Origin of the sequence: Amycolatopsis sp. NPDC021455 (assembly GCF_040640995.1) — a bacterium.
Taxonomy (GTDB): Bacteria; Actinomycetota; Actinomycetes; order Mycobacteriales; family Pseudonocardiaceae; genus Amycolatopsis.
Window position 1 is genome coordinate 1 of the sequence record NZ_JBFACT010000061.1, and the last position, 54,758, is coordinate 54,758.

At 70.4% G+C, this 54,758-nt stretch carries 55 protein-coding genes; 23 read left to right on the forward strand and 32 right to left on the reverse strand.

All coding sequences use genetic code 11. From position 1 onward, the window contains the following. Positions 1–131: 131 nt before the first annotated feature. Complete coding sequence (locus AB0G28_RS39010) at positions 132–1,292, reverse strand: nucleotide disphospho-sugar-binding domain-containing protein (RefSeq protein WP_361101563.1); 1,161 nt, start codon at positions 1,290–1,292, stop codon at positions 132–134. Between the two features lie 30 nt (positions 1,293–1,322). On the opposite strand from AB0G28_RS39010, the gene AB0G28_RS39015 reads away from it, so the two are divergent. The 9 genes from AB0G28_RS39015 (at position 1,323) to AB0G28_RS39055 (ending at position 10,173) form a co-directional block, all read left to right on the forward strand. Continuing rightward, positions 1,323–2,957, forward strand: a complete 1,635-nt coding sequence (locus AB0G28_RS39015; RefSeq protein WP_361101566.1) for a phospho-sugar mutase — start codon at positions 1,323–1,325, stop codon at positions 2,955–2,957. Further along, positions 2,957–3,409 (forward strand): NAD(P)H-dependent oxidoreductase, encoded by a 453-nt coding sequence (locus AB0G28_RS39020; RefSeq protein WP_361101569.1) that lies wholly within the window; start codon positions 2,957–2,959, stop codon positions 3,407–3,409. Before AB0G28_RS39015 ends, AB0G28_RS39020 begins: the two co-directional genes overlap by 1 nt. Positions 3,410–3,703: 294 nt before the next feature. Then, the gene (locus tag AB0G28_RS39025; protein WP_361101572.1) at positions 3,704–4,180 is read left to right on the forward strand and encodes a helix-turn-helix domain-containing protein; all 477 of its coding nucleotides are present in this window, start codon (positions 3,704–3,706) and stop codon (positions 4,178–4,180) included. After that, positions 4,177–4,698 (forward strand): hypothetical protein, encoded by a 522-nt coding sequence (locus tag AB0G28_RS39030; RefSeq protein ID WP_093948824.1) that lies wholly within the window; start codon positions 4,177–4,179, stop codon positions 4,696–4,698. The genes AB0G28_RS39025 and AB0G28_RS39030 overlap by 4 nt, the downstream gene beginning before the upstream one ends. Beyond that, positions 4,695–5,804, forward strand: coding sequence for an MAB_1171c family putative transporter (locus AB0G28_RS39035; protein ID WP_361101575.1), 1,110 nt, complete (start codon positions 4,695–4,697; stop codon positions 5,802–5,804). Before AB0G28_RS39030 ends, AB0G28_RS39035 begins: the two co-directional genes overlap by 4 nt. 1 nt (position 5,805) lies before the next feature. Continuing rightward, entirely contained in the window at positions 5,806–6,972 is a 1,167-nt protein-coding gene (locus tag AB0G28_RS39040) for an amidohydrolase family protein (RefSeq protein WP_361101578.1), read from the forward strand. Positions 6,973–7,102: 130 nt separating this feature from the next. After that, a complete protein-coding gene (locus AB0G28_RS39045; protein ID WP_361101581.1) occupies positions 7,103–7,498 on the forward strand; it encodes a hypothetical protein in 396 nt (131 codons plus the stop codon). Between the two features lie 23 nt (positions 7,499–7,521). Further along, positions 7,522–8,811 carry a histidine--tRNA ligase gene (gene hisS / locus AB0G28_RS39050; protein ID WP_361101584.1) on the forward strand — a complete coding sequence of 430 codons (1,290 nt, stop codon included), beginning with the start codon at positions 7,522–7,524 and terminating at the stop codon, positions 8,809–8,811. Between the two features lie 57 nt (positions 8,812–8,868). After that, positions 8,869–10,173 carry a hypothetical protein gene (locus AB0G28_RS39055; RefSeq protein ID WP_361101587.1) on the forward strand — a complete coding sequence of 435 codons (1,305 nt, stop codon included), beginning with the start codon at positions 8,869–8,871 and terminating at the stop codon, positions 10,171–10,173. Between the two features lie 141 nt (positions 10,174–10,314). Here the strand turns inward: AB0G28_RS39055 and AB0G28_RS39060 are convergent, their stop codons facing one another. The 8 genes from AB0G28_RS39060 to AB0G28_RS39095 all read right to left on the reverse strand — a co-directional run bounded on the left by AB0G28_RS39060 (position 10,315) and on the right by AB0G28_RS39095 (position 18,836). Next, positions 10,315–11,502 carry a HAMP domain-containing sensor histidine kinase gene (locus AB0G28_RS39060; protein WP_361101590.1) on the reverse strand — a complete coding sequence of 396 codons (1,188 nt, stop codon included), beginning with the start codon at positions 11,500–11,502 and terminating at the stop codon, positions 10,315–10,317. Then, complete coding sequence (locus AB0G28_RS39065; protein ID WP_361101706.1) at positions 11,499–12,146, reverse strand: response regulator transcription factor; 648 nt, start codon at positions 12,144–12,146, stop codon at positions 11,499–11,501. Before AB0G28_RS39065 ends, AB0G28_RS39060 begins: the two co-directional genes overlap by 4 nt. A 63-nt stretch (positions 12,147–12,209) precedes the next feature. Then, positions 12,210–13,490 (reverse strand): cation:proton antiporter, encoded by a 1,281-nt coding sequence (locus AB0G28_RS39070; protein ID WP_361101593.1) that lies wholly within the window; start codon positions 13,488–13,490, stop codon positions 12,210–12,212. Further along, on the reverse strand, positions 13,487–14,716 hold the full coding sequence (locus AB0G28_RS39075) for a cytochrome P450 (RefSeq protein ID WP_361101596.1): 1,230 nt from the start codon (positions 14,714–14,716) through the stop codon (positions 13,487–13,489). Before AB0G28_RS39075 ends, AB0G28_RS39070 begins: the two co-directional genes overlap by 4 nt. Next, complete coding sequence (locus AB0G28_RS39080; RefSeq protein WP_361101599.1) at positions 14,713–15,783, reverse strand: alpha-hydroxy acid oxidase; 1,071 nt, start codon at positions 15,781–15,783, stop codon at positions 14,713–14,715. Before AB0G28_RS39080 ends, AB0G28_RS39075 begins: the two co-directional genes overlap by 4 nt. Then, positions 15,783–17,318: an NAD(P)-binding domain-containing protein gene (locus AB0G28_RS39085; RefSeq protein ID WP_361101602.1), complete on the reverse strand. Its 1,536-nt coding sequence runs from the start codon at positions 17,316–17,318 to the stop codon at positions 15,783–15,785. The genes AB0G28_RS39080 and AB0G28_RS39085 overlap by 1 nt, the downstream gene beginning before the upstream one ends. Before the next feature lie 142 nt (positions 17,319–17,460). Beyond that, positions 17,461–18,384, reverse strand: coding sequence for an aldo/keto reductase (locus AB0G28_RS39090; protein ID WP_361101709.1), 924 nt, complete (start codon positions 18,382–18,384; stop codon positions 17,461–17,463). Positions 18,385–18,434: 50 nt separating this feature from the next. Then, positions 18,435–18,836 carry a MerR family transcriptional regulator gene (locus AB0G28_RS39095; protein WP_361101605.1) on the reverse strand — a complete coding sequence of 134 codons (402 nt, stop codon included), beginning with the start codon at positions 18,834–18,836 and terminating at the stop codon, positions 18,435–18,437. An 84-nt stretch (positions 18,837–18,920) separates the two neighbouring features. Here AB0G28_RS39095 and AB0G28_RS39100 point away from each other — a divergent pair, with 84 nt between their 5' ends. Next, positions 18,921–19,538: a TetR/AcrR family transcriptional regulator gene (locus tag AB0G28_RS39100; RefSeq protein ID WP_361101608.1), complete on the forward strand. Its 618-nt coding sequence runs from the start codon at positions 18,921–18,923 to the stop codon at positions 19,536–19,538. Here the strand turns inward: AB0G28_RS39100 and AB0G28_RS39105 are convergent. The 5 genes from AB0G28_RS39105 to AB0G28_RS39125 are packed head-to-tail and all read right to left on the reverse strand — an operon-like array spanning position 19,511 to position 23,325. After that, positions 19,511–20,779 (reverse strand): hypothetical protein, encoded by a 1,269-nt coding sequence (locus AB0G28_RS39105; RefSeq protein WP_361101611.1) that lies wholly within the window; start codon positions 20,777–20,779, stop codon positions 19,511–19,513. The genes AB0G28_RS39100 and AB0G28_RS39105 overlap by 28 nt on opposite strands. Then, positions 20,776–21,318: an RNA polymerase sigma factor gene (locus AB0G28_RS39110; protein WP_361101614.1), complete on the reverse strand. Its 543-nt coding sequence runs from the start codon at positions 21,316–21,318 to the stop codon at positions 20,776–20,778. The genes AB0G28_RS39105 and AB0G28_RS39110 overlap by 4 nt, the downstream gene beginning before the upstream one ends. A 32-nt stretch (positions 21,319–21,350) precedes the next feature. Next, complete coding sequence (locus AB0G28_RS39115) at positions 21,351–22,241, reverse strand: pentapeptide repeat-containing protein (RefSeq protein ID WP_361101617.1); 891 nt, start codon at positions 22,239–22,241, stop codon at positions 21,351–21,353. Positions 22,242–22,273: 32 nt separating this feature from the next. Then, positions 22,274–22,897 (reverse strand): uracil phosphoribosyltransferase, encoded by a 624-nt coding sequence (upp, locus tag AB0G28_RS39120; protein WP_361101620.1) that lies wholly within the window; start codon positions 22,895–22,897, stop codon positions 22,274–22,276. A gap of 5 nt (positions 22,898–22,902) precedes the next feature. Then, positions 22,903–23,325 (reverse strand): protein-tyrosine phosphatase family protein, encoded by a 423-nt coding sequence (locus AB0G28_RS39125; protein ID WP_361101623.1) that lies wholly within the window; start codon positions 23,323–23,325, stop codon positions 22,903–22,905. An 85-nt stretch (positions 23,326–23,410) separates the two neighbouring features. Here AB0G28_RS39125 and AB0G28_RS39130 point away from each other — a divergent pair, with 85 nt between their 5' ends. Next, positions 23,411–24,025 carry a DUF1707 domain-containing protein gene (locus AB0G28_RS39130; RefSeq protein WP_361101712.1) on the forward strand — a complete coding sequence of 205 codons (615 nt, stop codon included), beginning with the start codon at positions 23,411–23,413 and terminating at the stop codon, positions 24,023–24,025. On the opposite strand, the gene AB0G28_RS39135 is transcribed toward AB0G28_RS39130, so the two are convergent. Beyond that, the gene (locus AB0G28_RS39135) at positions 24,022–24,594 is read right to left on the reverse strand and encodes a Uma2 family endonuclease (RefSeq protein ID WP_361101626.1); all 573 of its coding nucleotides are present in this window, start codon (positions 24,592–24,594) and stop codon (positions 24,022–24,024) included. The genes AB0G28_RS39130 and AB0G28_RS39135 overlap by 4 nt on opposite strands. Positions 24,595–24,708: 114 nt before the next feature. On the opposite strand from AB0G28_RS39135, the gene deoC reads away from it, so the two are divergent. Genes deoC through AB0G28_RS39150 form a run of 3 tightly spaced genes read left to right on the forward strand, consistent with a single transcriptional unit; the run spans position 24,709 to position 27,975 of the window. Beyond that, positions 24,709–25,683: a deoxyribose-phosphate aldolase gene (gene deoC, locus AB0G28_RS39140; RefSeq protein WP_361101629.1), complete on the forward strand. Its 975-nt coding sequence runs from the start codon at positions 24,709–24,711 to the stop codon at positions 25,681–25,683. Further along, on the forward strand, positions 25,683–27,116 hold the full coding sequence (locus AB0G28_RS39145) for an aldehyde dehydrogenase family protein (RefSeq protein WP_361101633.1): 1,434 nt from the start codon (positions 25,683–25,685) through the stop codon (positions 27,114–27,116). Before deoC ends, AB0G28_RS39145 begins: the two co-directional genes overlap by 1 nt. Next, positions 27,109–27,975, forward strand: a complete 867-nt coding sequence (locus AB0G28_RS39150; RefSeq protein ID WP_361101636.1) for an aldehyde dehydrogenase family protein — start codon at positions 27,109–27,111, stop codon at positions 27,973–27,975. Before AB0G28_RS39145 ends, AB0G28_RS39150 begins: the two co-directional genes overlap by 8 nt. A 34-nt stretch (positions 27,976–28,009) precedes the next feature. Here AB0G28_RS39150 and AB0G28_RS39155 read toward each other — a convergent pair whose 3' ends face one another. Then, positions 28,010–28,663, reverse strand: coding sequence for a hypothetical protein (locus tag AB0G28_RS39155; RefSeq protein WP_361101639.1), 654 nt, complete (start codon positions 28,661–28,663; stop codon positions 28,010–28,012). A 4-nt stretch (positions 28,664–28,667) separates the two neighbouring features. On the opposite strand from AB0G28_RS39155, the gene AB0G28_RS39160 reads away from it, so the two are divergent. Continuing rightward, positions 28,668–28,940 (forward strand): hypothetical protein, encoded by a 273-nt coding sequence (locus AB0G28_RS39160; RefSeq protein WP_361101642.1) that lies wholly within the window; start codon positions 28,668–28,670, stop codon positions 28,938–28,940. 17 nt (positions 28,941–28,957) lie between these two features. On the opposite strand, the gene AB0G28_RS39165 is transcribed toward AB0G28_RS39160, so the two are convergent. Then, on the reverse strand, positions 28,958–29,596 hold the full coding sequence (locus tag AB0G28_RS39165) for a helix-turn-helix domain-containing protein (protein WP_361101645.1): 639 nt from the start codon (positions 29,594–29,596) through the stop codon (positions 28,958–28,960). Positions 29,597–29,772: 176 nt separating this feature from the next. On the opposite strand from AB0G28_RS39165, the gene AB0G28_RS39170 reads away from it, so the two are divergent. The 3 genes from AB0G28_RS39170 to AB0G28_RS39180 are packed head-to-tail and all read left to right on the forward strand — an operon-like array spanning position 29,773 to position 32,426. Continuing rightward, positions 29,773–30,993 (forward strand): cytochrome P450, encoded by a 1,221-nt coding sequence (locus AB0G28_RS39170; RefSeq protein ID WP_361101648.1) that lies wholly within the window; start codon positions 29,773–29,775, stop codon positions 30,991–30,993. A 10-nt stretch (positions 30,994–31,003) separates the two neighbouring features. Beyond that, complete coding sequence (locus AB0G28_RS39175) at positions 31,004–32,194, forward strand: cytochrome P450 (RefSeq protein ID WP_361101651.1); 1,191 nt, start codon at positions 31,004–31,006, stop codon at positions 32,192–32,194. A gap of 37 nt (positions 32,195–32,231) precedes the next feature. After that, positions 32,232–32,426, forward strand: a complete 195-nt coding sequence (locus tag AB0G28_RS39180; protein WP_020643387.1) for a ferredoxin — start codon at positions 32,232–32,234, stop codon at positions 32,424–32,426. Positions 32,427–32,487: 61 nt separating this feature from the next. Here AB0G28_RS39180 and AB0G28_RS39185 read toward each other — a convergent pair whose 3' ends face one another. Genes AB0G28_RS39185 through AB0G28_RS39200 form a run of 4 tightly spaced genes read right to left on the reverse strand, consistent with a single transcriptional unit; the run spans position 32,488 to position 36,581 of the window. Continuing rightward, positions 32,488–33,321, reverse strand: a complete 834-nt coding sequence (locus AB0G28_RS39185) for a carbohydrate ABC transporter permease (protein ID WP_361101654.1) — start codon at positions 33,319–33,321, stop codon at positions 32,488–32,490. Further along, entirely contained in the window at positions 33,318–34,250 is a 933-nt protein-coding gene (locus AB0G28_RS39190; RefSeq protein WP_361101657.1) for a sugar ABC transporter permease, read from the reverse strand. Before AB0G28_RS39190 ends, AB0G28_RS39185 begins: the two co-directional genes overlap by 4 nt. Continuing rightward, positions 34,250–35,590: a sugar ABC transporter substrate-binding protein gene (locus tag AB0G28_RS39195; RefSeq protein WP_361101660.1), complete on the reverse strand. Its 1,341-nt coding sequence runs from the start codon at positions 35,588–35,590 to the stop codon at positions 34,250–34,252. The genes AB0G28_RS39190 and AB0G28_RS39195 overlap by 1 nt, the downstream gene beginning before the upstream one ends. After that, complete coding sequence (locus tag AB0G28_RS39200) at positions 35,577–36,581, reverse strand: zinc-dependent alcohol dehydrogenase family protein (protein WP_361101663.1); 1,005 nt, start codon at positions 36,579–36,581, stop codon at positions 35,577–35,579. Before AB0G28_RS39200 ends, AB0G28_RS39195 begins: the two co-directional genes overlap by 14 nt. Positions 36,582–36,709: 128 nt before the next feature. On the opposite strand from AB0G28_RS39200, the gene AB0G28_RS39205 reads away from it, so the two are divergent. Then, the gene (locus AB0G28_RS39205) at positions 36,710–37,690 is read left to right on the forward strand and encodes a sugar-binding domain-containing protein (RefSeq protein ID WP_361101666.1); all 981 of its coding nucleotides are present in this window, start codon (positions 36,710–36,712) and stop codon (positions 37,688–37,690) included. Between the two features lie 129 nt (positions 37,691–37,819). Continuing rightward, a complete protein-coding gene (locus tag AB0G28_RS39210) occupies positions 37,820–38,479 on the forward strand; it encodes a hypothetical protein (RefSeq protein WP_361101669.1) in 660 nt (219 codons plus the stop codon). Here AB0G28_RS39210 and AB0G28_RS39215 read toward each other — a convergent pair. Continuing rightward, positions 38,367–38,693, reverse strand: a complete 327-nt coding sequence (locus tag AB0G28_RS39215; RefSeq protein WP_361101672.1) for a helix-turn-helix domain-containing protein — start codon at positions 38,691–38,693, stop codon at positions 38,367–38,369. The two genes, AB0G28_RS39210 and AB0G28_RS39215, sit on opposite strands and share 113 nt — an antisense overlap. 67 nt (positions 38,694–38,760) lie before the next feature. Between AB0G28_RS39215 and AB0G28_RS39220 the strand changes: the two genes are divergently transcribed. Beyond that, positions 38,761–39,342 (forward strand): NAD(P)-binding domain-containing protein, encoded by a 582-nt coding sequence (locus AB0G28_RS39220; protein ID WP_361101676.1) that lies wholly within the window; start codon positions 38,761–38,763, stop codon positions 39,340–39,342. A 3-nt stretch (positions 39,343–39,345) separates the two neighbouring features. On the opposite strand, the gene AB0G28_RS39225 is transcribed toward AB0G28_RS39220, so the two are convergent. Both AB0G28_RS39225 and AB0G28_RS39230 read right to left on the reverse strand, forming a co-directional pair. Beyond that, positions 39,346–39,492, reverse strand: coding sequence for a hypothetical protein (locus tag AB0G28_RS39225; RefSeq protein ID WP_361101679.1), 147 nt, complete (start codon positions 39,490–39,492; stop codon positions 39,346–39,348). Between the two features lie 79 nt (positions 39,493–39,571). Further along, positions 39,572–42,076 (reverse strand): DUF3516 domain-containing protein, encoded by a 2,505-nt coding sequence (locus tag AB0G28_RS39230; protein ID WP_361101682.1) that lies wholly within the window; start codon positions 42,074–42,076, stop codon positions 39,572–39,574. A gap of 151 nt (positions 42,077–42,227) precedes the next feature. Between AB0G28_RS39230 and AB0G28_RS39235 the strand changes: the two genes are divergently transcribed. Next, positions 42,228–43,484, forward strand: coding sequence for a primosomal protein (locus AB0G28_RS39235; RefSeq protein WP_361101685.1), 1,257 nt, complete (start codon positions 42,228–42,230; stop codon positions 43,482–43,484). 183 nt (positions 43,485–43,667) lie between these two features. Here the strand turns inward: AB0G28_RS39235 and AB0G28_RS39240 are convergent, their stop codons facing one another. Further along, a complete protein-coding gene (locus tag AB0G28_RS39240; protein WP_361101715.1) occupies positions 43,668–44,867 on the reverse strand; it encodes an MFS transporter in 1,200 nt (399 codons plus the stop codon). Positions 44,868–44,968: 101 nt separating this feature from the next. Further along, a complete protein-coding gene (locus AB0G28_RS39245; protein WP_361101688.1) occupies positions 44,969–46,063 on the reverse strand; it encodes an adenosine deaminase in 1,095 nt (364 codons plus the stop codon). A 213-nt stretch (positions 46,064–46,276) separates the two neighbouring features. Between AB0G28_RS39245 and AB0G28_RS39250 the strand changes: the two genes are divergently transcribed. Beyond that, the gene (locus tag AB0G28_RS39250) at positions 46,277–47,401 is read left to right on the forward strand and encodes a PA containing protein (RefSeq protein WP_361101691.1); all 1,125 of its coding nucleotides are present in this window, start codon (positions 46,277–46,279) and stop codon (positions 47,399–47,401) included. 204 nt (positions 47,402–47,605) lie between these two features. Here AB0G28_RS39250 and AB0G28_RS39255 read toward each other — a convergent pair whose 3' ends face one another. The 6 genes from AB0G28_RS39255 to AB0G28_RS39280 all read right to left on the reverse strand — a co-directional run bounded on the left by AB0G28_RS39255 (position 47,606) and on the right by AB0G28_RS39280 (position 54,426). Further along, the gene (locus tag AB0G28_RS39255; RefSeq protein WP_361101694.1) at positions 47,606–48,883 is read right to left on the reverse strand and encodes a thymidine phosphorylase; all 1,278 of its coding nucleotides are present in this window, start codon (positions 48,881–48,883) and stop codon (positions 47,606–47,608) included. Next, a complete protein-coding gene (locus AB0G28_RS39260) occupies positions 48,880–49,269 on the reverse strand; it encodes a cytidine deaminase (protein ID WP_361101719.1) in 390 nt (129 codons plus the stop codon). Before AB0G28_RS39260 ends, AB0G28_RS39255 begins: the two co-directional genes overlap by 4 nt. 8 nt (positions 49,270–49,277) lie before the next feature. Then, positions 49,278–50,507, reverse strand: a complete 1,230-nt coding sequence (locus tag AB0G28_RS39265) for an ABC transporter permease (RefSeq protein WP_361101722.1) — start codon at positions 50,505–50,507, stop codon at positions 49,278–49,280. Between the two features lie 32 nt (positions 50,508–50,539). After that, positions 50,540–51,637, reverse strand: coding sequence for an ABC transporter permease (locus tag AB0G28_RS39270; RefSeq protein ID WP_361101697.1), 1,098 nt, complete (start codon positions 51,635–51,637; stop codon positions 50,540–50,542). After that, on the reverse strand, positions 51,634–53,205 hold the full coding sequence (locus AB0G28_RS39275) for an ABC transporter ATP-binding protein (protein WP_361101700.1): 1,572 nt from the start codon (positions 53,203–53,205) through the stop codon (positions 51,634–51,636). Before AB0G28_RS39275 ends, AB0G28_RS39270 begins: the two co-directional genes overlap by 4 nt. Before the next feature lie 78 nt (positions 53,206–53,283). After that, positions 53,284–54,426, reverse strand: a complete 1,143-nt coding sequence (locus AB0G28_RS39280; protein WP_361101703.1) for a BMP family ABC transporter substrate-binding protein — start codon at positions 54,424–54,426, stop codon at positions 53,284–53,286. Between the last annotated feature and the right edge of the window lie 332 nt (positions 54,427–54,758).

Here is a 54,758-nt window from a genome sequence, read left to right on the forward strand (position 1 = left end):
AACCCGCCGCCTGAACACCACCCACCCTCGAAACCGGCTCCGCTCCGCTCCGCCGGATGCTGACGCACGCCCCCAAAGTCCCATTTTCGGATCAGAGGGTCGACACGCGTGAATGGAGGGACGACACGGCGTCAGGCGAGGGTGGGGAGTTCCGCGGCGACTTCGGCTGGGGACGGCATGGCCGCGACTTCGGCCGCCAGGGCCTGGGTCGCGTCGCGGACCGAGGAGTCCGTGAGGAGCGTGCGGGCCTTCGTGGCGACGGTGTCGGCGGTGACGTCGGCGCCGAGCAGGCGGTCGCCCACGCCGGCCGCCAGCACTGCCTCCGCGTTGCTGAACTGGTCCGCGCCCTGGGGCAGGAGGAGCTGCGGCAGGCCCGCGCCGAACGCGCCCAGCGTCGTGCCGCTGCCGCCGTGGTGGACCACCAGGTCCACGTGCGGGAGCAGCGCCGCCTGCGGGACCCACTTCTCGATCCGGACGTTCGGCGGCACCTCGCCCAGCACGCCGTCGGCCAGGGACGGGCCGGTGGCGACCAGGACGTCGACGTCCAAACCGGACAGACCGGCGATCGCCTCGGTGAGCACGCCCGCGTGGCCCATCGCCGTGCCGAGCGTCAGGTAGACGAGCGGCCGCGACCGGTCCAGCACCCCCGCCGGCAGTTCGCCCGGCTCACTCCAGCCGACCGGGCGCAGCGGCACCCGGCGCGTCCGCGCCACGAACCCCGGTTCCTGCACCGACTCCGGGCAGATGTCGATGAACGGACCGCCGAACGACAGGTCCTCCCCGACCTCGACGCCCAGCTCGGCGCCGTGCGCGCGGATCGCTTCGCGGATCTTCAAGGCCATCGGGTCGTCGCTCGACACCCGGCCGAAACCGTGCGCCACCACCGGAATCCCGGCCTTCATCGCGGCGAAGGCACCGCCCGAGTTGGCGGCCTCGCTCACGACCAGGTCGGGCCGGACGTGCTCGAACAGCGGCAGCAGGTCGGCGACGAACCGGCGGGGCATGAGCTCGCCGAAGACCTTCCCGACGATCGGGAACAGCACCTCCGGCGGGATGTCGCCGGGCGGGCGCCGCGGGCCGGGCGGCCCGGACTCGGCGAACGCCTGGCCGAAGGCGGCGGAGATGGCGAGCCCGGCCGCCGCCGTCTCCAGCCCCGCTTTCGTCAGCTGGGGCAGGAAATCTTCCGAGGTGGCGAAGACGACGTCGTGGCCCGCGTCACGCGCGGCGACCGCCAGCGGGACGAGCGGGAAGGTGTGACCGAAGGACCCCAGAGAGGTGAAGAGCAAGCGCACTCACCCGACCCTAGCCCGTAGGCTGGCGCGGTGACAGTGAATTCCACCCTCCGCGACGCCGCGTTCCGCTGGATCGCCGACGACCCCGACGACGGCTCCCGCGCCGAACTGCAGGACGTCCTGGCGAAGGCGATGGGCGGCGACGCCGCGGCCGCCGGCGAGCTGGCCGACCGGATGGCGGGCCCCCTGGAGTTCGGCACCGCCGGCCTGCGCGGCCCGGTGCGCGCCGGGCCGAACGGGATGAACGTCGCCGTCGTCACCCGCACGACGGCCGGGGTGGCGGAATGGCTGAAGGCGCACGGGCACGCCGGCGCGCTGGTCGTCGTCGGCCGCGACGCGCGCCACGGCTCGGAAGCCTTCGCGACCGCGGCCGCCGAGGTGCTCACCGCGGCGGGTTTCGACGTCAAGGTCTTCCCGCGGCCGCTGCCCACGCCGATGCTCGCGTTCGCCGTCGGCAGGCTCGGGGCGGTGGCCGGGATCCAGATCACCGCGTCGCACAATCCCCCGGCCGACAACGGGTACAAGCTCTACGACGCCACCGGCGGACAGATCGTGCCGCCGTCGGACGGCGAGATCGAACGCGCCATCGAGGCGGCGCCCGCCGCGGTGGGCGTGCCGCGGGCACCCGGCGCCGAGGTCGTCGACCTGCTGGACCGCTACCTCGACGAGGTCGCGACGCTGCCGCTGGGCCACGAGCGGGCGGTCCGGGTGGCCGCGACGGCGCTGCACGGCGTCGGCGCCGACACGCTGCGCGCGGCGTTCGCCCGGGCCGGGTTCACCGACCTGCACCTGGTCGACGCCCAGGCCGCGCCGGACCCGGACTTCCCGACGGTGTCGTTCCCGAACCCGGAAGAACCGGGCGCGACGGACCTGCTGCTGGCCCTGGCGTCCGATGTGGACGCCGACCTGGCGATCGCCCTCGACCCGGACGCCGACCGGTGCGCGCTCGGCGTGCGGGAGCGCGACGGCTCCTGGCGCATGCTGCGCGGCGACGAGACCGGCGTGCTGCTCGGCTCATACGTGTTGTCCACAGTGGATCGCACGGTGCTGCCGGACCCGCTGGTGGCCACGACGATCGTGTCGTCGTCGATGCTGGGCGAAATCGCGAAGGCCGAAGGGGCCCGCTACGCCGAGACGCTGACCGGTTTCAAGTGGCTGGTGCGGGCAGGTGAAGGGCTGGTGTTCGCCTACGAAGAGGCGCTCGGCCTGTGCGTCAACCCGGGCTTCGTGCGCGACAAGGACGGCATCGCCGCCGCGACGCTGGCCGCGGGACTGGCCGCGCAGCTGAAGGCGCGGGGCCGCACGCCGCTGGACGTCCTCGACGAGCTGGCGCAGCGGCACGGCGTCCACCTGACCGACCAGGTTTCGCTGCGCGTCACGGATCTGGCCGTCCGCGGGCAGCTGATGGCGAAGGTGCGGAAGACGCCGCCGTCGCGGCTGGGCGGGGTCGAGGTGGTCCTCGAGGACCTGCTGCCGGACGCCGACGTCGTGCGCCTGACCGGTGACGGCGTCCGCGTGGTCGTGCGGCCGTCGGGGACCGAGCCGAAGCTCAAGGCGTACCTGCAGGTGGTCGCCCCGGTGACGGACTCGCTGGCGGAAGCGCGGGCGGCAGCTTCGACAAGGCTGACGGCGTTGCGGGCGGACGTCGAGGAGCTGCTCGCCTGATGCCGAGGCTGCTGATCGTGCACCACACGCCGTCGCCGTCGACGCAGGCGTTGTTCGAGGCGGTGGTGGCGGGCGCGACGCACCCGGACATCGAAGGGGTGGAAGTGGTCCGCCGGGCGGCGCTGGCGGCCACGATCCCCGACGTCCTCGAGGCGGACGGCTACCTGCTGGGCACGCCGGCGAACCTGGGCAGCATGAGCGGTGCGCTGAAGCACTTCTTCGACACGATCTACTACCCGTGCCTGGACGCGACGCGTGGTCGCCCGTTCGGGTACTGGATCCACGGGAACAGCGACACTTCGGGCACGGAACGGCAGCTTTTGGCCATTACGACGGGCCTTTCGTGGTCGAAGGTGGCCGAGCCCGTCATAACGACCGGCGAACCGGACAAAAAGACACTGGAAGCGTGCACGGAATTGGGCGGCACGGTGGCCGCCACTCTCCTGGGGTGAAATAAAGGGGCCTGTCACCGGAAGCCCTGGGGGTCGACCTCCGGCAACAGGCCGAGACCAAGGGTTCGCCTCGAGGGCGATCGACCTTGGCTCATGAAGCGTACTACAGACGACCGATCATGACGAGCCGGAGGCAGGACAAGCCTCTCGCCGGGCCGTTCCGTACACCCCCAGGGCACGGACCGCCAGGCGAGAGGCGAGCCAACTGTAAACCACTGCATACGATAGCTGTCAACATGTGCGTACAGTCAATTCCCGGCTAGAATTTTCCGGGTCGGAACCCAGGGGGCGGACATGACACGGGAACGCACCTTCGCGGAGCGTCTGAGCGCCCTGATCGAGGCCGCTCGGGTGGACGGCCGTGCGCCGCACAGCTACCGGGAGATCTCGGCCGCCGTCGAGCGGGCGGGCGGCCCGGCGATGTCGCCCGCGTACCTGCAGCAGCTCGCGACGGGCAAGCGGGTCAACCCGAAGATCCACTACGTCGAGGCGCTGGCGAAGCTGTTCGGCGTGCCGGTGACGTACTTCTTCGACGAAGAGGCCGCCACGGCCCCGGCGGGCGAGGCGCAGCTGATGGCGATGCGGGCGCAGGAGCTCTCGCCGCAGGGCCGGCGGCAGGTGATGGACCTGCTGGAGCTCGTCGAACGCTACGAACGGGCCGAACGCGAGGGCCGGAACCCGGCGGACAGCGAGGGCCGGGGCCCGGGACACACAGCGGGCCGGGGCCCGGGAAACACAGCGGGCCGGGGCCCGGGAAGCCCGGTGCGATGAAGGAGCGGGAGCTGCGCCGCCGCTGCCGGAAGCTGCTCAAGGAGCTGGACATCGGACCGCCGCTGGACGTCGAGGTGCTGTGCGCGCGGCTGGGCGAGCGGCGCGGGAAGCCGATCCGGCTGATGGCGTACCCGCTGGAGGTGCCGGGTCCGTTCGGCTGCTGGATCGCGACGTCGTCCGCGGACTACATCTTCTACCAGGCCGAAACGACGAAATCGCACCAGGACCACATCATCCTGCACGAGCTCGGGCACATGCTCGCCGACCACCACCCGCACGGCGACGCCGAGCCCGCCGACTTCCTGCGCGGCCCGGCTCCGGATCTTGACCCGGATGCAGTACACCGCGCACTGCGCCGCTCGTCCTACGATGACGCGCACGAGTGGGAAGCCGAAACGGTCGCGACGATCATCCTCGAATGGGCGTCCGTCCTGAACTACACGATCCCCCGGCGCGCCGCTGACCGGGATCTCCGCCGGATCCAGGGGGCGCTCGGCGATCACCAAGGGTGGTTGTGAGTACACTTTTCAGCCCCGTGAACCTGTTCGCGATGGTGCTGTTCGCCGCCGCGCTGGCGTGGCGGATCTACCAGGTGACGCGCGCGCCGACGGTGCCGAACTGGGCCGTCACGGCGTGCGTGGCCGGCTTCGCGGCGGCGTTCCTGCTGCAGCAGCCGGTGATCTCCGACGAAGTGGACGCGGTCCTCGGCCGCGGCGCGGCGCGGGTGGCGAACAACGCACTGCTGGCGTGCGGCCTCTGCGCGCTGGTGATCTTCTTCCTCCGCTCGGCGCTGGGCCCGCGCCGCACCCGCCGGGTGGTCGCGGAACTGGTGCCGCTGGCGGCGGCGATCACGCTGATGGTCGTGGCGATGAGCCTGACACCGCCGCGGCTTCGCGGGCTCCCGCTGGGGCCGGCGACGATCCACGACAGCGGCGTCGCGGTGTTCTACCTCGGCGCCGGGCTGTACCTGATCTACGGTCTCGTCGCCTGCACCGCCTGGATCGTGCGATATCTGCGGGTGGCCGACCGGAACCTGCGGATCGGCCTGCGGCTGGGCGCCATCGGCCTGGCCTGCGCGGCGGCGGGCAGCATCTTCCGCGCGCTGTACATCGTGGTGGCGTGGGTGTTCGGCCCGCTGGTGAAGATCCTGCTGCTGCTCGGCGTGCCGTTCGTGATCGTCGGCACGGTGCTGTTCCTCGCCGGGGTCACCTACCCCGGGGTGCGGGCGCGGCTCGCGGCGCTGCGGCGGCGACGACGGCACCGGCGTGAGCACCTCGCCCTCGCTCCCCTGTGGACGGCCCTGGTCCAGGCGTTCCCCAGCATCGTGCTGCGGACCCCGCCGCGACGGCGCGGTGGCGTCCACCGCGTCCACTACCGCCGGGTGATCGAGATCCGGGACGGCCTGGTGCAGCTGTCGCCGTACCTGGACGCGGACTTCGGCGAAGTCGTCGCCACCGATCCCCGCGCCGCGGCGGCCGCGTTGAAGACGGCGCTGGAGCGGCACGCGGCGGGCGAAGAGAGCGACGGCCGCGCCAAGCAGGTCCTGCCCGCCGGGGCGGACGACATGGAATCCGACGTGCGGCCGCTGCTCGCGCTGTCGGCCGCGCTGACGAAGGAGGCCTGAGGTGGACATCCTGATCACCGCCGGCCGGGTGCTGCCGCGGCCGGCGGCACCGGTCGAGGACGGCGCGGTCCTGGTGCGCGACGGCGTGATCGTCGCCGCGGGCCCGCGCGCGGACGTCGTCGCGCAGGCCGCGCCGGACGCTTCCCGGTACGACTTCCCCACCGGCACCGCGCTGGCCGGGCTGTTCAACGTCCACGTCCACCTGGCGTTCGACGCGTCCCGGGAGATGCTGGCCCACTTCTCCGAAAGCGAAGACCTGCTGGACGGCGCGCGCTCGCGGCTGTCGTTGATGCTGCGCAGCGGCGTCACGACCGTGCGGGACCTCGGGGACCGCGGGCACCTCGGCGCGGCGGTCCGCCGCTCGTTCGAAGGTGAGGCGGCGCCGCGGCTGCTCGTGTCGGGCCCGCCGATCACCGTGCCGGACGGCCATTGCCACTTTTTCGGTGGCGCAACGGCTTCCGACGACGAAATCCGCGCCCTGATCGACGCGAACGCGGCCGCGGGCGCGGACGTGATCAAGGTGATGGCCAGCGGCGGCCAGATCACCGAGGGCGGCGCCGACATGTGGGAGTCGCAGTTCGACGCGCGGCAGCTCTCGCTGATCGTTTCGCACGCGGCGTCCCACGGGCTGCCGGTCGCCGCGCACGCCCACGGCGCCGACGCGATCGAGGCCGCCGTCGACGCCGGGGTGTCGACGATCGAGCATTGCAGCTTCATGACCGGGCCGAAGTCGTTCGACCGCCGCTCGCACGTAGCGAAGCGGATGGCCGCCGAAGGCATCTCGGCGTGCTCGACGAGCAGCCGCAACTGGCGGATGATCGTCGAGCGGCTCGGCGAGGAGCTCGGGCAGGCGATGTACGGGCGGCTGCCGTGGCTCGAGGAGCAGGGCGTCCGGCTGCTCGCCGGGACGGACGCGGGGCTGGCCGGCTCGGTGTTCGACGACCCCGCGGGTGCGCTGGAGCTGTACGAATGGCTCGGCTTCTCCCGCCGCCGGATCCTGGAGGTCGCGACCGAGGACAGCGCGGCCGGCCTGGGCCTCTCGTCGGTGACCGGCCGCTTGGAGGCCGGGCTCGCGGCGGACGTCCTGGTCGTCGAAGGCGACCCCCTGACGTCGCTCGCCGCCTTGCGGAACCCCCTTCTGGTGCTGGCCCAGGGCCGGATCGCCTAAGTCCGTGAAGGCCTCCTTCCCGGCCATAAGAGCCGGGAAGGAGGCCTTCACGGACGGGGAATGCCTGCTTGGGTGACAGTGTTTTAAAACAGTGTTACGGTAGTCGCACCGACCCCGAAGGAGTCCCCCGATGCACGGACCCACCCAGCTGTTCACGGTGATCGCCCTGGTCTCCCTGCCGACCGTGATGTACGGCGGCTACGCGCTGATGGGCGTCATGCGCGACCGCAAGCTGAGCGAGCACCAGCGCGCGATGTTCCGCGCCGGCCACGCCCATGCCGGCGTCCTGCTGATCCTCGCCCTGGTCGCGCTGCAGATCCTCAGCCGCACGACGCTGTCCGGCACGACGTTGTGGATCGCCTGCTTCCTGCTGCTGTTCGGCATCCTCGCCCAGTCCGGCGGCTTCTTCCTCCACCTGCTCCCCGAGGGCAAGGGCGGCAAGCTCGGCGGGCGCGTGACGTCCGTCGGCGCGGTGTTCCTGGCCGCGGCGACGCTGCTCACCGCGTACGGGGTCGCTTTCGCCTGAGCAACGGTCGTTAAGCTGGTGACGTGCCTGAATACCTGCCGACCGCGCCCTACAAGGGGACCCGGGACTTCCTGCCCGCCGAAATGTCCGTGCGTACCCAGGTGTTCGGTCATCTCTACGACGTCCTCGAGCGCCGCGGCTTCCTCCGCTACGACGGCCCGATCCTCGAGTCGGCCGAGATCTACGAGCGGAAGTCCGGCCAGGAGATCGCGGACAAGCAGCTGTACACGCTGACCGACAAGGGCGGGCGGCGGCTGGCGCTGCGGCCGGAGATGACGCCGTCGGTGGCGCGGATGATCGCCGGGAGCGCGAAGTCGCTGTCGTTCCCGGTCCGCTGGTACAGCCACCCGAACTGCCACCGGTACGAGGCGCCGCAGCGCGGCCGCGTGCGTGAGCACTGGCAGATCAACGCGGACATCTTCGGCTCGGACAGCGCCAACTGCGAGATCGAGATCTTCGAGCTGGTGCACGACCTGATGGCCGCGCTCGGCGCGACGCCGGACATGTTCGTGCTGCGCGTCAACGACCGGAACCTGCTGACGTCGGCGCTCACCGACGTCGCCGGCGTCTCCGAGGACCACCTGGCGCAGGTGTTCGCGCTGGTCGACCGCTGGGAGAAGTACCCGCGCGAAAAGCTGGCCGAGAGCGCCGGGGAGATCGGGCTCTCGGACAAGCAGTTCGAGAAGCTGGCGGAGACGCTCGACGCGGGCGAGGCGCTGCTCGACGAGCTGCCGGCCGAGGTGCGGGAGCAGTCGAACCTGGTCCGCGTCTTGAACAGCAGCGCGGGTTCGCTGGTGAAGTACGAGCCGATGATCGTGCGCGGGCTGGCGTACTACACGTCGACCGTGTTCGAGGTCTTCGACACCTCGCCGGAGAACCGCCGTGCCCTGTTCGGCGGCGGCCGGTACAGCGACCTGGCGTCGATGTTCACGCCGCAGCAGATCCCGGGCATCGGGTTCGGCATGGGTGATGTGACGTTGATGGACTTCCTCGACACGCACGGCCTGACGCCGTCCCCGCGCAGCGAGGTCGACGTCATGGTGATCCCGGTGACCGAGGACCTCTCGGACGCGGCGCGGACGGTCGCGCGTTCGCTGCGCGCGGCGGGCCTGCGGACGTCGACGCCGATCGAGCACCGCAAGCTGGGCAAGGAACTGACCCGCGCCGACAAGGCGGGCGCGGCCGCGGTGGTCATCGTCGGCCAGGAGGACTGGGCCGCCGGGAACGTCACGGTCCGGAGTTTGGCGACGCGCGAGCAGAACCCGGTCGCGATCGCCGACACCGCGACGGCGGTCCAGGCGCTGCTGGCGTAATCGGTTCGACTCCCCCTCGGCGCCCGGGCATCCTTGGGCGCCGAGGAGGGAGGCCCGATGTTCGATTTCGAAAAAGGAATGCCCGATCTCGACGCGTTCGCCGCGAGCGACGTCCGGCGGTGGGTGGAGTTCGATGTCGCGGTCCGCAAGGCGCCGTGGACCAACCAGCTGTGGTACCGCTTCCGCGGCCGCGAGTCGCGCGACCTCGGCCGGCGCCCGTCGCGGGAAGTGCTGGCCGAAGCCGCGTGCCACGGCAACGGGCACATGCGGGAGGCGGCCGTCGTGCGGCTCGCCGACAGCACCGATCCCGAGGCGCTGCCGCTGCTGCTGATCCGGTGCGTCGACTGGGCCGGGCCGGTCCGGGACCTCGCGCGGACCGCCGTCCTGTCCAAACTGGACGAACCGGCGTTCCGCGCGATGCTGCCGCTGATCGGCGTGCTGCGGCGGCGTTCGGTCGACGACTGGATGACCACGCTGTTCCGGCGAGCGCTGACCCCGCGGCTGCTCGACGACGCACTGGCGCTGGAGGACCGGGAAACCCGCCGCTGGGTCCACCGGGAGGCGGTCGGGCTGCTTTCGCGCGAGCGGCTGCTGGACATCGCGCTGCGAGACCCCGACTTCGTGGTGCGCGCGATCTGCGGTGACGCGCTGCTCGACCGCGGCGAGTGCGTCGAGGAGCTGCTGGCGGCCGGGCCGCCGAAGGTGCGGATGCGGGCTTTGACGTTCCTCGATCTCGACGCAGTCGTGGCGTATCTCGCGGACCGCGCGTCGGCGGTCCGGTCGATGGCGCAGGCCCTGGTGCTCAAGGCGGGCGGCGACCCGGCGGCGCACTACCGCGCGCTGCCCGTCTCGTTCGGCATGCTCGCCGGGCTCGGCGAAACCGGCACGGCCGCCGACGCGCCGATCCTGGAGCGTCACCTCGCCGACGAGCGTCCCCGCATCCGGCGGGTGGCCGTCCGCGGCCTGCGCCGGGTGGCACCGGAGTCGGCGGCGGTGCGGCCGCTGCTGACGGACCCGTCGCCCGCGGTGGTCCGTGAGGCGGTGGAGTTCCTGCGCGGCAAGCCCTTCGACGTCGCCTCGCTGCGTGAGCTGCTGGCACCGGGACGTCCGATCCAGACGCGCCGGGCGGCGGCGACGTTGCTGCGCGACCAGGGCACCTGGCTGCGCCTGCACACGGACCTCATCCTGCTGTCCGACCCGGACCTGTCCGCCGACGCCCACCACGACCTCCGAGCCTGCCAACAGCACATGGCCGAGGTCTACACGAAACCGCCGGCCCGGCTGCGCGCGGAAATCGAGGCCGCGTGCGATCACCTCGAGCCGGACCTGGCCCGCCTGATCCGCTTCACACTGGCCTGCTGACGTGCGTGAAGGGTCGACACGCGTGATTGAGAAGTCGACACGCGTGATTGGAGGGTCGACACGGCGAAACCGGCCCGCCTCGCTGTGTCGTCTCTTCAATCACGCGAGTTGACCCTTCAATCACGCGTGTCGGCCTTCTGATCACGTGGGGTCGGCGCGGAGGAGACGGAGGGTGAAGGTGGCTCCGGCTCCGGGGTGGCCGGCCGCGGCGATCGTGCCGCCGTGGCCCGTGACCACTTCGCGGACCAGGGCCAGGCCGAGGCCGAACCGGCGGCCGTCGCCGTCCGGGCCGCGGGCGAAGCGCTCGAAGATCCGTTCCGCGTCGGACGGTGGGAAGCCGACGCCCGTGTCGCGGACCCGCAGCTCCACGTGCCGTTCGTCCGGGACGCCCAGCCACACCTCGATCGAGCCGCCGGGCGGGGTGTGGCCGAGGGCGTTGTCCAGCAACGCCGACAGCACGCGACGCAACGCCGTCGGGACACCCTGGACGACGTACGGCCGCCGCTCGCGCGTCACCGCCAGCCGGACCCGGCCCTCCCCCGCGCGCACCGCTTCCGCCGCCACCGCTTCCTCCGCGAGCGAGCCCAGCTCGACCGGCTCCAGCGACGGCCGTTCGCCGCACGCCCGCGCCGACAGCAGCAGGTCCTCGACGACCTCGCCGAGCTCCCGCGTGCCGCGCACCAGGTGCTCGAGGTCCTCCGCGTCACGGCCCGACGCCCGCCGGGCCAGCAGCTGCGCGCGCGTGTGCAGCCGGGTCAACGGCGCCCGCAGCTCGTGGGACGCGTCCGCGACGAACGTCCGTTGCCGCCGCAGCGCGTCCGCCAGCGGGCGGATCGCCCGGGACGCCAGCACCCGCCCGCAGAGCACCGCCCCGAGCAGGGCGAGCACCTCGGCGACGCCGAGCCCGAACACCAGCGACGAACGGTCCTGGATCTGGTACCGCTCTTCGAAGAACGCCTGTGAGACGACGCCGCCGCGGTTCTCCACCCGGATCGTGTACGTCATGCCGCCGAAGGACCGCCGCTCGGTGTGGACGTCACCGGGCGACGGCACCGTGCCGTCCAGCTCGGGCAGCGGCATCCCGGCCGGCGACGGGCCCGGCGGCGCGTGCGTCGCCGGCGTGAACAGCCAGACGCAGCCGGGCGGGATCGTCGCCGGGCCGAGCTGGATGGTCCGGGCGAGCGTCCGGTCGGCGTCGGCGTGCTGCCCGGACAGCAGCATCCCGTACGCGATCGCGCCCGCGACGGCCACGAGCAGCGACACCACGACGGCGATCTGCGCGGTGATCGCCCACCGCGCCCGCCGCAGCGCCCGCTCTTCGGGGTTCATACCGCGCCGATCTGGTAGCCGAGGCCGTGCACGGTCCGCACGACGTCCCGGCCGAGCTTGCGCCGCAGGTAGTAGACATACGTGTCCACAATGGACTCACCGGTCGAGTCGGCGAACACGCGCGTGCGCAGCGCGGCCCGCGGGTGGATGGCCTTCGGTCGTTGCGCCAGCGTCCGCAGCAGCTCGAACTCCCGACCCGACAGCGTGATCCGCTCGCCGCGCGGCAGCACGACCTCGTGGCGCAGCAGGTCGAGCGCCGCCGCGCCGAGCGGGAGGGACTCCGCCCCTTCGAGGTCACGGCGGCCCAGCGCACGCAGCCGGGCCAGCAGCTCCTCGGCCTCGAACGGCTTGACGAGGTAGTCGTCGGCGCCGGCGTCGAGCCCGGCGACGCGGTCGGCCACCTCGCCCAGCGCCGAGAGCACCAGGACCCGCGTGGTCACCGCCCGGGCCCGGAGCCGCCGGAGCAGCTCCAGGCCGTCGAGCACGGGAAGCCGCCGGTCGATGATCATCACGTCGTAGTGCGCGGTGAGCCCGAGGTGCAGGCCGCGCTGGCCGTCGTGCGCCGCTTCGGTCTCGTAACCGGAATCGGCGAGCAGTTCGGCGAGCATGCCCGCCAGTTCCCGGTCGTCTTCGACCAGCAGCACTCTCGGTTTCGCCACCCCGTCGCGCACCGATCCATCTTGGCAGTTATTTCCGAACTTGAAGAATCAACTTTTCCCTGTCACCGGAACGGCTTCGGCCGTCAGGAGTACTTCGGTGCTCCCCTTGCGGGCATCGCGGCGGTCGAGCCAGCCGAGCACGGGCGCGGTCATGATCGTGGTGACGAGGGCGACCAGCACCAGCACCGTGAACAACGCGGACGACACGATCCCCGCGGCGAGCCCGATGTTCAGCGCGATCAGCTGCATCAGCCCCCGCGCGTTGACGAGGACGCCGACGCGCGACGCGATCTCCGGCGGCTCGCCCGCCAGCCGGGCCGCGCCCCAGGACGCGCCGAGCTTGCCGATGATCGCGACGACCACCGTCACCAGCGCGAACACGAGCAGCTTCGGGTCGGCGAGCAGCGCGAACCGCGTGTTCAGGCCGGAGTAGGTGAAGAACAGCGGGACGAACACGATCCGCCCGATCGGCATGATCTTCGCGAGCACCGCGTCGGCCGCGTGCCCGCGCGGGAAGGCCACGCCGACGGTGAACGCGCCGAACACCGCGTACAGCCCGATGGTGTCGGTGAACCAGGCCGCCGCGAACAGGACCAGCGCCGTGACGAGCACGCGCTGGTCGACGGTCACCCGCTCGCTGCCCATCATCCGGTTCAGCAGGCGACGGCCGACGATGAACACCAGCAGCGCGAACAGCAGGCCGCCGCCGAGGGCGAGCGCGACCGGGCCGGCCGACCCGGCGTGCATCCCGAGCACGACCGCCAGCAGCAGCCACGCGAGCACGTCGTCGAGCGCGCCGCAGGCCAGCGCCAGCGAGCCGAACTTCGTCGACGCGATCCCGCGCTCGGTGATGATCCGGACCATCATCGGGAACGCCGTGATCGCGACAGCCACGCCGACGAACGCGGCGGACGTCACCGGCGAGACGCCCTCCTTGCCGATGCCGACCCACGACGTGCCGGCGACCGCGACCCCGATCCCGAGCACGAGCGGTACGAGCGTCCCGGCCGAGGAGATCGCCGCGACCGACTTCCGCGAGTTCGCGATGCTGCGCAGGTTGAACTCGTACCCCGCGCCGAACATGTAGATGACCAGGCCGATCTGGCCGCCGACGTAGAGCAGCGAGCGGACGGCATCGGGGAACAGCGCCGCCTGCACGTCCGGCAGCAGCAGCCCGAACAGCGACGGGCCGAGCAGGACGCCGGCGATCATCTCCCCCACCACCGGCGGCTGGCCGAGCTTGACCGCGGCCAGGCAGACCAGCCTGACCACCACGAGGATCACCACGACGGCGAGGAAGAACGCCGGCGCCGCTTCGGACGGGCTCATCGGTTACCTCCGGCGAAGTAGGTGGTGCACAGGGCTTGGCGGCGGGCGTCGAGGACCATGTACGTGCCGAAGACGAGCTGCGCGAGGCTGCGCCAGACGTCTTCCCAGCGGTCGCGCACCGCCAGCCACACCAGCGGCGCGCGGTTCGGACGTTCCCCGAGTGGCGTGAGCAGGGCCGGGCCGCGGTTCGGGATCGAGCGCGTGTGACCGGCCGTCGAGGCGAGGCTGAAGCGGCGCAGCACTTCCCGCGTCACGACGCGCATGGTCAGCGGGGCCAGCCCGCGGGCCGGGCACGCGCGGTTCTGCGCGACACCGAACGGGGTGAACTCCTCCTTGGGGGCCTGCTCGGCGAAGTCGGGGTAGCTGAAGCACAACACCGTGCCCGCCGGGATCGTCAGGTCCGCCAGCTCGATGTCGGCGGTCGAGATCCGGTGCGCGATGCCGAAGAGCGGGTACTGACGCAATCCGTCGTCGATGACACTGTCGATGTCCTCCGGGTGGCCGGCGAGCCGCCGCTGGATGCCGTCGTCCTGCGCGATGATCATCAGCAGGTGCGCCATCGCCTCCGACATCTGGACGACGGCGGTGGTGAAGAACGTGCCCTGCAGGTAGTAGGCCCGCTCCTCCGGCGTCAGGGACTCCGGGAGCGGGTGCGGGACGTCGGCGAGTCTCCGCCTGAGGTACTTCGTCAGCCGCGCGCGGCGGCGCATGTTCCGCGGCCGCACGCACTTCAGCGCCGAGACGACGTCGTCCGCGTGCGCCACGATCAGGTCCCGTGCCTCGGGCGGGCACGGCTCGTCGAAGACCAGCTCGTAGTACAGCTCGGCCCAGATCGGCATCATCGCGTCTCGCAGCCGGACGAGCCCGGGTCCGAGGTCGTCGAGGACGTGCGCCGCCACGCGGCGGGTCAGCTCTTCGGAGTCCTTTTTGGACTTGACCAGGATGTGCCGGGTGCACTTGGCGACCTCGTCGTAGCGCGGCCCGGCTTCGAGGTGTTCCTGGTGCACCTCGGGCCCCGGCGAGAGCCAGTACCAGAACAGGTCGGACAGCGCGGCGCCGCGGCTGCGGCCGTTCGCCGCCGGGTCGGCGTAGACGCGCCGGAAGTCGGCGACGCCGACCTGCGGACCCGGGATCGTCACCGCGTCCTGGCCGTTGACCAGCGCGAAGATCCTCATCCGCAGCGCGACGACGCGGCCGGGCAGCCAGGCGAGCACCTTGCCGATCATCGCCGCACCTGGTCCGGGGTGAGGTCGCCCGGGTACCGGCCGCCGCACAGGGCCAGCGCCTGGTCGAAGTCCGCCCGCAGCAGTTCCAGCACCTCGGAGACGCCTTCGCGGCCGCCCGTGGCCAGCCCCCACACCACCGGGCGGCCGATGCCGACGGCGTCCGCACCGAGGGCCAGGGCCTTGACGACGTCGGTGCCGCGGCGGATCCCGCCGTCGAGCAGCACCGGCAGGGCGCCGCCGACCGCCGCCGCGATCTCGGGCAGCACGTCGATGGTGGCGGGCACGGTGTCCAGCTGGCGGCCGCCGTGGTTGGACACGACGATCCCGGCGACGTCGTGGTGCACCGCCAGCCGCGCGTCCTCGGCGTGGAGCAGGCCCTTGATCAGCACCGGCAGTTTCGTCTTCGACCGCAGCCACGCGATGTGGTCCCAGTTCAGCCCGGCCGACATGACGATCTCGCGGACATGGCTGGCGTTGCCGCCGCTGCGGTTTTCGCCGAGGTTGCGGAGGTTCTCGACGGCCAGGCCGGGCGGCAGGTCGTGGAAGTCGTGGCGGTCGTCGCGCTCGCGGCGGCCGAGCACCGGCGAGTCGACGGTCACGACGAACGCCTTGACGCCGGCGTTTTCGGCGCGGCGCACGATCGCCTCGGTGAACTCCAGGTCCGGCTGCAGGTAGAGCTGGAACCACAGGCTCGGGTCCGGCGCGACCTCGCGGGCCGCCGCGGCGATGTCCTCGACGGCCGTGGTGGCGGCCATGCTGACGACCATGATCGTGCCCGCCCGCGCCGCCGCGCGAGCCGTGGCCAGCTCGCCGTCGGTGTGGGCGAGCCGGTGGAACGCCGTGGGCGCGATGAGGATCGGCATCGAGGACGGCGTCCCGAGCAGCTCGATGCTCAGGTCCCGCTTGTCGCTGCCACGCAGCACCCGGGGCAGCAGCCGCAGCCGCTGGAACGCCGTTTCGTTCTCCCGCAGGGTGATTTCGTCCTGCGCGCCGCCCGCGAAGTAGTCGTAGTGCGCCGGGTCGAGGCGTTGCCGGGCGGCCGCCTCGAACTCCGCGACCGTGCGCATCACAGCTCCTGCGTGAAGAACGCGGTCAGCGGTCCGATGTGGACTTCCTTGTCCCACTCGTTCTCGAGGTTCTCGGTGACGTGGTGGGTGGCGACGAGCTCGCCGCGGCGGACGTGCCGGACGATCGGGTGCAGGTAGTGGCCTTCGCCGTGGTCGTTGGCCTTGTCCTGGGCGGCGCGGGCGACGAAGTCGAACGGGTCGACCTTGTCGTGGTCGGGGCCGTAGTCGAGGGTGACGATGTAGGCGTCGGCCGGCGGGTCTTCGAGGACGCGGTCGACCGGGACCTCTTCGAGGTAGCGGGCGGTGTCGCCGTCCACGACCACGACGTCTCCGAGGAAGCCGAACTGCTGGTACAGCGCGGAAGTCCGGTTGATCCGGGTGATCACGGCTTCGGTCAGCGCGTCCGGTTTGGCGGGTAGTTCAACGTGCGGCCACGGGACGTCGTGGTAGCGCTCGTTCAGCACCTTCGCCAGCGCGCGGGCGCCGTAGCGGAAGCCGTGGATGAACGCGCTGGTGGCCTTCTTGAAGTCGCGGACCTGCGTGATCGTGCCCGCGAAGTAAAGACCGGGGACGTTGACCGACTCCCAGTTCGCCGTCTGCGCGGGGAAGCGGTCGTCGATGGTGAGTTCGGGACGGCAGTCTTCGTCGAAGAGGTCCGCGTCGAACCGGAAGCCGGTGCAGCCGATCACGCGGTCGTAGCGGATCTCCTTGATCACCTCGTCGGCGCGGGCGAAGGCGAACTTGACGTGGTAGCCGTCGGCGTCCTTCCGGACTTCGCGGACGTCGCCGTCGAGGATCGCGTGCTGCAGCTTGAGCTGGTACATGTCGAGGATGCCCGCGTTGTACGCGCGGAGGTGGCCGACGAAGTGCGTGCGCCAGGCCAGCTTCACCGGCCGCGGACCGCCGACGTGCACGACCGCGGCCGTCTCGATCAGGTTGTCGGCGGTTTCGAAAGCGGAGTTCCCCTTGCCGAGCACCAGGACGCGCTGGTCGGTGAAGCTCTTCGGATCGACGTCGACGTCCACGTACTGGTCGATCAGCTCGACGCCGGGGAACCGGGGAATGTACGGCTTGGTCACGCCGGTCGCCATGATCAGCCGTTTTGTGCGGAATTCCTTCTCACCGGCGGTGAGGACGAAACTTTCGCTGTCCCGGCGGATGCGCGTCACCCGCGTGTCGTAACGGATGTCGAGACGGTGCTTCGCCGCGTAGTCGGCGAGGTAGCGGAGGAGGTTTTCGGCGTCGGGGAAGAGTTTCTCGCTGTAGTCGGTGAAGAGGACCGGGTCGTCGTCGCCGTCGGCGAGGATCGAGTTCCAGTCCATCCGCATGCGCAGCTCCGGGTCCGAGTACCCGGTGTGCTTCTTGTTGATGGAGATGAGGGTCCGGTGCCGCGGGAAGGTCTCGAAGAAGTGCCCGGGCGCGGAACCGGCTTCCAGCACCAGGTACCGGTGCCCGGCGCGGCCGAGGTGCTGAGCCAGCTGCAACCCGGCCGGCCCGGCCCCGACGACCAGATAATCGAGCACTTCCTCCGCCACGACGACCTCCTGGGGCTCGGCACCGATCGCATGATCGGCGCCGAGCCTGCCCCGGAGATCTCAGAAAAGCCTCAGAGCGGCACTTTCACGTGAAAGTTCCACTCCACGCCCCTGGCCCGAGCTTTCACGTGAAAGCTCGGCTTCAGCGGCCGGCGGCGCGGGCCAGGCGCTCCGGGTAGCGCTCTCCGGCGATCGCGTCGGCGGGTGCCGCTGCCTCGATCGCTGCCAGGTCGTCGGCGGTCAGCTCGAGGGAAGCCGCGGCGACGTTCTCCTCGAGGTACTTGCGGCGCTTGGTGCCCGGAATCGGGACCACGTCCTCACCCTGGGACTGGACCCACGCCAGTGCGAGCTGGCCGGCGGTGACGCCCTTGTCCGAGGCCAGTTTCCGCAGGGCCTCGACGATGGCCATGTTCCGCTCGAAGTTACCCTCGGCGAACCGCGGCAGGCCGCGGCGCATGTCGTCCTCGGGCAGGTCCGCGACCGACGTCACCGCGCCGGTCAGGAAACCGCGGCCCAGCGGGGAAAACGGCACCACGCCGATGCCCAGCTCCCGGCACGTGTCCAGGATTTCGCCTTCGATCCCGCGCGTCCACAGCGACCACTCGCTCTGCAGCGCCGTCACCGGGTGCACGGCGTGCGCGGCGCGGATCGTCGCCGCGCTCGCCTCGGAAATCCCCGCGTACCGGATCTTCCCGGCTTCCACCAGCTCAGCCAGCGCGCCCCACGTCTCTTCGATCGGCGTGTCCGGGTCGACGCGGTGCTGGTAGTAGAGGTCGATGTGGTCGACGCCGAGCCGGCGCAGCGACTCGTCGCACGACTGCTTCACGTACTCGGCGTCACCGCGGGCGCCCATCGCGCCGTCGTTCCACACGATGCCGAACTTCGTCGCGAGCACGACCTCGTCGCGGCGGCCGGCGATCGCGCGGCCGACCAGCTCTTCGTTGACGCCGTTGGCGTAGACGTTCGCGGTGTCCAGCAGCGTCACCCCGAGGTCGAGCGCCCGGTGGATCGTCGCGATCGACTCCTCGTCGTTGTCGCGCACGCCGTAGGCCTGGCTCATGCCCATGCAGCCCAGCCCCTGGGCACCGACTTCCAGTTCGCCGAGCTTCCTGGTCTTCACGCGGAAATCTCCTCCATGCCGGGTTCCACGCCGAGCACCTTGCGCTCGACCTGGGCGTAGTTCTCGATCTTGTAGTCGAGGACGTCGAGGCAGCCCTGCAGCTCGGCGATCCGTTCGGCGACCGATCTGCGTTGCTCCACCAGCAGCGCCTTGCGGCGGCCCGCGCTCGCGACGCCGTGACGGCGCAGCGACGCGTACTCGCGCATGCTCTTGATGGGCATGCCGGTGGTGCGCAGCTTGGTCAGGAACCCCAGCCAGGTGAGGTCGTCGTCGGAGTACGCCCGGCGGCCCGCGGCGTCCCGGGCGGGCGGGTCGAGCAGTTTGATGCGCTCGTAGTACCGGAGGGTGTCGATGGACAGTCCGCTACGTCGAGCGGCTTCCGCTATCGAGTAGCTCATGGGCTCGACAGTACGACCTGGAGTGCACTCCAGGTCAAATCGCCGGATGCTGCAAAAATAACAGCGTTGTACTACGCTGGGTAGATGGCGCGACCACGCACGCACGACGAGGCGCTCCGGCTCAAGCTGCTCGACCGGGCCGGGGAACTCATCGCCGCCGACGGGCCGAAGGCGCTTTCCCTGCGGAAGCTGGCCGCCGACGCCGGGACGTCGACCACCGCCGTGTACTCGCTCTTCGGCAGCAAGCCCGACCTCGTCAACGCCCTCTACACCGAGGGCTTCCGCCGCTTCGGCGCCCGGATGGCCCGCACCCCGCTGACCGGCGACACCGTCGAGGACCTCGTCGCGCTCGGCAGCGCCTACCGCGCCAGCGCGCTGGCCGACCCGCACCTGTACGGGATCATGTTCACCAGGTCGGTCCCCGGCTTCGAGCCGAACGAAGACGCCGAGAAGCTCGCCCGCGAAACGCTCAAGCCCCTGGAGCTGATCATCCGCCGCGCCATCGCCGACGGCGTCTTCGTCGACGTCCCGCCGGAGACGATCGCGGTCGGCTGCTGGGCCATCGTGCACGGCCTGGTGTCCCTGGAGCTGACCGGCAACCTGCCGGAGGAGTTCGGCGTCACGAGCTCGTACGAGCGGGCCCTGCGCGCGAACGCCTCCGGCTGGCTGCGGCCTCAGGCCAGCGGCAACGACCCGTCGTAGAGGACCGCGCCACGCGCGTCCCGGACCACGACGTGCACCTTCACGTCCGGGACGACACCGAGCTCCTTCGGGATCCAGGTCAGGGCCATGCCGTCGACGGCCGGAGCCTCGACCGGCGCCCCGACGCCGAAATCGACGGTCATCTTCGCCGCGTTCACGGGCACTGCGACGGCATACGGCGTCCGGGACTTCCCCGGCTCGCCGCCCGCTTCGGTCGCGCCCAGGGTGTTCACCCGCAAGAGCCGCACCGGCGGCGCCGGCTTCGGGACGAAGTCGGGATAGACGCGCGACTGGGTCTTCCCCGGCCGCTGGTAATCGGGTTCGGTCGTGCAGACCACTACCTGGTCAGCGCGGCGGCCCAGGACCACCCGGTAGCCGTCGGTCTCCAGCAGCGGCCCGGGCGCGTAGGCCCCGGCGTCCGGGAGCACCTCGTCGGCGGCGGCCAGGCACTCGCCCAGCGCCCGCCCCGCCGGCGACGCCCGGTCCGCGGTCACCGGCCGGTCGACGACCGAAAGCAAGGGCGCCGGCGCCTTGGGCAGCACGTACTTGTCCGGACCGTTGTCGAGGGTGAGCGTCGTCCGCGCCGGGTCGGTCCGGGTCATCACGACGAACTGGCGGGTGACCGGAGAGAACCGGATGTCCTCGGACATGGACTGCCCCTCGGTGGCCGCCTCGAGCACCGCGCCCTCCGCCCCGGGGCCGAGGATCCCGCCGACCGTGCCGGTGGCACTGTGGAACAGCAGCGTGAAGTTCACCCCTTGCACGGTGTCGGACCGGTCGCTCGCACTCGACAGACCCGACAGCGTCACGGTCGTTTCGGTCGTCTCGCAGAACACCAGCGCCTCGCCGCCCGCCGTCGCCGCGACCACCGCGTCCGCCTGCTGGACCCGGGTGAACATCGGGACCCAGTCCTCCCGCGCGTGCGAGAAGCCCCACCCGTCCGCCGACTTGTTCTTCGCTTCGAAGGCCGCAAAGCAACGATCGAGCGAGGAAGCCGCCACCTGGGGATCCATGGTCAGCCCGCCGCCGGTGGCGGGGGCCGGGTGGACGTCCGCAGGCTGCCGGATCACCTTCGTCGCGACGACCGCACCCGCCGCCAGCACGACGACGGCCGCCGCGGCGACGTACCAAACCCGGGACGGCCGCCGTTTCGCGATGCCGCGGCGGAGTTCGGCGCGAAGCCGGTCGCGGACGTCGTCCGGCAGGGCGCGCCGGGGTGGAAGACCGAGGTCCTCGCTCATTTCTCCTCCAGCAGCGTGCGCAGCCGGGCACGGGCCCGGGACAGGTGGGACCGGACGGTGACCTCGGCGACCGTCAGCAACGCGGCGGCGTCGGCGATGCTCACGTCCCCGAGCAGGCACAGCTCGACGACGTCCCGCTGCGACTTCGGCAGCGACCGGACGGCGTCGACGATCACGCGCAGCCGCTGCTCGCCGTCGAGCCGCTCGGCCACCGCGTCGGCGTGGTCGGACACCACGGGCGGGTCCGGGATCTTCCGGAGCAGCCGCAACCGCCGTCTCGCGCCGCGGTATTCGTCGCGGGCCGCGTTGCCGGCGACCGTGTAGAGCCACGGCAGGGCGCTGTCCCGCACCAGTGTCACGTCGGCGCGGCGGCGCCAGGCGGTCAGGAACGTCGTGGAGGTCAGGTCTTCGGCGCCGGCCCACGAGCCGGTCAGCCGGTAGGCGTGGTTCCAGACGGCCTCGGCGTGCCGCTCGAAGAGCTCGCTGAACGCGGCCTCATCGCCGCCGGAAGCCCGGTCCCACAGTGCCCGGTCGTCCACCGGCGCCCCCGTCGCATGGCTGGTCACACCCCTCAGTGGCCGGCATCGCCCGGGTCGTTGCGCGGTAGCTCGAGTTTCTCGTGTTCGCCGCTGTCGAAGAGCGCTCGGCCTTCGAAGGTGGTGTCGGAGAACAGGAACTCACCGGCCGACCGGACCCGCGTGAACCGAGCGTCCCCGTGGAAGTGGGCCCACGAGAAGAACGCGCCTTCGGCGAAGACCGACCGGTCGAAGTTCGCGGACGCGGCGAAGTCCGTGCCGTAGAACCCCACCCGGCGGGCGAAGGTCGTGCCGCGGATGTGGACCGCGCCGACGAACCGGGCGCGGCTGAAGTCCGCGGCTTCGAGCGTGCAGCCGCTCAGCCGGAAGTCGACGAGCACCGCCCGCTGCAGGTCGATCGACATCCCCGGCCAGTACGCCGGTTCGTCGTGGCTCAGATGCGTCTTGAGCAGTTCTTGCGCGCCCAGCCGGACCTGGAGTTCGGGCTCGTCGTGGTCGCCGGTCTCACCGGCCGCCGTGCCTTTGAGGCCACGCTTCGGAGCCTCGAACGGCATCCGCAGGTACGCGCACCACACGTTGACGATCGTCTGGCGCTGCTTCGGGTTGTCCTGCCCGAGCCGCTCCAGCGCGTACAGCCCGCCGAGCCGGACCGGCGCCTTGTCACTGCCGAGCTGTTCGACGGCCTTCGTGTACAGCTCGGTGACCCGGCGTTCCTCCAGGTCCCGTGTCGTCTCGGTCAGCTGCAGCTCGAGGGTGCGCTGGCGGCGCGTCGCCAGCCACAGCGCGAACACGCCGCCGGCACCCGCGCCGACACCGAACGCCGTCTTGACCGCGTCGATCCGCACCGGCGCGGTCGGTTCCGCGGACCAGGCGAGGAACAGCCACAGCAGCCCGGCGGTGACGACCGCGACCGCGGCGGCGGTCACGGCGATCCACCGCCACTTCAGGACCGGCAACGCTAGACGGCGCCGTACTGGCGGTCGCCCGCGTCGCCGAGGCCCGGGACGATGAAGCCCGAGTCGTTGAGGCGCTCGTCGATGCTCGCCGTCACCACCCGCACCGGCAGGCCGGTCTTCTCCAGGTGGGCCAGGCCTTCCGGCGCGGCCAGCGCGCAGATGGCCGTGACGTCGTCGGCGCCGCGGTCGGTCAGCAGCCGGATCGTGTACTCCATCGAGCCGCCGGTGGCGAGCATCGGGTCGAGCACCAGCACCGGCCGGTCGGCGAGCGACTCCGGCAGCGACTCGAGGTACGGCGTCGGCTTCAGCGTCTCCTCGTCGCGCGCCAGGCCGACGAAGCCCATCTGCGCGTCCGGGATCAGCTTGTGCGCCTGGTCGGCCATGCCGAGGCCGGCCCGCAGCACCGGCACCAGCAGCGGTGGCTTGGCGAGGGTGTAGCCCTCGGTGCGGGCGACCGGCGTGTGGATCCGCTCGGTCTTCACCGGCACGTCGCGGGTGGCTTCGTAGACCAGCATGACGGTCAGTTCGTGCAGCGCGGCCCGGAACGCGGCGCTGTCGGTGCGCGCGTCGCGCATCGTGGAGAGCCGGGCCTTCGCGAGGGGGTGATCGACGACGTGCACATCCATGCGGGTCAATCTAGCCGTCCCGCGAACGTTTTCACCCAGCGTCGCTGCCAGGGCGTTTCGACGGCGCGTTCGTGGTAGTGCTCGCGCACCCACGCGACGGCGTCCTCGGCCGGGACACCGGAGAGCGTCGCCAGGCAGGCCATCACCGTGCCGGTCCTGCCCGCGCCGCCGTAGCAGGCGACTTCGACGGTCTCGGTCTTCGCCCGTTCGTGGAGGGCCCTGATCTGCCTGCGCGCGGCCGCGGGGTCGGTCGGCAGCAGGAAGTCCGGCCAGTTCACCCACTCGTGCGGCCAGGTGAGGCCGCCGCCGTGCTTGCGTCGCAACCTGCTCGTCCCCAGGTAGAGCCCGAAATCGGGCTCGGGTCCGTCGGGGCGGGGGCGGGCCAGGCCACGCCCGTGTACGCGGATACCGTCCGGAAACTCGACCATGGGCTCAGTGTCCTCCGGAAGACGGACACGCCGGGTCGTTTTCGCCGATAAGCTGCGCCGGGTGAGCGAACTGACGCCCGACCAGATGCGGGCCTCCGACGCCGACCGCGAGCGCGTCGCCCAGGTGCTGCACAACGCCCTCTCCGAAGGGCGGATCACGATCAACGAGCTGGAAGAGCGGCTGTCGACGGTCTACGCGGCGAAGACGATCGGCGAGCTGAAGCCGGTGACGGTGGACCTGCCGTCCTCTTCGGCATCCCTCGAACCGGCGACGACGCGGGCCCTGGCCTACCCGGACCAGCGCATCGGCGGCCACCCGGGTTCCCCGGTGTCGATCGGCGTGATGTCGGGGGCGGTCCGCAAGGGCAGCTGGGTCCTGCCCCCGCAGCACACCAGCTTCGCGTTCTGGGGCGGCGCGGAGATCGACCTGCGCCAGGCCCGGTTCGCGGACAAGAACTGCACGATCACGGCGATCGCCATCATGGGCGGCATCCAGATCACGGTCCCGGACGACATCAACGTGGACGTCACGGGCCTCGGCCTGATGGGCGGCTTCGTGCTGGAGGACAAGTCGGGCGCACCCCCGGCCCCGCCGACGGCCCCGACGGTGAAGATCAACGGGCTGGCCTTCTGGGGCGGGGTCGTCGTGTACCGGAAGCCGGCCAAGCGCGTGGAACCGCCGCAGATCGAAGGGGCTTAGCGCAGCCCTGCGAGGTCGATGTTCACCGTGAAGGGGTCGGTCACGGTGAACGGCCCGCCGTGCACGGCGGCCGGGGCGTAAGCCTTGGTGACCGGATCGAGCACGTACCGGAAGACCCGGACCTTCTCCAGGTCATCGGTGTTTTCGATCCGCCAGAAGTGCGGGATGCCGCCGGCCGCGTACTCGCCCGGCTTGTCGATCCGGTCGGCCGTGACCGAGCCTGGCGACATCAGTTCCACGACGAGCACGCAGTGCTCCGGCCGCAGCATGATCTCGTCCGGCAGCGACGAGTCGTACACGACGATGTCCGGTCGCCGGTTCAGCAGCGGCACGTCACGCAGCCGCAGGTCGACGTCCGTGGACACCTCGAGGCCGGGACCACAAGCCGCTTCGAGCGCGTTCGCGAGCCGCCGGGCGAAGATCTGGTGCGATCGGCGCGGGGCCGGGTTCACGACGATGGCTCCATCAACGACTTCGATGCGGCGGCAGACCTCTTCCGGTAACACTTCGTAATCGTCTGCACTGAGTCCGGATGCCGACAGTAACATCCAGTCGGGTAGAGCCGTCATGCTCTCCCTCCCATCGTCACCGCCCCGCTTGATCACAAGTCTGCATACAGACTATCCGACCCCGTCGAACCCGGACACCGCGAACCGTCGGGGGCGCCGCCTAGACTCAGGCTCATGACAGCCACGACCAGCACGTCAGCGGCGCCGGCCACCCCGGCGCCGCTGGTGGACGCGACTCGCGACGACGCGAGCCTGCGCCGCTTCCTGCTCGGGCTGCCCGGTGTCGACCAGGTCGGCGTCGAGCAGCGCGCGGCGGGCCTCGGCACGCGCAGCATCAAGAAGGACGCCAAGCGGTGGGCCATCGACACCGCCATCTCCATGGTCGACCTGACCACCCTGGAGGGCGCCGACACCCAGGGCAAGGTCCGGGCGCTCGCCGCGAAGGCGGTCCGGCCCGATCCCGAACGCCAGGACACCCCGCGCGTCGCCGCCGTCTGCGTCTACCCCGATCTGGTCGCCACCGCCGTCGAAGCGCTCAAGGGCAGCGGGGTGCACGTCGCGAGCGTCGCCACCGGTTTCCCCGCCGGGCGCACCAGCCGCGAGATCAAGCTGGCCGACACGAAGATCGCCGTCGAGGCCGGCGCACACGAAGTCGACATGGTGATCGACCGCGGTGCCTTCCTCGAAGGCCGGTACATGGCCGTCTTCGAAGAGATCCAGGCCGTCAAAGCCGCCTGTGGTGACGCCCACCTGAAGGTCATCCTCGAGACCGGCGAGCTGGCGACCTACGACAACGTGCGGCGCGCGTCGTGGCTGGCGCTGCTGGCCGGCGGCGACTTCATCAAGACCTCCACCGGCAAGGTCTCCCCCGCCGCGACGCTGCCGGTCACCCACATCATGCTGCAGGCGGTCCACGACTGGCACCGGCAGACCGGCGAGCTGCGCGGCGTCAAGCCCGCGGGCGGCATCCGGACGACGAAGGACGCGATCAAGTACCTGGTCGCCGTGCACGAGGTCGCCGGCGAGCAGTGGCTGACCCCGGACCTGTTCCGCTTCGGCGCGTCCAGCCTGCTCAACGACCTGCTGCTGCAGCGCCGCACCCAGGTGGACGGCCACTACAGCGGCCCCGACTACGTGACGGTGGACTGATGCCTGTTTTCGAGTACGCACCGGCGCCCGAGTCGCGCGCCATCGCGAACCTCAAGGATTCCTACAAGCCTTTCATCAACGGCGAGTTCGTCGACGGCTCGGGTGAGCCGCTGAAGACGATCAACCCCGCCACCGAAGAGGTCCTCGCCGAGGTCGGCACCGCATCGAAGTCCGATGTGGACATCGCGGTCAAGGCCGCGCGCAAGGCGTACAACTCGGTCTGGTCCAAGATGCCGGGCACCGAACGCGCGAAGTACCTCTTCCGCATCGCGCGGCTGATCCAGGAACGCTCCCGCGAGCTGGCCGTGCTGGAGAGCCTCGACAACGGCAAGCCGATCAAGGAGTCGCGCGACTCCGACGTCCCGACCGCCGCAGCGCACTTCTTCTACCACGCGGGCTGGGCCGACAAGCTGGAGTACGCGGGCTACGGACCGAACCCGCAGCCGCTCGGCGTCGCCGGCCAGATCATCCCGTGGAACTTCCCGCTGCTGATGCTGGCCTGGAAGATCGCCCCGGCGCTGGCCACCGGCAACACCGTGGTCCTGAAGCCGGCCGAGACGACGCCGTTGACCGCGCTCGTGTTCGCCGAGATCTGCCAGCAGGCCGAGCTGCCGCCGGGCGTGGTGAACATCCTCCCGGGCGCGGGCGACATCGGCGCGTCCATTGTGGAGCATGCCGACATCGACAAGATCGCCTTCACCGGCTCGACCGAGGTCGGCAAGGCGATCCAGCGCCAGGTCGCGGGCACGCCGAAGAAGCTGACCCTCGAACTGGGCGGCAAGGCCGCGAACATCGTGTTCGAGGACGCGCCGCTCGACCAGGCCGTCGAGGGCATCGTCAACGGCATCTTCTTCAACCAGGGCCACGTCTGCTGCGCGGGCTCGCGCCTGCTGGTCCAGGAGTCCATCGCCGAAGAGGTGCTGGAGAAGCTGCGCTACCGCGTCTCGATGCTGCGCATCGGCGACCCGCTGGACAAGAACACCGACATCGGCGCCATCAACTCGGCCGAGCAGCTCGCCAAGATCCGCGGGCTCGTCGAGTCGGGCGACGCCGAAGGCGCGCAGCGCTGGACCAGCCCGTGCCCGGTCCCGGACCGCGGGTTCTTCTTCGCCCCGACGGTGTTCGCGAACGTCCACCAGTCGATGCGGATCGCGCGCGAGGAGATCTTCGGCCCGGTGCTGTCGGTGCTGACGTTCCGCACGCCGGACGAGGCCGTCGCGAAGGCGAACAACACGCCGTACGGGCTTTCGGCGGGCATCTGGACCGAAAAGGGCTCCCGGATCCTGTGGATGGCGAACCAGCTGCGCGCCGGCGTGGTCTGGGCCAACACCTTCAACCGCTTCGACCCCGCCGCCCCGTTCGGCGGCTACCAGGAATCCGGCTTCGGGCGCGAAGGCGGCCGCACCGGGCTGGAGGCTTACCTGAATGTCTGACCGAATCTCCGTCGCGAAGACGTACAAGCTGTACATCGGCGGCAAGTTCCCGCGTTCGGAGTCCGGCCGGGTGTATCCGGTGACGGACGGCAAGGGCAAGTTCCTGGCGAACGCGGCGCACGCGTCCCGCAAGGACGTCCGCGACGCGGTGGTCGCGGCCCGCAAGGCGTTCCCCGGCTGGTCCGCGGCCACGGCGTACAACCGCGGCCAGGTCCTCTACCGGGTGGCCGAGGTCCTGGAGGGCCGCCGCGACCAGTTCGTTTCCGAGGTGTCGGCATCGGAAGGCCTCGGCGGCAAGAAGGCCGAGTCCCTTGTGGACGCGGCGATCGACCGCTGGGTCTGGTACGCGGGCTGGACGGACAAGATCGCCACGGTCCTCGGCGCGGCGAACCCGGTGGCGGGCCCGTACTTCTCGTTCACGGTCCCGGAGCCGACGGGCGTGGTGGGCGTCCTGGCGCCGCAGCAGTCGTCGCTGTTGGGCCTGGTCGAGGTCCTGGCCCCGGTCCTGGCGACGGGCTCGACGGCGGTGGTGGTCTCGAGCGCGGAGCGGCCCCTGCCGGCGATCACGCTGTCGGAGGTCCTGGCGACGTCGGACGTCCCGGGCGGCGTGGCGAACATCCTCACGGGCCACGCGTCGGAGCTGGGCCCCTGGCTGGCCTCACACGGCGACGTCAACGCCCTGGACCCGACCGGAGCCGCCCCGGCGGACCGTCCCGGCCTCGCGCGCGAAGCGGCGAACACGGTGAAGCGGGTGCTGACGGTCCCGGAGGCCGAGCCCGACTGGACGGCGGCCCCGGACCTCACGCGCCTGCGCAGGTACCTGGAGGCCAAGACGGTCTGGCACCCGCTCGGCGTCTGAGTGACACAGGAGGCCACCACGCCGTGGTGGCCTCCTAGCTCATCGTCACCGAGAAGTCCGTCAGCGTGAACCGGGCCTTACCGCCGCCGGTGGAGCAGAACTCGATGCCGTAGCCGATCTGGTTGACCGTCGGGTTCGGTGGGATCAGGCCTTTGCCGATCGCCCACGCGATCATCGCCTTCAGGTCGAGGCTGCCCGAGTACTGCGTCGCCCGCGAAACGAACGCCACGTACCCGTCGGTGTCCGCCCAGACGTCGTACGTCTCGCCGCCGGCCGTGTACGTCGTCAGCTTGTCGCCGGACGGGACCTGCTTGCGGTTCTCCGTCCACACCATCAGCTCCGAGACGCCCTTGCCGTCGCCGACGCCGTTCAGCCACAGGTCGTACGCCACGTCGTACACGCCGACGCCCGGGCCGCGGCCCGCGAACGTCGATTTGATCACCGAATAGTCGTTGAACGGCTTCCCGTTCTGGTTGTTGATGTCCTTGTGCACGTTCGGGTAGGTTTTCACCGACGAAGAATCGGGTTGGACGGAATCGACGTACCAGTTGTCGTAGGCGCACGCCCGCAGGGTTTCCGAACCGGCTTCACCGGCGTTCCACATGTTGTTGTGGACGTAGTAGCCGCCGTCCGACCAGCCGCCGTCGGGGTCGGACGTGGCGAACTCCGGGCTGCGGCAGTTCCGCACCGGCGTGGTCGACGGCGCCGCCGGTGTCGGCGGAGACGCAGGTCGGGACGCCGAAGCGCCTGCCGACGAAGGCGAGGCAGGTGCCGAGGAAGAGGGAGCGGCCGAAGACGTGGGCACCGGAGCGGGCAGCGAGGCCGGCGGGGCCGCCACACCGTCCACGGGCGTGCCGCCACACCCGGCGATCACCGGAAAGGAAATCGCCAACAACACGGCCAGCGTTCTTCGTCGCATTTTCCCGCCCGCAGCTGCAATTCGGCAGAACGAGGCGGAACCCTAACACGAAAAAGCGCGAACTCAGTCCGGGTCGAGGTCGTGAGAAGTGATCGGACGACCCGGCAGCTCGCTGCCCGGCCGCGCACCCAAGCCGTCGATCATGATGCCGACGCACCGGCGCGCCGCCATCTCGGCGACCTCCGGCGACTTCGCGCGCATCTGACGCAGCAGCGTCGCGAACAGGATCGCGATGTCGCCGGCGCCGACGTCTTCGCGGAGCTTGCCCTCGGCCTGCGCACCGTCGACGAAGCCGTCGAGGACCGCCAGGATCTCGTCGCGCAGCCGGCGGACCTCCGGGTCGTTCTTGAGGATCACCAGCGCCCGGTGCGACACCATGGCCAGCTGCACGCTCAGCTGCAGCGCCACCGACTGCCGCAGCAGCCGCTGCAGCGCGCGCCACGGCGACGCCTCCTCGGCGGCGATCGCGCGGGCTTCGACCAGCACACGCTCGAAGTTGTCCATCGCGACGGCGCGGACCAGCGCGTCCCGGTCCGGGAACCGCCGGTAGAGCGTGCCGACGCCGACGCCGGCCGCGCGAGCGATCTCCTCCATCGGCACCTCGGGACCGGAGACGGCGAAGATGCTCCTCGCGGCGGCCAGGATCTGGTCGCGGTTGCGGCGCGCGTCCGCCCGCAGGGTGGTCTCGGGGTCTGCCGTCATTGCCGTTCGCCTTCCGCTGGTCGCGCTGATTCTCGCATGGTCAGACGGCCACCGAGCGGATCCGCACTCCGTCACCCGTTAGCTAGTGGACGATGTCCTTCCGCTTCGGTACGTTGGATCAGAGAACCGGAATGTAATCCTCCGCATACTTTCTGTCCGATTTCAGGGGGTCCGAAATGACCGAAGTAGCCGAGCCGGCCACCGCCGACGCCGTCTTCCCGCTCGAGCGCAGCTGCCCGTTCGCGCCGCCGCCCGCCTACGAGAAGCTGCGCGAAGCGGGCCCGGTCCACCGCGTGACGCTGCAGTCCGGTCAGGAGGCCTGGGCCGTGACGCGGCTCGAGGACGTCCGGACCGTGCTGAACGACCCGCGGTTCAGCTCCGACCGGTTCAACCCCGGCTTCCCGATCCTGACCAGGGAGGGACGTCCGCAGCGCCGCCGTTTCACCGCGTCGCTGATCAACCTGGACCCGCCGGAGCACGGCGCCGCCCGCCGCGAGGTCGTCGGCGAGTTCACCGTCAAGCGCATGAAGGCCCTGCAGCCGCGGATCCAGCAGATCGTCGACGAGCACATCGACGCGATCCTGGCCGGCCCGAAGCCCGCGGACCTGGTCTCGGCGCTGTCCTTGCCGGTGCCGTCGCTGGTCATCTGCGAGCAGCTCGGCGTCCCGTACGCCGAACACGACTTCTTCCAGACGCGCAGCTCCACCCTGCTGAACCGGGAGGTGTCGCAGGAAGCGCGGATGCAGGCCGTGGAAGAGCTGCAGAACTACCTCGACGAGCTGGTCACCGCGAAGGAGGCGAACCCGACCGACGACCTGCTCGGCCGCCAGATCCTCAAGCAGCGCGAGGAGCACGGCGACGTCCAGCACGACGAGCTCGTCTCGCTCGCCTTCCTGCTGCTCCTCGCCGGCCACGAGACGACGGCGAACATGATTTCCCTGGGCACCGTCGCGCTGCTGGAGAACCCGGACCAGCTCGCGATCATCAAGAACGACCCGGGCAAGACCCTCGACGCCGTCGAGGAGCTGCTGCGGTACTTCACCATCGCCGAGTTCGCGACCTCGCGCGTCGCCACCGAGGACGTCGAGCTCGGCGGGCAGCTGATCCGCGAAGGCGAGGGCGTGCTCGGCCTGAGCTACTCCGGCAACCGCGACGCGACCGCGTTCGAGAACCCCGACGAGCTCGACCTCGAGCGGGGCGCCCGGCACCACGTCGCCTTCGGCTTCGGCCCGCACCAGTGCCTCGGCCAGAACCTGGCCCGGATGGAACTGCAGATCGTCTTCGACACGCTCTTCCGCCGCATCCCGGAGCTCAAGCTGGCCGCGCCGGTGGACCAGCTGCCGTTCAAGCACGACTCGTCGATCTTCGGCCTCTACTGCCTGCCCGTGACCTGGTGAGGGAGACGTCATGACCGCGGTCCACGAGTTCCCGATGACCCGCACCTGCCCGTTCGCGCCGCCCGCGGCGTACGAGGAGATCCGGGAGAAGGACCCGATCACCCGCGTCGGGCTGCCCGACGGCAGGCAGGCGTGGGTGGTCAGCAGGCACGAGGACGTCCGGACGGTGCTGAACGACCGGCGGTTCAGCGCCGACCGGCAGCACCCGGACTTCCCGCAGCTGGTGCCGGGGTTCCGGCGGCCGGACGACGAGCGGACCATGATCACCATGGACGCGCCCGAGCACGGGCCCGCCCGCAAGGCCGTGCTCGGCGAGTTCACCGTGCGCCGGATGGAGGCGCTGCGGCCGCGGATCCAGGAGATCGTCGACGGGCAGATCGACGCGCTGCTGGCCGGCCCGAAGCCGGGTGACCTGGTCGAGACGCTGGCGCTGCCGGTGCCGTCGCTGGTCATCTGCGAGATGCTCGGCGTGCCGTACGCCGACCACGACTTCTTCCAGACCCACACGGCGAAGCTGATCAACCGCGACACGCCCCCGCAGGAACGGCGGGCCGCGGTCGAAGCCGTGCGCGGGTACATGGGCGACCTCATCGCGGGGAAGGAGGACAACCCGCCGGACGACCTGCTCGGCCGGCAGATCGTCAAGCTGCGCGAAGAGGGCACCTACCGGCGGGCGTCGCTGGCCGCGACCGGGTTCCTGCTGCTGGTGGCCGGGCACGAGACGACGGCGAACATGATCTCGCTGTCCACCGTGGCGTTCCTGCGCAACCCGGAGCAGCTCGCGGCGATCCGGGCCGACCCGGGCAAGACGCTCGACGCCGTCGAGGAGATGCTGCGGTACTTCACGATCGTCGACGCGGCCACCGCGCGGCTGTGCGTCGAGGACGTCGAGGTCGGCGGGCAGCTGATCCGCGCCGGCGAGGGCGTGCTGGCCCTGGGGTACTCGGCCAACCGCGACCCGCGGGTGTTCGAGAACCCGGACGAGCTGGACATCGACCGCGGCGCGCGCCACCACGTCGCCTTCGGCTTCGGCCCGCACCAGTGCCTCGGCCAGAACCTGGCCCGGATGGAACTGCAGATCGTCTTCGACACGCTGTTCCGGCGGGTGCCTTCTCTGGAATTGGCCACTTCGGTGGACGACCTGCCGTTCAAGGACGACGCGAACATCTACGGCCTGTACCGGCTGCCGGTGACCTGGTAGAGAACGAACTGCCATCCCACCACAGGAGAGAAGGACCATGAAGATCATCGCGGACACCGGCAAGTGCGTCGGCGCCGGTCAGTGCGTGCTCACCGAGCCCGCCCTGTTCGACCAGAGCGAGGACGACGGCACGGTCATCGTGCTGAACGACCAGCCGGAGGGCGAGCTGGTCGAGAAGGCCCGCGAAGCGGTGCACGTCTGCCCCAGCCAGGCCCTCTCCCTGCAGGAGTAGCCCCAAGTCCGTGAAGGCCTCCTTCCCGGCTCTTATGGCCGGGAAGGAGGCCTTCACGGACTTACTTGACCGCGCCCATCGAGAGGCCGCGGACCAGGTGGTTCTGGGCGATCCAGCCGACGATCATCACCGGCAGCGACGCCAGCAGCGCCGCCGCCGACAGCTGCGCCCAGTACAGGCCCTCGCTCGTGATGAACCCGACCAGGAACACCGGGACCGTGCCGGCGCGGGCCGCGGTCAGGTTGACCGCGTAGAAGAACTCCGTCCAGGAGAAGATCACGCAGATCAGCGCCGTCGCCGCGATCCCGGGCGCGACCACCGGCATGATGATCTTGCGCAGCAGCGTCGGCAGGTTGGCGCCGTCGATGCGGCCCGCCTCGATCATCTCGTGCGGCACCTCGAGGAAGAACGACCGCATCATCCAGATGGCCAGCGGCAGGTTCATCGACGTGTACAGGATGACCAGCGCCCACACCGTGTCGAGCAGTTCGGTGTTCTGCGAGATCACGTACAGCGGGATGATCGCCGCCACGATCGGCAGCATCTTCGTCGACAGGAAGAACCCGAGCGCGTTCGACGTGCCCTTGACCGGCGCCAGCGACAGCGCGTACGCCGCCGGGACGCCGAAGAGCAGCACCAGCAGCGTCGAGAGGATCGTGACGAACGCCGAGTTCGACAGGTACGGCAGGAACCCGCCGCCCAGGACGTTGCCGAGCTGCTCGAACGTCGGGGTGAAGAACAGCTTCGGCGGGTCGGTGTAGGCGTCCGCCTCCTGCTTGAACGCCGTGAGGATCATCCACAGCAGCGGGAAGACGAACAGGATCGCGATCACCCAGGTCGCGACGGTCAGCGACCCCTTGCCGTACTGCTTCTTGCGGGGAGCCACGGTGGTCACTTGATGCCTCCGCTCACGGAGAAGGTGCGGAACATCAGCCGCAGCGCGAAGGTCGCCACGATCATCGTCAGGATCACCACGATCACGCCCATCGCCGACGACTGGCCGACGTCGAAGCCTTCGAACGCGCGCTGGTAGATGTAGTACGGCAGGTTCGTGCTCGCCGTGCCCGGGCCGCCCTGGGTCATCAGGAAGATGGCGTCGAAGCTGTTCACGATGTAGATCGCGCCCAGCAGCGTCGCCAGCTGCAGGAACCGGGACAGGTGCGGCAGCGTGATGGAGACGAACGTCCGCCACCGGCCGGCACCGTCCACATTGGCCGCTTCGAGGACGTCCTTGGCCTGGCTCTGCAGGCCCGCCAGGATCAGCAGCATCATGAACGGCGTCCACTGCCACACGATCTGGGCCATCACCGACGCCAGCGGGAACTCCGAGAGCCAGTCGACGTCGGTGCCGAAGACGAAGTGCAGCAGCCCGTAGGTCGGGTCGAACATCGTCGTCTTCCACAGCAGCGCGCCGGCCGCCGGCAGGATCAGGAACGGCGTGATCAGCAGCGTCCGGACGATGCCGCGGCCGAGGAACTTGCGGTCGAGCAGGATGGCCAGGCCGAGGCCGAGCAGCAGCGCGACGAACACGCACACCACGGTCAGCAGCACCGTGTTGAGCAGTGCGACCAGGAACGTCGTGTCGCTGAAGACGTCGACGTAGTTCTGCAGGCCGACGAAGTGCCGCGAGCCCGGCCGGACCAGGTTCCACGACTGGAACGAGTAGAACACGGTGAGCAGGAACGGCAGCTGCGTCACCGCGATGACGAAGATGAGCGCGGGCAGCAGCGGCAGCCGCCGCTTGGCCGCGGTGCTCAGGCCGCGTTTCTCCTCGGTCTTCGCCTGGGTTCGGGACGCCGGCGTGGATACGGAGAGCGTGGACATCACTGCACCGCCTTGTACGAGTCACCCACGGTTTGCGCGTAGTCCTGGGACTGCTTCAGCGCGTCTTCGACGGATTCGCGGCCGGCGATCGCGGCCGACAGCTGCTGGCTCACCCGGGTGCCCAGGTCCTGGAACTCGGGGATGCCGACGAACTGGATGCCGGGGTAGGGCACCGGGTTCGCCATGACCTTCTGCTGGTTCGCGTCCGCGATGCCGTCCAGCGTCGGCTTCGCGTAGGCCTTCGCCGCGTCGGCGTACTCGGGGATCGCGTACGTCGACTGCCGGACGCCCGGCGGGACGCGGTTCCAGCCGTAGGTGTGGCCGACCTTCTGCACGTACGCCTTGTCGGTCATCCAGGCCATGAACTTCCAGGCCGCGTCCTTGTCCTTGGCCACCTTCGGGATGCCCAGGGCCCAGGTGTAGAGCCAGCCACTGGCCTGGGTCTTGACGACCGGCGCGGGCGCGTAGCCGGACTTGCCGACGATCTTGCTGCTGGACGGGTCCTCGTTGGTGCCCGCCATGACCGTCGCGTCGTACCACATCGCCGCGTTGCCCTGCGTGTACCGCGTGCCGCACTCGGAGAACCCGGCACTGGAGGCGCCGACTTCGCCGTGCTGCCGGATCAGGTTGACGTAGAAGTTCGCAGCCTCGGTGAACTCGGGCGACGTCAGCTTGGCGTTCCAGTCCTTGTCGAACCACTGCGCGCCGAAGGTGTTGGCCACGGTCGTGAACGGCGCGAGGCTCTCGCCCCAGCCGGGCTTGCCGCGCAGGCAGATACCCGCGACGCCGGCGGCCTTGTCGTCGAGCTTCGCGGCGAAGTCCGCGATCTGCTGCCAGGTCGGCTTGGCCGGCATGGTGATCCCGGCCTTGGCGAAGAGGTCCTTGCGGTAGGCCAGGAACGACGACTCGCCGTAGAAGGGCACCGCGTACATCTGGTTCCGGTACGACAGCGACGTCTTGATGCTGGGGATGAAGTCGGCTTCGTCGTAGCCCGGGGTGGCCGCCATGTGCGGCTCGAGGTTCTCGAGCCAGCCGTTGGCCGCCCACTGCGGGGCCTCGTAGTTGCTGATCATGACGACGTCGAACTCGCCGCCCTCGGTGGCGGTCGACGCGGTGATCTTCGCGCGGGCCTGGTTTTCCGGCAGGGACACGAACTTCAGGTTTATGCCGGTGGCCTTCTCGAACTCCGGCGCGAGCGAGATCGCGTCCTTCATCTGCGGGTTGGACACGATGGCGATGACGAGCGTGCTGCCGCCGGTGCCGATCGAACCGGCGCCCGCACAGCCCGTGACCAGCAGCGACGTCGTGGCGAGGAGGGTCAGGAGCTTACGCACGGCCACCTCCGGGGAGGACTTGCACCTTGAGGCCCGCGCCGCTGCGCATCTTGGCCAGCGCCTCGGGGTACTGCTCCAGCGGCAGGGTGTCCGTGAGCAGCGCGTCCGTGTCGATCGCGCCGCTCGCGACGAGGTCGAGGGCGGCGCCGAAGCTGTGCAGCACGGCCATCGAGCCGACGACGGTGATTTCGTCGTTGTAGATCCGGAACGGCGAAAGCGCGACGCGGGCTTCGGCCGGGGCGACGCCGAAGACGAGCAGCCGTCCGCCGCGCCGGATCGCGTCGAAGGCGGCTTCGATGGCGGGCGCGGCGCCGGTGCAGTCGACGGCGACGTCGAACTTCTCGTCGTCGAGGTCTTCGGTATCGGCCGCTGTGGCGACGGCTCCGAGGCTCTTCGCGCGGGGCAGGCGGGCTTCGTTGCGGTCGACCACGGTGACGTGCGCGCCCGCGCGCTGCAGCAGCTGCTGCATGATCAGGCCCATGGTCCCGGCGCCGACGACGAGGAACCGTTCGCCCGCCTCGACGCCGACGCGGCGGACGCCGTGCACCGCGCAGGAAACCGGCTCGACCAGCGCGCCCTGTTCCCAGGTCATCGCGTCCGGCATGCGGTAGCAGGTGGACGACGGGACGGCGACGTACTCGGCGAAGGCGCCGTTGACGGTGTCGCCGGTGGCGCCCCAGTTCGCGCAGAGGTTGCCGTGGCCGGCGCGGCACGGGCCGCAGTAGCCGCAGAACAGCGACGGGTCGACGGCCACGCGGTCGCCGATCTTCCACTCGCCCGGCACGTCCGCGCCGAGCTCGACGATCTCCCCGGCGAACTCGTGGCCGGGGACGATGGGGTACGGCGTGGGCGGGAAGTGCCCGTCCGCGATGTGCAGGTCGGTGCCGCAGATGCCGCACGCTCCGACCTTGACGACGACCTGACGTTCCCCGGGTTTCGGATCGGGCACCTCGCCGACCCTGATCTCACCGGGCCGGTCGACGATGGCGGCACGCATGCCTACCCCTTCCTCGCCGCTCATATGAGCAACATTGACCTATCGCGTCGAGAACATGTGAAGGCATTACAGGTCTGACGTCGGCATTACGTCAACCTTTCGGCTGGATTTCGCGTTATTATGCTCAGATGAGCGCTTCTCGTAAGGGCGCTTCGCTCACCGAAGCGATGCTGCTCGCCACCGTCGCCCGGCGCTTCTACGTGCAGGGACGCTCCAAACTGGAGATCGCCGGCGAGTTCGGCGTCAGCCGGTTCAAGGTGGCGCGGATGCTCGACACGGCCATGGAGTCCGGCCTGGTCAGGGTGGAGTTCTCGCTGCCCGCGCCGGTCGACCTGGCGCTTTCGGACGAGGTGCGCTCGGCGTACGGCCTGCAGCGCGCCCTGGTGCTCGAACGCTCAACCGAGCGGGAGCCGAAGGAGGTCGTCCGGGCGAAGATCGGGGCGCTGGCGGCGCGGCTGCTGGAGGAGATCGCCGTCCCGTCGGACGTCATCGGGCTGTCGTGGGCGCGGTCGGTGAACGCGATGGCGGAGGCGGTCCGGTCGCTGCCGCGGTGCCCGATCGTCCAGCTGTGCGGGGTGCAGGCCGGGATGGACATGCGCGGGCGGTCAGTCGAGACGGTCAGCCGCGTGACGTCGGTGTCCGGCGGCGACGCGTACCCGATCTTCGGCCCGCTGGTGCTGCCGGACCGGCGCACGACGGAGACGTTGCGGCGGCAGCCGGGGATCGCGGAGACGTTCGGCCAGTTCCGCAACCTGACGAAGGCGGTCGTCAGCATCGGCTCGTGGCAAGCGGGCGAGTCGACGGTGTACGACGCGCTGGACGAGACCGAGCGCGCGGCGATCGCGGCCCGAGGAGCGACCGCGGAGGTCGCGGCCCGGCTGTTCGACGCTTCGGGCAACGCTTTGTCGACCGGCTTGGCCCACCACGTCCTGGCGATCAGCCACGAGGAGCTGATGGCGGTCCCGGAGGTGATCGCGTTGGGCTACAGCCGCCCGAAGGCGGCAGCGGTGGACGCGGTATTGAGGTCCGGCATGGTCTCGACGCTGATCACCGACGCCGCCGCAGCAGTCCCGTTGCTGGCGCTGGCGGCGAAGAACCCGCCACGCTGATACTCCCCCGGAAGTACCCCGCTCGCGGTTTCGTACTTCGCCGGGTGCAGTCCTGCGTCGCGCGGCTCCGGGGCTAAACCCGGGGCGCGCCCGATGTCCCCGGGCCTCCGCTCGGCGAGCCTGGATCCCATGACCGCAAAGACTTCTCCCCGCTGGCGCCAGGCCGTCGTCTGGCTGCACGTCGTGTCCTCCGTGGCCTGGATGAGCCAGGCGCTCGCCCTGCTCGTGTTACTGGTGTCGGGCTCGCCCTCGGCGGCCGACCGGCTCGACTCCACGCTGCTCGCACCGATGGCGAACGTCTCCGCCTTCACCGGCCTGCTCCTCGCCGGAGCCACGGCGTGGGGCTACTTCCGGCACTGGTGGGTGCTGACCAAGTTCGTCCTGACGTTCGTCCAGCTCTACGCGGGGATCTTCCTGCTCTCCTCCGCGCTGCGGGAGTCCGCGGCGACCGGTGTCGTGCCGTGGTCGCAGCCCGTGGGCACGTCGCTGATGGCGAGCGCGCTGGCCTTCCAGGCGTGGCTTTCGGTCGCCAAGCCGGGCAAGAAGACGCCGTGGTCCCCCGCCGCGAAGCCGCCGACCGCGCCGACCTGGCTGTTCGTGGCGGGAATCGGCGCCCCCGCCGTGGATGTCGCGGCCGGGCTCGCGCTCGGCTACCCGCTGCCGGCGGTGGAGCTGATCATGCTGATCGTGCTGCTCGGCTTTGAGCGGCGACGACGTCGTCGCCGTGTTCGGCGGCCCAGCGCCCGAAGCCCTCGATCGGCTCCAGCAGCGTCGTCCCCAACGGTGTGAGCGCGTACCCGCCTTCGCGGCGTTCGATGAGGCCGTCGAACTCCAGGCGCCGCACGGTTTCCGTGAGCACCTTCGCACTGATCCCGCCGATCAGGCGACGCAGTTCGCCGTGCCGGCGGGGGCCGTTGCGGAGGGCCCACACCACCACCGGGTTCCACGTGTTGGCGACCAGGTCGAACGCGAGCCGCGTCCGGCAATCCGCGAGGAAGTCCATGGTTACCGTTCGGTTCCTTCCCGGGTTCCTACCGTCGTGCTGGTACAGCCAAGCACAAGGAGGAAGCATGCGGATCGGGATCTTCGGCACGGGCGGGATGGCGGACGCGCTCGGCACGCAGTGGGCGCGCGCCGGCCAAGAACTGATGGTGAGCGGCCGGTCCGACCCGGGCGCCCTGGCCGCGCGGCTCGGCGCGGCCACCGGAACCTGGCGCGAGACGGCCGTTTTCGCCGACGTGCTGCTCCTGGCCGTCCCCGCCGGAGCCATCGGCGAGGTGCTCGCCAACGCGGGTCCGCTCGCCGGGAAGGTCCTGGTGGACTGCACCAACGACCCGGGCCTGACGGGCACCCCGGTGGCGTCGCGGATCACCACGGAAGCCGCCGTGGTGAAGGCCTTCAACCTGGCCCACGTGGACGTCTGGCGGATGACGCCCCCGGTGTTCGACGGCCGCCCGCTGTCGGTCCCGCTGTGCGGCGACGACCCGGCGGCGCTCGAAGCGGTGAGCACCCTGGTCCGGGACATCGGCGCAAAGCCGGTTCACGCGGGCGGCCTCGACCGCGCGGCCCTGCTGGAGGCGACCGCGGCGTTCGCCATCGGGCTGTGGTTCGCCGGCGAAGACGCCCAGGCGATCCTGACGCCGGTGAGCTGAGCCTCAGAGGCCGTATTCGATGGCGGTGGCGTTGGGGCTCGCCAGCAGCGCGTACTCCACCATCGATGCAGCCGACGCGGCCGGAGCGACGGCCACGACCACCGCCGCGGCGAAGAAGATTCCGGCCAGCACACGCTTGACGTTCCCCATGGTCCCTCCCAGGTCGCGAAGCCTCCACGCTAACCCGAAACCACGCCGCCGGACTGCGCCGTTGAGCGCAACCCGGCGGTCAGTGCGCGCCCACCTCGGTCACCCGGACCACCGCCATCCCGGCCTCGTCCGACGCCGCCAGGTCGACCTCGGCGCTGATGCCCCAGTCGTGGTCGCCCGCCGGGTCGTCGAAGATCTGCCGCACCTTCCACACGTCCGGCTGCTGCTCGATCATCAGCAGCGCCGGGCCGCGTGCGTCCGGGCCGGTGCCGAGCGTGTCGTACTCCTCGAAGTAGTCCTCGATGGCGTCTTCCCACGCTTCGGCGTCCCAGCCCGACGCCGCGTCCAGCTCGCCCAGCACCGCCCACGCCCGCCGTGCGAACAGCTCGACCCGGCGGAACAGCTCGTTGCGGACCAGGACGCGGAACGCGCGCTCGTTGCGCGTGACCGCGGGCGGCAGCTCCGGCGGCCGGTGCGACGGCGGGCCTTCCTCGGTGGGGTGGCGCAGCGCCTCCCACTCGTCCAGCAGACTCGAGTCGACCTGCCGGACGAGTTCGCCGAGCCACTCGATCAGGTCCTGCAGCGGCTCGGTCTTGGCCTCGTCCGGGACCGTGTGGCGCAGCGCGTCGTAGACGTCGGCGAGGTAGCGCAGCACCAGGCCTTCCGACCGGGCCAGCTGGTAGAAGCCGATGTACTCGACGAAGTTCATCGCGCGCTCGTACATGTCGCGCACGACGGACTTCGGCGACAGCTCGTAGTCCGCGACCCACGGGTGGCCCTGCCGGTAGCTGCGGTAGGCGTTGTTCAGCAGCTCTTCCAGAGGCTTCGGGTACGTGACGTTCTCGAGCAGCTCCATCCGCTCGTCGTACTCGATGCCCTCGGCCTTCATCGCGTTCACGGCCTCGCCGCGCGCCTTGAACTGCTGCTGCGAGAGCACCGGCCGCGGGTCGTCCACAGTAGATTCCACAATGGACACGACGTCGAGCGGGTACGACGGCGACTCCATGTCCAGCAACTCGATCGCGGCCAGCGCGAACGGCGAAAGCGGCTGGTTGAGCGCGAAGTCGAACTGCAGGTCGACGGTGAGCCGGATGATCCGGCCCTGTTCGTCCGGTTCGGACAGTCGTTCGACGACGCCGGCGGCGAGCAGCGCGCGGTAGATCGCGATGGCGCGCAGGATGAGCTTGCGCTGCGACGCGCGGTCCTCGTGGTTGTCCTCGAGGAGGTGGCGCATCGAGTCGAAGGCGTTGCCCGGCCGCGAAATCACGTTCAGCAGCATCGAGTGCGTGACCTTGAAGCTGGACGTCAGCGGCTCGGGGTCGGCCGCGATGAGCCGGTCGAACGTGCTCTCGGTCCAGTTGACGAACCCCTCCGGCGCCTTCTTCCGGACGATCTTCTTTTTCTTCTTCGGGTCGTCGCCCGCCTTCTCGAGGGCCTTGGCGTTCTCGACGACGTGGTCGGGCGCCTGCACGACGACGTAGCCGTCGGTGTCGTAGCCCGCGCGTCCGGCCCGGCCGGCGATCTGGTGGAACTCGCGCGCCTTGAGGTGCCGCTGGCGGACGCCGTCGTACTTGGTCAGCGCGGAGAAGACGACCGTCCGGATCGGCACGTTGATGCCGACGCCGAGGGTGTCGGTCCCGCAGATCACCTTGAGCAGGCCGGACTGGGCCAGGGTCTCGACCAGCCGGCGGTACTTCGGCAGCATGCCGGCGTGGTGGACGCCGATGCCGTGGCGGACCAGCCGCGAGAGCGTCTTGCCGAAGCCGGCGGAGAACCGGAAGTCGCCGATCAGCTCCGCGATGGCCTCCTTCTCCGCCTTCGACGTGACGTTGATGCTCATCAGCGTCTGCGCGCGCTCGATGGCCGCGGCCTGCGAGAAGTGCACGACGTAGACGGGCGCCTGGCCGCCGTTGAGCAGCTCGGACATGGTCTCGTGCAGCGGCGTCAGCGCGTACCGGAAGGTCAGCGGGACCGGGCGCTGCGCCGACGTGACGACCGCGGTCGGCTTGCCGGTGCGGCGGGTGAGGTCCTTCTCGAAGAAGGACACGTCGCCCAGGGTCGCCGACATGAGGACGAACTGCGCCTTCGGCAGTTCGAGCAGCGGCACCTGCCACGCCCAGCCGCGGTCGGGCTCGGAGTAGAAGTGGAACTCGTCGGCCACGACCTGCCCGACCGGGGCCTCGGCACCGAACCGCAACGCGATGTTCGCCAGGATTTCCGCCGTGCAGCAGATGATCGGGGCGTCCGGGTTGACGCTCGAGTCGCCGGTCATCATCCCGACGTTGTCCGCGCCGAAGATGTCGATGAGCTGGAAGAACTTCTCCGACACGAGGGCCTTGATGGGCGCGGTGTAGTAGCTGCGGCGGCCCTGGGCGAGCGCGGTGAAGTGCGCGCCGACGGCGACGAGGCTCTTCCCGGAGCCGGTCGGCGTCGAAAGGATGACGTTCGATCCGGAGACGACCTCCATCACCGCCTCCTCCTGCGCCGGGTACAGCTCGATGCCCCGTTCGGCCGTCCAGGTCGTGAACGCTTCGAAGAGGGCATCGGGGTCGGGATCCGCAGGCAGGAGGTCTGTGAGAGTCATCAGGCGTCCATCGTGCCATCCGCTCGTCGCAAAGTCGGCAGGGGCGATCGCATCGCGAGTGGGAAACCCGTAGGCTTCGCGGTACCGCGCGTCGACCGGGTGATACTTCCGGTCCCGCGCGCACACGGGCGGTACTCCGGAGGGCTTAGGAATGGCACAGGACATCATCCCGATCGAACTCGGCCTGCCGCAGGGCGACGTCGTCACCCTGTGGGCGCCGCGCTGGCGGGAAGACGGCGAGGAGTGGGAAGCGTTCCTCGGCGACGAGGACGACCTGTACGCCTTCCCGGACGCGGCCCACCTGGCCGCCTTCGTCCGGACGTCCGAGCGGCACGACCTGCTCGACCACCCGGCGTGGGACGCCGTGCCCTCGCTGAACGTGCCGGAGCTGATCCCGGACGAGGACCACACGTACGACCTCGTCGGCGTGCCGGAGCTCGTCGCCGAGGAGCCCGACGTCTGGCACATCGCGGAGCTGGCCGAGATCGTCGGCATCGTGCGCTCGCTCGCCGACGTCTGCGACCTCGAAGAGGTCCACGAGATCCTCGACTCGACCGAGGGCTTCTCGCTGCTCGACCAGGGCACGCTGCCGTTCACCGGGAGCGTCGGCGTGCAGGTGTGGAACGACCTGTCCGAGACGGTGTCGCAGAAGTGGGACACCATCCTCGACGCGATCGACGGCCTGGTGACCCAGCCGGAGGTCGACGAGAAGGTGCTGGAGCAGACCGCCGAGGAGCTGGCGGCGTTCCACGAGGAGTCCGCGGAGGCCGAGGCCGGCGCCGAAGGCGAAGAGGACCTCGAGGTGATCTCGTCGGACGATGACGACTCCGAGGACGAAGAAGAGGGTCCGGTCGGCTTCTGGGCCGAGGTCGGCATCGACCCGATCAAGATCATCACGTCCGGCGCGGAGTACTACACGCTGCGCTGCTACCTCGACGACGCGCCGGTGTTCCTCGGCAGCGAGGGCGAGATCGACGTGTTCACGTCGTCGGGCGCGCTCGCCCGCGCCCTGGCCGACGGCAAGGACCTGGCCGACACGGACCTCGCCGACGTGTCCACGTGGGACGAGGTCCTGGCGAAGGCGACGGCGGGTGAGCTCGAGATCGAGGTCGACCCGGAGAACACGTACGTGCTGACGGGCCTGGACGCGGACATCGCGGAGGGCCCGGAGGCGATCGACCCGACGCAGCTGGAGCTGGCGGTCGAGCTGATCACGGACGCGGCGGACTGGGCGGGCGACGACTCGGCCGAGACGGCCCTGGCGGGCAACGAGAGCCTGGGCTGGCTGGTGTCGTTCGTGCTGCGCCCGGACCCGTCGCGCCTGGAGCCGTCGGCGCCGTTCGACGCGGAGCAGAGCGCGTGGCGCAAGCTCGTCGAAACTTTCGAGAACCGCCTGACGGTCGCCTGAGTCTCACCTTCGAAGGCCGCCTCCCGTGGTCGGGGAGGCGGCCTTCGTCGTGTCGTCCTCCCAGACACGCGTGTCGACCCCTCAATCACGCGTGTCGACCCTCCAAGTCCAGGCCCGCGTGACTGAACGGTCGACTCGCGTGATTCGAAGGTCGACTCGCGTGATCGGAGGGACGACACGGCATCACGGCTCCGGGTGTTCGGCGCGGACCGGGACCACCGCCACCGCCAGGGCCGGGAAGATCGCCGCCACGCAGAAGGCGAGTGCGTACCTGCTGTCGCCGATCACCAGGCCCAGGAGCGGTGGCGTGAGCGAGGCCGCGATGTTCTGGCCTGTGTTCTGCGTGCCCATCGCCCGTCCGGACCACGCCAGGCCCGCCAGCTCCGCCGACGCCGTGAAGCCCAGGCCGTTGTCGGCCACCGTGATGATCCCTCCCAGCGCCAAAGCCAGCAGGACCAGCCACGGCCAGGACGCGTCCCCCAGCGCGACCAGGAGCATGACCAAGCAGCTCAGCACCGCCAAAACCCGCATCGGGCGAAGACGGCTGCCCGCGCGGTCCGACCACCAGCCCGACCCCAGCCGCCCCAGGGCGCCCAGGACCTGGACCACCGCCAGGTACCAGCCCGCCGTCAGGGGGCTCCAGTGCTGCACCGCGACCAGGTACACCGGCGCGAACGCCGACACCGCGAACTGCGGCACCACCAGCAGCGCGCTCGCCCCGTGCACCCGCCACAGCGCCGCGTGCCGGTACGGCGAGGGCGGCCTCTCCCCGATAACCGAGCGAGGCGGGCGCGGCGGGTCCGTCACCAGCCACGTCACCAGCAGCGCGACGACGATCGCGAGCCCGGCCGGCAGCAGGACCGCCGCCCGGAATCCGTAGTGCGCGGCCAGCGGCGGCAGGCCCAGCGCGGCGACGCCCACGCCGAGCGGCTGGGCCGTCTGGCGGATCCCCATCGCGACGCCGCGCTCGGACTTCGCGAACCAGCCCATCACGACGCGACCGCTCGCCGCGTTCACCGAAGCTGTACAGGCGCCGGCCGCCAAAAACACCCCAAAGAGGAGCCCGACCGGGTGAGTTCCCACCCCGGCGTACACCAGGAGTAACCCCGAAAGCCCCAGGCCGAGGGCCATGATGACGCGCTCTCCGTAACGGTCCGCAGCCGCGCCCCACACGATCAGGGTGAACAACAGCCCGATGCTCGGCGCCGCGACGACCGTGCCGGCCTCCGCCAGCGTCAGCCCCTCGGCCGCGCGCATCGCCGGGACCAGGAACGGGAGGCCGTAGAGGAACGAGCAGCTCGCGGTCTGCGCGGCGAGGCCGAGCGCGAGGATGAGCCAACGCCGTGGATTTGCCTGAAGCTGACCGCTCGCGACCTGCGCCATCTTCGTCACCGTCTCAAATAATGAGAACAACTTCCTATATAGTGAACAATAGTTGGCACAGCTAAGGACCGCAAGCACGTTGCGGTCCGAAGCGGGGAAGGTCAGGCGAGGGCGGCGTACCCGGGCTTGATGACGTCGTCGATCAGCGCGATCCGGGCGTCGAAATCGATGAACGCGGATTTCATCGCGTTGATCGTGAACCAGCGGAAGTCGTCGAGACCATAGCCGAACGCCTCGTGCAGCGCGGCGAATTCGCTGGTCATCGTGCATCCGCTCATCAGCCGGTTGTCCGTGTTCACGGTCACCCGGAAGCGCAGCCGCTCGAGCAGGCCGATGGGGTGCTCGGCGATCGAGCGGACCGTGCCTGTTTGGACGTTCGACGTCGGGCAGATCTCCAGGGGGATGCGGCGGTCGCGGACGTACGCGGCCAACCGTCCAAGGTGGACCGTGCCGTCCGCGTCGGTCTTGATGTCCTCGACGATGCGGACGCCGTGCCCGAGCCGCTCCGCGCCGCAGTGCTGAATGGCCTCCCAAATGGACGGCAAACCGAACGCTTCCCCGGCATGAATGGTGAAATGCGCATTGTTCTGACGCAGATATTCGAACGCGTCGAGATTGCGGGTCGGCGGGAATCCGTCCTCGGGTCCGGCGATGTCGAACCCGGCGACGCCGGCGTCGCGGTAGCGGACGGCGAGGTTGGCGATCTCGAGCGCGCGGGCGTGCTGGCGCATCGCGCAGAGCAACGTCCCGACCCGGATGCCGCCACCGTTCGCGGCCACCCGCCGTGTGCCCTCCGTGAACCCCGCCTGGACGGCCTCGACCACCGCATCGAGTGACAGTCCGCGTTCGACGAACAACTCCGGGGCGTAGCGCACCTCGGCGTAGACGACGCCGTCGGCGGCCAGGTCCTCGACCGCCTCCGCGGCGACCCTGACCAGGGCTTCCTCCGTCTGCATCACCCCGCAGGTGTGCGCGAAGGTCTCCAGGTAGGAAACGAGTGAGCCGGAGTCGGCCGCACGGCGGAACCAGCTGCCCAGCTCGGCCGGATCGGTGGTGGGCAGACCGGCGTATCCGGTGGCGTCGGCCAGCTCGGCGACGGTCGCCGGGCGGAGGCCGCCGTCGAGGTGGTCGTGCAGCAGCACCTTGGGTGCGCGGCGGAGTGTCTCGGTGGGCAGAACAGGGCTTTCGTCAGGCATCCCCCAACGGTAACCTCGTTGTCATTCCCCTACATGGCCGTAACTCTCAGGCTCGGGCTAACCCTCAGCGTTGAGGATCATGTCCCGAATCGGCCATCCGGGGGCTGCCTCCGCAATAGCCTCTTCACGGGGGCCATACAGACAGCAATTTTTGCAATCGATAAGCTTCGTGGCACGTCCCTCCATTTCCCCGCCGACGAAGGACACACAGCAGTGACCACTGACAACCACATTGCCGCCCCGTCCTTCGACCGGATGCGCAACATGCTGGTGCGCGCGGCCGAAGTGCGTGAGAGCGAGCAGCAGCAGATCTTCGACGCGCTGGACGACATCTACGCCCGCCTCGCGCCGGTGGACTCGCTGGGCGCCGTGCGCAAGCGGCTGTCCGAGATGCCCGACCGCACCGAGGTCAGCGTCCTGGCCGAACGCCTCGACGAGGCGATGTCCCGCCTCGAGGCGCAGGACAACGTCCTCGCGGCGCTGACCCGCGCGATCGAGGCCCTGCCGGACAAGCTCGCCAAACCCTTCGCGCAGCTCGACGGCCGCCTCGACGGCGTCGCCGCGCGCTTCGAGGGTGTCGCCGGGCGGATGGACGGGCTCGAGGACAAGCTCCAGAACATCCACCGCCGGCTCGACGAGCTGGGCGGGCACCTCGACAAGCAGGACGCGAAGCTCGAGTCGCTGCCGCAGTCGGTGCACGGCCCGGTCCGCGAGCGGATCGAGCAGGCCGAGGCGACGCTGCGCGAGCGCGTCGACACCACGGACCACGAGCTCCGCGGCAAGGTCGACGAGCTGAGCCGCGTCACGCAGGAGCGCGTCGGCGAGCTCGGCCGCACCACGCACGAGCGGATCGACGCGAACACCGAGGCGCTCAAGGTCGCGCTGACCGAGACGGGCGAGATGATCGACGCGTCCGACCGGCTGGAGAACCTGGGCAACCGGCTCGAAACGGTCACCTCCCGCCTCGACGACCTGGCCTCCCGCCTCGACAAGGTCGAGGACGGCTTCCTCTCCGGCCTCGGCGACCTCGACGGCGCGCTGAAGGCGGGGCTGTCGAAGGTCGAGGGCACGCTGTCGAAGCAGCCGGACACCGACTCGGTGGACACGCTGGTCCGCAAGAGCAACGACGAGAGCGTCCGCCGCATCGGCGGCCAGCTCGACGAGGCGATGGCGACGTTCGCGGAGCTGATGCTCGGCGGCGGCCCGGCGGTGCAGCAGATCGCCCCGCCCCCGCCGGCCCCGCGCCAGCCGCGCCGCAGCTCCCGCAACGGCCGCGCCCCCAAGCCGGCCGACGCCAAGGCCAAGGCAGGCGAAGGCTCCGAAGAAGCCTCGGAGTAAGACCGGACGAGAAGGCCCCCGCCGGGTTCCGGCGGGGGCCTCTTCATGCCTGGAGAAGACGAGGGGCGGGCCTCCGGCCCCCGTCTTCCAGCTTACCGAGCACCACCGACAGTTCCGGACGGCTCGGCTCCGATCACCCCGGGAAGCGACCCGCAAAGATCACTCGGACGGGTGATCATCTTCGCGATGCACGTCACATGCCCGCTAGCTGCGGATGGTCTCCACGACGATCGGGCCCGGCTCAGGGGCCGACGAAGCGATCGTGAAGCCGCCGTCGAGGGCGGCCAGGGCTGCCGGGACCGCGTCGGGTGTGTCCGTGTGCAGCTCCAGGAGGGGCTCGCCCTCGGATACCGTGTCTCCGGGCTTGGCCAGGCACAGGATGCCCGCCGCCGCCTGGACCGGGTCCTCCTTGCGGGCCCGGCCCGCGCCCAGCCGCCAGGCCGCGACGCCCACCGCGTACGCGTCCAGCGAGGCCAGCACGCCCGATGAAGGCGCCGAGACCACGTGGACGTGCGAGGGCGTGGGCAGCGGCGCCGAAGGGTCGCCGCCCTGGGCCGAGATCATCCGGCACCACACCTCGTACGCCTCGCCCGACGCCAGCACCGCCGCCGGGTCGGCCGAGATGCCGGCCAGAGCGAGCATCTCCCGCGCCAGAGCGAGGGTCAGCGACACCACATCCGCGGGACCGCCACCCTGGAGCACCGAAACCGACTCCGCGACCTCCACCGCGTTGCCGACCGCCCGCCCCAGCGGGACGTTCATGTCGGTCAGCAACGCCGTCGTCGGGACGCCGTGGTCCGCGCCGATCGAGGTCAACGTCGTAGCGAGCGCACGGGCCTGGTCGAGGGACTTCATGAACGCGCCCGACCCGAACTTCACGTCCAGCACCAAACCGGACGCGCCCTCCGCGATCTTCTTGCTCATGATCGAGCTGGCGATCAGCGGGATCGACTCCACCGTCGACGTGACGTCCCGGAGCGCGTACAGCTTCTTGTCCGCCGGCGCCAGCCCGGACGTCGCCGCGCAGACCACCGCGCCGACGTCTTCGAGCTGCCGAAGAATCTCCGAAGTGGACAGTGACGCCCGCCAGCCCGGGATCGACTCCAGCTTGTCCAGCGTCCCGCCCGTGTGCCCGAGCCCGCGGCCGGACAGCTGCGGCACCGCCGCCCCGCACGCGGCCACCAGCGGCGCCAGCGGCAGCGTGATCTTGTCGCCGACCCCGCCCGTCGAGTGCTTGTCGACCGTCGGCCGCGAGACGTCCAAAGACAACCGCTCGCCGGAGGCGATCATCGCGTGCGTCCAGCGGGAGATCTCGGCCGGGGTCATCCCCCGCAGGAAGATCGCCATGGCCAGCGCGGACATCTGCTCCTCGGCCACGACACCGCGGGTGTACGCGTCGACGACCCAGTCGATCTGCTCGTCGGAAAGCGTGCCGCCGTCCCGCTTGGTCCGGATGACGTCGACCGCCGCGAACGCGCTCACGGCAGGTCGTCCGGACCGAACGCGTCCGGCAGGACATCCGACATCGGCAGCACCCCGCGCGGGGTGTCCACCAGGCACGCCGAACCGCCCAGCTCGAACAGGATCTGCCGGCAGCGCCCGCACGGCATCAGCAGGTCACCGGCACCGGAACGGCAGGCGACGGCGACCAGCCGGCCACCGCCGGACAGTCGCAACTGCCCGGCCATCGTGCACTCCGCGCACAGCCCGAGCCCGTAGGAAGCGTTTTCGACGTTGCACCCGGTCACGACCCGGCCGTCGTCGACGATCCCGGCGACACCCACGTGCAGACCCGAATAAGGCGCGTACGCATGGGAAGCCGCTTCGATGGCTTGAGCGCGCAGCGCGTCCCAGTCCACGGAGGACACAGTGGACATCAGTCTTCACCCCGTCGGTACGGCTGGCCGTCGGCCTTCGGCGGCCGCAGCCGCTGCGAAGCCACCGCCAGCACGATCAGCGTCACGAAGTGCGCGGTGTACGGGATCAGGTCCGACGGCAGCGTGTCGTTGGCCCAGTAGATCGCGTACAGCACGCCCGCGCCGACGACGCCGAGCCCGGCCGCGATCCACTGCCGGCGGAACAGCTGCACGACGACGATCACGGCGACCAGGATCACCGCGCCGTACAGCAGCGCGAGCACCGCTTCACCGCCACCGGCCAGCTGCAGGCCGTCCGCGTAGCCGAACAGCGCCGCGCCGCCGAGCAGGCCGCCCGGCCGCCAGTTGCCGAAGATCATCGCCGCGAGACCGATGTACCCGCGGCCGTTCGTCTGGTTCTCCAGGTAGTCCGCGCCGCCGCGCAGCAGCACCAGCGACGCGCCACCCATGCCGGCGAACGCGCCGGAGATGACGACGGCGACGTACTTGTGCAGGTAGACGTTCACGCCGAGCGACTCGGCGGCCACCGGGTTCTCGCCGCACGACCGCAGCCGCAGGCCGAACCGGGTCCGCCACAGCACCCAGAAGCTCACCGGCACCAGGATGATCGCGATCATCGTCAGCGGCGCCACCTCGGTGACCAGGCCGCGCAGGATGCCGGCGACGTCGGAGATGCCGACGCGCTGCTGCTTCTCCAGGTCGCCCAGCCAGTCCGAGAGGAACGTCGCCGAGTACGTGTCGAACTTCGGCACCACCGGCGACTGCCGCGGGTTGCCGGAGATCGGCGCGAAGATCAGGTTGGCCAGGTACTTCGTGACGCCCAGGCCGAGCAGGTTGATCGCGACGCCGGAGACGATGTGGTTGACGTTGAACGTCACCGTCGCCACCGCGTGCAGCAGGCCGCCCAGGGCACCGAACGCGATCGCGGCGAGCAGGCCGGCCCACACGCCGCCGTTGTACGAACCCCAGGCGGCGCCCCAGGTCCCGAGGATCATCATGCCCTCGAGACCGATGTTGACCACGCCCGCGCGTTCGGCCCAGAGGCCGCCCAGCGCGCACAACAGGATCGGCAGCGCCAGGCGCAACGCCGTCTGCGCGGTGTTCGACGACGTCAGCGCGGCGACGCCGGTCGAGTAGGACGCCGTCGAGATGACGGCGATGGCGACCACGGCCCAGATCACGCCGCGCAGCCAGCCGGGGATCCGGCCCCGCTTGCGCTGAACCGGCATGGTCGAGCCGGATTCGGGAGCCACGTCGGTGATCACACCGCACCCCCTTCGGCGACCGAAGCGCCCTTGCGGCCGTTGCCGGCGAGCGCCCGCCCGACACGATGTTGCTGCGAGCGAAGTTCGGCGCGCCGCACGATCTCGTACGCCACGACGACCGACAGCACGATGATGCCCTGCATGATCGTCGCGATCTCCTTGGACACGTTGATCTGCTCCAGCGACACCGCGGAGGTGTCGAGGAACGCCCACAGCAGCGCGCCGAGCGCGATGCCGCCGGGGTGGTTGCGGCCGAGCAGCGCGACCGCGATGCCGGTGAAGCCGTACATCTGGGTCGCGGTGATGCCGTAGCTGTAGTCGCGGCCCAGCAGCTCCGGCATGGCGACCAGGCCGGCCACCGCACCCGAGAGCAGCATCGCGATCAGCGTCATCCGCTTGGCGTTGACGCCGCCCGCGGCGGCCGCGGTGGTGGACTCGCCGGACGCCTTCAGCTCGAAGCCGAACCGCGTGCGGTTGAGCATGAACCAGTAGGCCCCGCCGACGATCGCGGCGATGAACACGAACCCGAAGAGCGTGCCCGAGCCGAGCGGGATGCCGGGGATCCGGCCCGACGGCTCGATCACGCGGGTGCCGATGTTGTTGCCCCGCTGCACGCCGAACTGGTCGGCGTTGATGAGGAAGGCGATGATGCCGGCGACGATCGCGTTGAGCATGATCGTCGAGATGACCTCGCTGACCCCGCGGGTGACCTTGAGGATCGCCGGGATCGCCGCGTAGGCCATGCCCGCCACGATCGCGACGAGCAGGATCGCGAGCACGTGGATCACCGGCGGCAGCTTCATCGCGCCGCCCGCGATGGCGGCGACGACGGCGGCGAAGCGGTACTGGCCTTCGACACCGATGTTGAACAGGTTCATCTGGAAGCCGATGGCGACCGCGAGCCCGGACAGGTAGTACACGGTCGCGAGGTTCACGGTGTCGACGGCGGTCGAGCCCTTGAACATCTGGCCGATCATCGTGCCGTACGCCTGCAGCGGGTCGGCCCCGGAGATGATCAGCGCGATCGCCGACAACAGCACGGCGAAGACGATCGCCAGCAGCGGCGGCAGCAGTTTCGTGCGCCAGGAGGTCATTCTTCGTCACCCTCTCCGGCGCCGGTCATCGCCGAGCCCAGTTCCTGCGGCGTCACGGTGGCGGGGTCGGCCTCGCTGACGAGCCGCCCGCGCAGCATGACGCGGATCGTGTCCGACAGGCCGATCAGCTCGTCGAGGTCGGCGGAGATCAGCAGCACGGCGAGGCCGGCGGCACGGGCCTGGCGGATGTTCTCCCAGATCAGCGCCTGCGCGCCGACGTCGACGCCGCGCGTGGGGTGCGACGCGATGAGCAGCACCGGATCGCCCGACAGCTCGCGCCCGACGATCAGCTTCTGCTGGTTGCCGCCCGAGAGGGCCGCGGCCGGGACGTCGATGCCGGGCGTGCGGACGTCGTAGTCGCGCACGATCCGCTCGGTGTCCGCGCGGGCGCCCGCGATGTCGAGCAACTGTCCTTTCGAGACCGGCTCGCGGGTCTGGTACCCGAGCATCCGGTTGACCCACAACGGTTGCGTGAGCAGCAGGCTGTGCCGGGTGCGGTCCTCGGCGATGTAGCCGATGCCGGCTTCGCGGCGCGCCAGCGTGCCCGCCTTCGTGATGTCCCGTGCCTTGCCGTCCGCGTCGACCAGCTCGATGGTGCCGCCGGACGGCTTGCGCATGCCCATGATGGTCTCGACCAGTTCGGTCTGGCCGTTGCCTTCGACGCCGGCGATACCGAGCACTTCGCCCGCGTGCACGGTGAAGGAGACGTCGTCGAGCGCGTTGCGGTCCGAGCCCTCGGCGCCCAGCGTCAGCCCGGTCAGCCGCAGCACGTCCCGGTCGGTGACCGTGGACTCGCGGGTCTCCGGGCTGGGCAGCTCCGAGCCGACCATCATCTCGGCGAGCTGGCGCGAGGTGATGGTCTTCGGGTCGGCGGTGCCGACGGTGGTGCCGCGGCGGATCACCGTGACGGTGTCGGCGATCGCGCGGACCTCGTCGAGCTTGTGGGAGATGAAGAGGAAGGTGTAGCCGTCGGCCTTCATCTCCCGGACGGTGCGGAAGAGCGCGTCGACCTCCTGCGGCACGAGCACCGCGGTCGGCTCGTCCAGGATGATGATCTTCGCCCCGCGGTAGAGCACCTTGACGATCTCGACCCGCTGGCGGTCGGCGACACCGAGCTCCTCCAGCAGCGTCTCCGGCTTGGCGTGCAGGCCGGTCCGCTCGGCGAGCTCGGCCAGCCGGGCGCGGGCGGCGCGGCCGATGCCGTGCAGGCCCTCGGCGCCGAGGAAGACGTTCTCGCCGACGGTGAGGTTGTCGGCGAGCATGAAGTGCTGGTGCACCATGCCGATGCCGGCGCGGATGGCGTCCTGCGGGTTGCGCAGCTTCACCTCTTCGCCGTTGATCGCGATGGTGCCCTCGTCCGGCGGTTGCATGCCGTAGAGGATCTTCATCAGGGTGGACTTGCCGGCGCCGTTCTCGCCACAGATGGCGTGCACCTCGCCGGCGGCGACGGTGAGGTTGACGTCGGAGTTGGCCACCACGCCGGGAAAGCGCTTGGTGATCCCGGTCAGCTGGACGGCGGGGGCGCCCCGGTCGGGGACGGCCTCGGCCGGGGCCTCGGCTGTGCTCATGGGCGGGAGAATTCCATATCTCTGGAACGCGTGAGGGGCCCGGAGGAGAATTCCTCCGAGCCCCGGACACGTTGTGAGCTACTTCTGCGGCTTGTCCGAAACGGTGATCTGGCCCGAGATGATCTGGGCCTTGTACCCGTCGAGGACGTCCTTGATGTCGTCGATCTTGCCGCCCGAGGTGGCGTAGCCGACGCCGTCGACCTTGAGGTCGAACCGCTTCGGCAGGACGCTCAGGTCGCCCTTCGCGACGGCCTGGATGTAGTCGAACACCGCGACGTCGACGCGCTTGAGCATGGACGTGATGATGATGTCCTTGTCGGCGGCGACGGTCTTCTGGTTGTACTGGTCGGAGTCGACGCCGATGGCCAGCGCGTTGCCCGCCTTCGCGGCGTCGAAGACACCCTTACCCGAGGCGCCCGCGGCGTGGTAGATCACGTCCGCGCCCTTGGCGATCTCGGCCGCGGCCTTCGCGTTGCCCTTCGGCGGGTCCTGGAACCCGGAGAAGTCACCGGCCGGGGTGAGGTACTCGTCCTCGATCTTGATCTTGGACGAAACCGTCTTCGCGCCCTGCAGGTAGCCGGCCTCGAACTTCTGGATCAGCGGGGTGTTGACACCGCCGATGAAGCCGATGTGGCAGCTCTTGCTCTTGTACGCGGCGGCGACGCCTGCCAGGAACGAGCCCTGCTCCTCGGCGAACACCAGCGGCGTCACGTTCGGCAGCTGGATCGAGTCGTCGTCGACGATCGCGAACTTGGTGTTCGGGTACTTCGCGGCGACGGCCTTGACGGAGTCGGCGTAGGCGAAGCCGACCGCGACGATCGGGTTCAGGCCCGAGGAGGCCATCTGGTCGAGGCGCTGCTGCTTGGCCGACTCGGCCTCGCTGGCGCTGGCGGTGCTCTCGTTGACCGTCGTGACGCCGAGCTCGCTCTTCGCCTTGTCGGTGCCCGCGGCGGCGGCGTCGTTGAACGACGCGTCACCCCGGCCGCCGACGTCGAAGGCCAGGCCGATCTTCAGCTTGCTGCCGTCCACCTTGCCGCCGGCAGCGGCCGTGCTGCTCGACGCGGCGGGCGCCGCGGGCGGCTTCTGCGCGGTGACGCAGTCCGAGCCACCCGACGAAGGCGCGGCGCTGTTGTTGCTGCTGCCACCGCTCGAGTCCTTGGCGCACCCGGCCAGGGTGAGCACCCCGGCCATGGCCGCGGCGGCCAGCGCGGTTCCACGCATGCGACGCAACGTGTGTCTCCCTCCCCGCTGATCCAGCGGATGGTCAAGGGCACGACCCGGCCCTACTGCCGGGTCGACCGCCAGACCGTACCCGGCGGACAGGAATGCGCCATAGGAAAGGCACGCTACGTAACACAAACGTTTACTCACGAGTTGCACGCGCGATCATTTGCCTACCGCCTGTGATCATCCGGCCCCGAACACCCCAATGTGGCGTTGGGTGCGTTCAACGCACCCAATGTGGCGGGGGGGGGGGGGGGGCCCCCCCCCCCCCCCCCCTGGGGGGGGGTGTAGAACCGGGGGGGGTGCGCGGCGGGGGGGGGGGGAGGCGC

What these genes read in the sequence shown, in the direction of transcription:
- AB0G28_RS39075 (WP_361101596.1), bottom strand. Translation starts at nt 14,716, where the DNA reads ATGATCGGCAAGGTGCTCGCCTGGCTGCCCGGCCGCGTCGTCGCGCTG.
- AB0G28_RS39170 (WP_361101648.1), top strand. Translation starts at nt 29,773, where the DNA reads ATGACCGAAGTAGCCGAGCCGGCCACCGCCGACGCCGTCTTCCCGCTC.
- AB0G28_RS39180 (WP_020643387.1), top strand. Translation starts at nt 32,232, where the DNA reads ATGAAGATCATCGCGGACACCGGCAAGTGCGTCGGCGCCGGTCAGTGC.
- AB0G28_RS39095 (WP_361101605.1), bottom strand. Translation starts at nt 18,836, where the DNA reads ATGAGCTACTCGATAGCGGAAGCCGCTCGACGTAGCGGACTGTCCATC.
- AB0G28_RS39105 (WP_361101611.1), bottom strand. Translation starts at nt 20,779, where the DNA reads ATGAGCGAGGACCTCGGTCTTCCACCCCGGCGCGCCCTGCCGGACGAC.
- AB0G28_RS39200 (WP_361101663.1), bottom strand. Translation starts at nt 36,581, where the DNA reads ATGCGTGCCGCCATCGTCGACCGGCCCGGTGAGATCAGGGTCGGCGAG.
- deoC (WP_361101629.1), top strand. Translation starts at nt 24,709, where the DNA reads ATGACAGCCACGACCAGCACGTCAGCGGCGCCGGCCACCCCGGCGCCG.
- AB0G28_RS39100 (WP_361101608.1), top strand. Translation starts at nt 18,921, where the DNA reads ATGGCGCGACCACGCACGCACGACGAGGCGCTCCGGCTCAAGCTGCTC.
- AB0G28_RS39030 (WP_093948824.1), top strand. Translation starts at nt 4,177, where the DNA reads ATGAAGGAGCGGGAGCTGCGCCGCCGCTGCCGGAAGCTGCTCAAGGAG.
- AB0G28_RS39125 (WP_361101623.1), bottom strand. Translation starts at nt 23,325, where the DNA reads ATGGTCGAGTTTCCGGACGGTATCCGCGTACACGGGCGTGGCCTGGCC.
- AB0G28_RS39055 (WP_361101587.1), top strand. Translation starts at nt 8,869, where the DNA reads ATGTTCGATTTCGAAAAAGGAATGCCCGATCTCGACGCGTTCGCCGCG.
- AB0G28_RS39190 (WP_361101657.1), bottom strand. Translation starts at nt 34,250, where the DNA reads ATGTCCACGCTCTCCGTATCCACGCCGGCGTCCCGAACCCAGGCGAAG.
- AB0G28_RS39235 (WP_361101685.1), top strand. Translation starts at nt 42,228, where the DNA reads ATGGCACAGGACATCATCCCGATCGAACTCGGCCTGCCGCAGGGCGAC.
- AB0G28_RS39165 (WP_361101645.1), bottom strand. Translation starts at nt 29,596, where the DNA reads ATGACGGCAGACCCCGAGACCACCCTGCGGGCGGACGCGCGCCGCAAC.
- AB0G28_RS39045 (WP_361101581.1), top strand. Translation starts at nt 7,103, where the DNA reads ATGCACGGACCCACCCAGCTGTTCACGGTGATCGCCCTGGTCTCCCTG.
- AB0G28_RS39025 (WP_361101572.1), top strand. Translation starts at nt 3,704, where the DNA reads ATGACACGGGAACGCACCTTCGCGGAGCGTCTGAGCGCCCTGATCGAG.
- AB0G28_RS39145 (WP_361101633.1), top strand. Translation starts at nt 25,683, where the DNA reads ATGCCTGTTTTCGAGTACGCACCGGCGCCCGAGTCGCGCGCCATCGCG.
- AB0G28_RS39175 (WP_361101651.1), top strand. Translation starts at nt 31,004, where the DNA reads ATGACCGCGGTCCACGAGTTCCCGATGACCCGCACCTGCCCGTTCGCG.
- AB0G28_RS39245 (WP_361101688.1), bottom strand. Translation starts at nt 46,063, where the DNA reads ATGCCTGACGAAAGCCCTGTTCTGCCCACCGAGACACTCCGCCGCGCA.
- AB0G28_RS39230 (WP_361101682.1), bottom strand. Translation starts at nt 42,076, where the DNA reads ATGACTCTCACAGACCTCCTGCCTGCGGATCCCGACCCCGATGCCCTC.
- AB0G28_RS39265 (WP_361101722.1), bottom strand. Translation starts at nt 50,507, where the DNA reads ATGCCGGTTCAGCGCAAGCGGGGCCGGATCCCCGGCTGGCTGCGCGGC.
- AB0G28_RS39210 (WP_361101669.1), top strand. Translation starts at nt 37,820, where the DNA reads ATGACCGCAAAGACTTCTCCCCGCTGGCGCCAGGCCGTCGTCTGGCTG.
- AB0G28_RS39070 (WP_361101593.1), bottom strand. Translation starts at nt 13,490, where the DNA reads ATGAGCCCGTCCGAAGCGGCGCCGGCGTTCTTCCTCGCCGTCGTGGTG.
- AB0G28_RS39080 (WP_361101599.1), bottom strand. Translation starts at nt 15,783, where the DNA reads ATGCGCACGGTCGCGGAGTTCGAGGCGGCCGCCCGGCAACGCCTCGAC.
- AB0G28_RS39225 (WP_361101679.1), bottom strand. Translation starts at nt 39,492, where the DNA reads ATGGGGAACGTCAAGCGTGTGCTGGCCGGAATCTTCTTCGCCGCGGCG.
- AB0G28_RS39280 (WP_361101703.1), bottom strand. Translation starts at nt 54,426, where the DNA reads ATGCGTGGAACCGCGCTGGCCGCCGCGGCCATGGCCGGGGTGCTCACC.
- AB0G28_RS39090 (WP_361101709.1), bottom strand. Translation starts at nt 18,384, where the DNA reads ATGGGCATGAGCCAGGCCTACGGCGTGCGCGACAACGACGAGGAGTCG.
- AB0G28_RS39215 (WP_361101672.1), bottom strand. Translation starts at nt 38,693, where the DNA reads ATGGACTTCCTCGCGGATTGCCGGACGCGGCTCGCGTTCGACCTGGTC.
- AB0G28_RS39270 (WP_361101697.1), bottom strand. Translation starts at nt 51,637, where the DNA reads ATGACCTCCTGGCGCACGAAACTGCTGCCGCCGCTGCTGGCGATCGTC.
- upp (WP_361101620.1), bottom strand. Translation starts at nt 22,897, where the DNA reads ATGGATGTGCACGTCGTCGATCACCCCCTCGCGAAGGCCCGGCTCTCC.
- AB0G28_RS39060 (WP_361101590.1), bottom strand. Translation starts at nt 11,502, where the DNA reads ATGAACCCCGAAGAGCGGGCGCTGCGGCGGGCGCGGTGGGCGATCACC.
- AB0G28_RS39150 (WP_361101636.1), top strand. Translation starts at nt 27,109, where the DNA reads ATGTCTGACCGAATCTCCGTCGCGAAGACGTACAAGCTGTACATCGGC.
- AB0G28_RS39220 (WP_361101676.1), top strand. Translation starts at nt 38,761, where the DNA reads ATGCGGATCGGGATCTTCGGCACGGGCGGGATGGCGGACGCGCTCGGC.
- AB0G28_RS39275 (WP_361101700.1), bottom strand. Translation starts at nt 53,205, where the DNA reads ATGAGCACAGCCGAGGCCCCGGCCGAGGCCGTCCCCGACCGGGGCGCC.
- AB0G28_RS39130 (WP_361101712.1), top strand. Translation starts at nt 23,411, where the DNA reads ATGCGGGCCTCCGACGCCGACCGCGAGCGCGTCGCCCAGGTGCTGCAC.
- AB0G28_RS39240 (WP_361101715.1), bottom strand. Translation starts at nt 44,867, where the DNA reads ATGGCGCAGGTCGCGAGCGGTCAGCTTCAGGCAAATCCACGGCGTTGG.
- AB0G28_RS39020 (WP_361101569.1), top strand. Translation starts at nt 2,957, where the DNA reads ATGCCGAGGCTGCTGATCGTGCACCACACGCCGTCGCCGTCGACGCAG.
- AB0G28_RS39135 (WP_361101626.1), bottom strand. Translation starts at nt 24,594, where the DNA reads ATGACGGCTCTACCCGACTGGATGTTACTGTCGGCATCCGGACTCAGT.
- AB0G28_RS39205 (WP_361101666.1), top strand. Translation starts at nt 36,710, where the DNA reads ATGAGCGCTTCTCGTAAGGGCGCTTCGCTCACCGAAGCGATGCTGCTC.